This window comes from Pseudomonas sp. IPO3747 (assembly GCF_013385245.1).
Classification (GTDB): domain Bacteria; phylum Pseudomonadota; class Gammaproteobacteria; order Pseudomonadales; family Pseudomonadaceae; genus Aquipseudomonas; species Aquipseudomonas edaphica.
The window spans coordinates 1-57,671 of the sequence record NZ_JACAQL010000024.1; the positions used below are offsets into that span (position 1 = coordinate 1).

At 59.9% G+C, this 57,671-nt stretch carries 50 protein-coding genes and 1 pseudogene (1 of these 51 running past the window's edge); 26 read left to right on the forward strand and 25 right to left on the reverse strand.

The window, feature by feature from the left end:
• The first annotated feature begins 323 nt into the window (after positions 1–323).
• Entirely contained in the window at positions 324–2,216 is a 1,893-nt protein-coding gene (gene mrdA / locus HX790_RS24795) for a penicillin-binding protein 2 (RefSeq protein ID WP_099550099.1), read from the forward strand.
• On the opposite strand, the gene HX790_RS24800 is transcribed toward mrdA, so the two are convergent.
• The gene (locus HX790_RS24800; protein ID WP_017135350.1) at positions 2,217–2,618 is read right to left on the reverse strand and encodes a GFA family protein; all 402 of its coding nucleotides are present in this window, start codon (positions 2,616–2,618) and stop codon (positions 2,217–2,219) included.
• Positions 2,619–2,718: 100 nt separating this feature from the next.
• Between HX790_RS24800 and HX790_RS24805 the strand changes: the two genes are divergently transcribed.
• The gene (locus HX790_RS24805; RefSeq protein ID WP_017135349.1) at positions 2,719–3,186 is read left to right on the forward strand and encodes an SRPBCC family protein; all 468 of its coding nucleotides are present in this window, start codon (positions 2,719–2,721) and stop codon (positions 3,184–3,186) included.
• A 44-nt stretch (positions 3,187–3,230) separates the two neighbouring features.
• Here the strand turns inward: HX790_RS24805 and HX790_RS24810 are convergent, their stop codons facing one another.
• Positions 3,231–5,453, reverse strand: a complete 2,223-nt coding sequence (locus HX790_RS24810; RefSeq protein WP_017135348.1) for a TonB-dependent siderophore receptor — start codon at positions 5,451–5,453, stop codon at positions 3,231–3,233.
• Between the two features lie 324 nt (positions 5,454–5,777).
• Between HX790_RS24810 and HX790_RS24815 the strand changes: the two genes are divergently transcribed.
• The 4 genes from HX790_RS24815 to HX790_RS24830 all read left to right on the forward strand — a co-directional run bounded on the left by HX790_RS24815 (position 5,778) and on the right by HX790_RS24830 (position 10,172).
• A complete protein-coding gene (locus HX790_RS24815) occupies positions 5,778–8,135 on the forward strand; it encodes a DNA polymerase II (RefSeq protein WP_176992327.1) in 2,358 nt (785 codons plus the stop codon).
• Positions 8,136–8,207: 72 nt separating this feature from the next.
• Positions 8,208–8,786 (forward strand): GNAT family N-acetyltransferase, encoded by a 579-nt coding sequence (locus HX790_RS24820; protein WP_099550095.1) that lies wholly within the window; start codon positions 8,208–8,210, stop codon positions 8,784–8,786.
• A 13-nt stretch (positions 8,787–8,799) separates the two neighbouring features.
• Complete coding sequence (locus tag HX790_RS24825; RefSeq protein ID WP_017135344.1) at positions 8,800–9,420, forward strand: glutathione S-transferase family protein; 621 nt, start codon at positions 8,800–8,802, stop codon at positions 9,418–9,420.
• 176 nt (positions 9,421–9,596) lie between these two features.
• Positions 9,597–10,172, forward strand: coding sequence for a DUF4174 domain-containing protein (locus HX790_RS24830; protein WP_017135343.1), 576 nt, complete (start codon positions 9,597–9,599; stop codon positions 10,170–10,172).
• Positions 10,173–10,231: 59 nt separating this feature from the next.
• Here the strand turns inward: HX790_RS24830 and HX790_RS24835 are convergent, their stop codons facing one another.
• From HX790_RS24835 to HX790_RS24905, 15 genes are all read right to left on the reverse strand, one after another.
• Positions 10,232–11,638: a lipid II flippase MurJ gene (locus HX790_RS24835; RefSeq protein ID WP_017135342.1), complete on the reverse strand. Its 1,407-nt coding sequence runs from the start codon at positions 11,636–11,638 to the stop codon at positions 10,232–10,234.
• A complete protein-coding gene (locus tag HX790_RS24840; RefSeq protein ID WP_017135341.1) occupies positions 11,638–12,459 on the reverse strand; it encodes an acyltransferase in 822 nt (273 codons plus the stop codon). Before HX790_RS24840 ends, HX790_RS24835 begins: the two co-directional genes overlap by 1 nt.
• Positions 12,456–13,859, reverse strand: coding sequence for an O-antigen ligase (locus HX790_RS24845; protein ID WP_017135340.1), 1,404 nt, complete (start codon positions 13,857–13,859; stop codon positions 12,456–12,458). The genes HX790_RS24840 and HX790_RS24845 overlap by 4 nt, the downstream gene beginning before the upstream one ends.
• Entirely contained in the window at positions 13,859–14,962 is a 1,104-nt protein-coding gene (locus HX790_RS24850; protein WP_176992328.1) for a glycosyltransferase family 1 protein, read from the reverse strand. Before HX790_RS24850 ends, HX790_RS24845 begins: the two co-directional genes overlap by 1 nt.
• Complete coding sequence (locus tag HX790_RS24855) at positions 14,953–16,167, reverse strand: glycosyltransferase family 4 protein (RefSeq protein ID WP_017135338.1); 1,215 nt, start codon at positions 16,165–16,167, stop codon at positions 14,953–14,955. The genes HX790_RS24850 and HX790_RS24855 overlap by 10 nt, the downstream gene beginning before the upstream one ends.
• Before the next feature lie 22 nt (positions 16,168–16,189).
• Entirely contained in the window at positions 16,190–17,530 is a 1,341-nt protein-coding gene (locus HX790_RS24860; RefSeq protein WP_176992329.1) for a beta-xylosidase, read from the reverse strand.
• A complete protein-coding gene (locus HX790_RS24865) occupies positions 17,527–18,708 on the reverse strand; it encodes a glycosyltransferase (RefSeq protein ID WP_017135336.1) in 1,182 nt (393 codons plus the stop codon). Before HX790_RS24865 ends, HX790_RS24860 begins: the two co-directional genes overlap by 4 nt.
• Positions 18,708–20,687 carry an exopolysaccharide transport family protein gene (locus HX790_RS24870; protein WP_176992330.1) on the reverse strand — a complete coding sequence of 660 codons (1,980 nt, stop codon included), beginning with the start codon at positions 20,685–20,687 and terminating at the stop codon, positions 18,708–18,710. Before HX790_RS24870 ends, HX790_RS24865 begins: the two co-directional genes overlap by 1 nt.
• A gap of 70 nt (positions 20,688–20,757) precedes the next feature.
• Complete coding sequence (locus tag HX790_RS24875; RefSeq protein WP_017135334.1) at positions 20,758–21,585, reverse strand: polysaccharide biosynthesis/export family protein; 828 nt, start codon at positions 21,583–21,585, stop codon at positions 20,758–20,760.
• Between the two features lie 6 nt (positions 21,586–21,591).
• Entirely contained in the window at positions 21,592–22,503 is a 912-nt protein-coding gene (locus tag HX790_RS24880; protein WP_099550091.1) for a glycosyltransferase family 2 protein, read from the reverse strand.
• Positions 22,503–23,963: a mannose-1-phosphate guanylyltransferase/mannose-6-phosphate isomerase gene (locus HX790_RS24885; RefSeq protein ID WP_176992331.1), complete on the reverse strand. Its 1,461-nt coding sequence runs from the start codon at positions 23,961–23,963 to the stop codon at positions 22,503–22,505. The genes HX790_RS24880 and HX790_RS24885 overlap by 1 nt, the downstream gene beginning before the upstream one ends.
• The gene (locus HX790_RS24890; protein ID WP_017135331.1) at positions 23,963–25,402 is read right to left on the reverse strand and encodes an undecaprenyl-phosphate glucose phosphotransferase; all 1,440 of its coding nucleotides are present in this window, start codon (positions 25,400–25,402) and stop codon (positions 23,963–23,965) included. The genes HX790_RS24885 and HX790_RS24890 overlap by 1 nt, the downstream gene beginning before the upstream one ends.
• Before the next feature lie 431 nt (positions 25,403–25,833).
• Positions 25,834–28,320, reverse strand: a complete 2,487-nt coding sequence (locus HX790_RS24895) for a TonB-dependent receptor (protein ID WP_176992332.1) — start codon at positions 28,318–28,320, stop codon at positions 25,834–25,836.
• 106 nt (positions 28,321–28,426) lie between these two features.
• Entirely contained in the window at positions 28,427–29,377 is a 951-nt protein-coding gene (locus tag HX790_RS24900; RefSeq protein ID WP_176992333.1) for a FecR domain-containing protein, read from the reverse strand.
• Entirely contained in the window at positions 29,364–29,885 is a 522-nt protein-coding gene (locus tag HX790_RS24905) for a sigma-70 family RNA polymerase sigma factor (RefSeq protein ID WP_370589386.1), read from the reverse strand. Before HX790_RS24905 ends, HX790_RS24900 begins: the two co-directional genes overlap by 14 nt.
• A 165-nt stretch (positions 29,886–30,050) precedes the next feature.
• Between HX790_RS24905 and HX790_RS24910 the strand changes: the two genes are divergently transcribed.
• Positions 30,051–30,680 (forward strand): LysE family translocator, encoded by a 630-nt coding sequence (locus HX790_RS24910; RefSeq protein ID WP_017135327.1) that lies wholly within the window; start codon positions 30,051–30,053, stop codon positions 30,678–30,680.
• Positions 30,681–30,730: 50 nt separating this feature from the next.
• On the opposite strand, the gene inhA is transcribed toward HX790_RS24910, so the two are convergent.
• Positions 30,731–31,411, reverse strand: coding sequence for an isonitrile hydratase (gene inhA, locus HX790_RS24915; RefSeq protein WP_176992334.1), 681 nt, complete (start codon positions 31,409–31,411; stop codon positions 30,731–30,733).
• Positions 31,412–31,501: 90 nt separating this feature from the next.
• Between inhA and HX790_RS24920 the strand changes: the two genes are divergently transcribed.
• Positions 31,502–32,470 (forward strand): GlxA family transcriptional regulator, encoded by a 969-nt coding sequence (locus HX790_RS24920; protein WP_017135325.1) that lies wholly within the window; start codon positions 31,502–31,504, stop codon positions 32,468–32,470.
• On the opposite strand, the gene HX790_RS24925 is transcribed toward HX790_RS24920, so the two are convergent.
• The 6 genes and pseudogenes from HX790_RS24925 to HX790_RS24945 all read right to left on the reverse strand — a co-directional run bounded on the left by HX790_RS24925 (position 32,440) and on the right by HX790_RS24945 (position 37,806).
• Complete coding sequence (locus tag HX790_RS24925) at positions 32,440–33,366, reverse strand: alpha/beta fold hydrolase (RefSeq protein ID WP_176992335.1); 927 nt, start codon at positions 33,364–33,366, stop codon at positions 32,440–32,442. The two genes, HX790_RS24920 and HX790_RS24925, sit on opposite strands and share 31 nt — an antisense overlap.
• Positions 33,367–33,575: 209 nt before the next feature.
• On the reverse strand, positions 33,576–34,205 hold the full coding sequence (locus HX790_RS24930) for a BRCT domain-containing protein (RefSeq protein WP_169987014.1): 630 nt from the start codon (positions 34,203–34,205) through the stop codon (positions 33,576–33,578).
• A 12-nt stretch (positions 34,206–34,217) separates the two neighbouring features.
• Positions 34,218–34,458: pseudogene (locus tag HX790_RS29660) on the reverse strand (hypothetical protein).
• Positions 34,459–34,514: 56 nt separating this feature from the next.
• A complete protein-coding gene (locus HX790_RS24935) occupies positions 34,515–35,063 on the reverse strand; it encodes a GNAT family N-acetyltransferase (protein ID WP_176992336.1) in 549 nt (182 codons plus the stop codon).
• A gap of 123 nt (positions 35,064–35,186) precedes the next feature.
• Positions 35,187–37,013 (reverse strand): glycoside hydrolase family 15 protein, encoded by a 1,827-nt coding sequence (locus HX790_RS24940; protein WP_176992337.1) that lies wholly within the window; start codon positions 37,011–37,013, stop codon positions 35,187–35,189.
• Positions 37,006–37,806, reverse strand: a complete 801-nt coding sequence (locus HX790_RS24945; protein ID WP_017135320.1) for a glucose 1-dehydrogenase — start codon at positions 37,804–37,806, stop codon at positions 37,006–37,008. Before HX790_RS24945 ends, HX790_RS24940 begins: the two co-directional genes overlap by 8 nt.
• Positions 37,807–38,062: 256 nt before the next feature.
• Between HX790_RS24945 and HX790_RS24950 the strand changes: the two genes are divergently transcribed.
• From HX790_RS24950 to HX790_RS25015, 14 genes are all read left to right on the forward strand, one after another.
• A complete protein-coding gene (locus HX790_RS24950; RefSeq protein WP_176992338.1) occupies positions 38,063–38,779 on the forward strand; it encodes an HAD family phosphatase in 717 nt (238 codons plus the stop codon).
• 25 nt (positions 38,780–38,804) lie between these two features.
• Positions 38,805–40,028 (forward strand): transaldolase family protein, encoded by a 1,224-nt coding sequence (locus HX790_RS24955; protein ID WP_176992339.1) that lies wholly within the window; start codon positions 38,805–38,807, stop codon positions 40,026–40,028.
• A complete protein-coding gene (locus HX790_RS24960) occupies positions 40,025–40,753 on the forward strand; it encodes a sulfotransferase family protein (RefSeq protein ID WP_176992340.1) in 729 nt (242 codons plus the stop codon). Before HX790_RS24955 ends, HX790_RS24960 begins: the two co-directional genes overlap by 4 nt.
• Positions 40,754–40,763: 10 nt before the next feature.
• Positions 40,764–41,489, forward strand: coding sequence for an SDR family oxidoreductase (locus HX790_RS24965; RefSeq protein WP_017135316.1), 726 nt, complete (start codon positions 40,764–40,766; stop codon positions 41,487–41,489).
• Positions 41,486–42,622, forward strand: a complete 1,137-nt coding sequence (locus tag HX790_RS24970) for a hypothetical protein (protein ID WP_017135315.1) — start codon at positions 41,486–41,488, stop codon at positions 42,620–42,622. Before HX790_RS24965 ends, HX790_RS24970 begins: the two co-directional genes overlap by 4 nt.
• 12 nt (positions 42,623–42,634) lie before the next feature.
• Positions 42,635–43,405: a bifunctional 2-polyprenyl-6-hydroxyphenol methylase/3-demethylubiquinol 3-O-methyltransferase UbiG gene (locus HX790_RS24975; RefSeq protein WP_170040672.1), complete on the forward strand. Its 771-nt coding sequence runs from the start codon at positions 42,635–42,637 to the stop codon at positions 43,403–43,405.
• A 10-nt stretch (positions 43,406–43,415) separates the two neighbouring features.
• The gene (locus HX790_RS24980; RefSeq protein WP_032865436.1) at positions 43,416–44,645 is read left to right on the forward strand and encodes a nitrate/nitrite transporter; all 1,230 of its coding nucleotides are present in this window, start codon (positions 43,416–43,418) and stop codon (positions 44,643–44,645) included.
• Positions 44,642–45,256, forward strand: a complete 615-nt coding sequence (cysC, locus tag HX790_RS24985; protein WP_017135312.1) for an adenylyl-sulfate kinase — start codon at positions 44,642–44,644, stop codon at positions 45,254–45,256. The genes HX790_RS24980 and cysC overlap by 4 nt, the downstream gene beginning before the upstream one ends.
• 94 nt (positions 45,257–45,350) lie before the next feature.
• Positions 45,351–45,995, forward strand: a complete 645-nt coding sequence (locus tag HX790_RS24990) for an ABATE domain-containing protein (RefSeq protein WP_176992341.1) — start codon at positions 45,351–45,353, stop codon at positions 45,993–45,995.
• Positions 45,996–46,085: 90 nt separating this feature from the next.
• Positions 46,086–46,586 carry a sigma-70 family RNA polymerase sigma factor gene (locus HX790_RS24995; RefSeq protein WP_017135310.1) on the forward strand — a complete coding sequence of 167 codons (501 nt, stop codon included), beginning with the start codon at positions 46,086–46,088 and terminating at the stop codon, positions 46,584–46,586.
• 32 nt (positions 46,587–46,618) lie between these two features.
• Positions 46,619–47,569 (forward strand): FecR family protein, encoded by a 951-nt coding sequence (locus HX790_RS25000; RefSeq protein ID WP_176992342.1) that lies wholly within the window; start codon positions 46,619–46,621, stop codon positions 47,567–47,569.
• Positions 47,570–47,666: 97 nt separating this feature from the next.
• Positions 47,667–50,072, forward strand: coding sequence for a TonB-dependent receptor (locus HX790_RS25005; protein ID WP_099550077.1), 2,406 nt, complete (start codon positions 47,667–47,669; stop codon positions 50,070–50,072).
• Between the two features lie 814 nt (positions 50,073–50,886).
• A complete protein-coding gene (locus HX790_RS25010; protein WP_099550076.1) occupies positions 50,887–51,108 on the forward strand; it encodes a hypothetical protein in 222 nt (73 codons plus the stop codon).
• Between the two features lie 13 nt (positions 51,109–51,121).
• Positions 51,122–51,658 (forward strand): type III secretion effector protein, encoded by a 537-nt coding sequence (locus HX790_RS25015; RefSeq protein ID WP_178110951.1) that lies wholly within the window; start codon positions 51,122–51,124, stop codon positions 51,656–51,658.
• Between the two features lie 25 nt (positions 51,659–51,683).
• On the opposite strand, the gene HX790_RS25020 is transcribed toward HX790_RS25015, so the two are convergent.
• The gene (locus HX790_RS25020; protein ID WP_017135306.1) at positions 51,684–52,835 is read right to left on the reverse strand and encodes an MFS transporter; all 1,152 of its coding nucleotides are present in this window, start codon (positions 52,833–52,835) and stop codon (positions 51,684–51,686) included.
• 356 nt (positions 52,836–53,191) lie between these two features.
• Between HX790_RS25020 and HX790_RS25025 the strand changes: the two genes are divergently transcribed.
• The 4 genes from HX790_RS25025 to HX790_RS25040 form a co-directional block, all read left to right on the forward strand.
• Positions 53,192–54,178, forward strand: coding sequence for a diaminopimelate epimerase (locus tag HX790_RS25025; protein WP_176992426.1), 987 nt, complete (start codon positions 53,192–53,194; stop codon positions 54,176–54,178).
• A gap of 302 nt (positions 54,179–54,480) precedes the next feature.
• The gene (tssI, locus tag HX790_RS25030; protein WP_176992427.1) at positions 54,481–56,499 is read left to right on the forward strand and encodes a type VI secretion system tip protein TssI/VgrG; all 2,019 of its coding nucleotides are present in this window, start codon (positions 54,481–54,483) and stop codon (positions 56,497–56,499) included.
• A complete protein-coding gene (locus tag HX790_RS25035) occupies positions 56,499–57,323 on the forward strand; it encodes a DUF4123 domain-containing protein (protein WP_176992343.1) in 825 nt (274 codons plus the stop codon). Before tssI ends, HX790_RS25035 begins: the two co-directional genes overlap by 1 nt.
• A protein-coding gene (locus HX790_RS25040) for a hypothetical protein (protein WP_170040680.1) crosses the window boundary here: on the forward strand, positions 57,316–57,671 show its start. Its footprint extends 430 nt past the window's final position; the window shows 356 of its 786 coding nt (coding positions 1–356); the start codon lies at positions 57,316–57,318; the stop codon falls past the right edge of the window. Before HX790_RS25035 ends, HX790_RS25040 begins: the two co-directional genes overlap by 8 nt.

A 57,671-nucleotide genomic window follows, 5' to 3' on the forward strand; every position in this document is an offset into this window, starting at 1 on the left:
ACGCAATCAGGGGTTTTGTTTTGGGCGCTCGAAAAGCGCCAACTTCAAAACCTCTACGCCTTGATCAGCTCAATCGGCATCATCCCGATCGCCATTCTCACACGCGCCCTGCACAAAGCTGGAAGGTCATGTGATTGATCGCACTTGCGTGATTAAGGCCTTTTGCAGCCAAAATCGGTCCGTGTCTGACAAAACAGCATGCCGTTGGGGAAATCGATGCAAAGTGTTTCTGCATTTTTGGTATGGTGCAGCACATTTTCACAAGGATTGATCTTTCAACCGCAGGACGCGGCGTCGAACTTCTTCAACGAGATGCTGTAGAAATGCCTGAACCGATACCGATCAAGGATCACGAAAAAGAAAACCGCCTGGTCAACAAGCGCTTGCTCGCCTGCGCACTCTTGGTGATTGGTATTACCTGCGCCCTGGTCGGGCGCATGTATTTCCTGCAGGTGGTGCAGTACGACTATCACTCGACGATTTCCGAGAACAACCGGGTCCACGTACTGCCGATCACGCCGACGCGCGGGCTGATTTATGACCGCAACGGCGTGGTGCTGGCCGACAACCGTCCCAGCTACAACCTGACCATCACTCGCGAGCGCACCACCGACCTCAAGGGCGAGCTGGACGCTATCGTCAGCCTGTTGCACTTACCCGCGGAAGACCGAGCAGTATTCGACAAGGCATTGAAACAAGCCCGCCATCCTTTTGTGCCGGTAACGCTGTTCTACGAATTGACCGAAGAGCAGATTGCCTTGCTGGCCGTTAACGAGTTCCGCTTGCCGGGCGTCGATGTTGAACCTCAGTTCGTGCGGCATTACCCGTTGGGCGCGCATTTTGCCCACTCGATTGGCTACGTTGGCCGAATCAACGAGAAAGAATCCAAGGCCCTCGACTCGGTGGAATACCGCGGTACCCAGTCCATCGGCAAGACCGGTATCGAGCGTTTCTACGAGTCCGAGCTGCACGGCCATGTCGGCTATGAAGAGGTCGAGACCAATGCCCAGGGCCGCGTGTTGCGCGTGCTCAAGCATACCGACCCGATCCCCGGCAAAAACATCGTGCTGAGCCTCGACGTCAAGCTCCAGGAAGCCGCGGAAGAGGCCTTGGGCGATCGCCGTGGTTCGGTGGTGGCCCTCGACCCGCAGACCGGCGAAGTGCTGGCCATGGTGAGTAAGCCGAGCTTTGACCCGAATCTGTTCGTCACCGGCATCAGTTTCAAGGAATATGCCGCGCTGCACGACTCCATCGACCGACCGCTGTTTAACCGCGTGCTACGCGGGCTTTACGCGCCCGGCTCGACCATCAAGCCGGAAGTGGCCATCGCCGGTCTCGACAGTGGTGTGGTTACCGCGCAAACCCGAGTGTTCGACCCCGGTTATTACCAACTGCCCGATTTTGACCACAAATACCGCAACTGGAACCACAGCGGTGACGGCTGGGTGGACATGGATGCGGCGATCATGCGCTCCAACGACACCTACTTTTACGACTTGGCCCACAAGCTGGGTATTGATCGCCTGCACGACTACCTAGCCGAGTTCGGCCTCGGTCAGAAAGTCTCTCTCGACATGTTCGAAGAATCAGCTGGCCTGATGCCTTCCCAGGCCTGGAAGCGTGCAACCCGTCGCCAACCCTGGTTCCCGGGCGAAACCGTGATCCTCGGCATTGGCCAGGGCTATATGCAGGTCACGCCATTGCAGTTGGCCCAGGCCACCGCGTTGATCGCCAACAAAGGTGTGTGGAACCGTCCGCACTTGGCCAAGACCATCAATGGCGTGCCGCCGGTGGACGAGAACCCAATGCCTAACGTAGTGCTCAAGGATCCGCGTGATTGGGAGCAGGTCAACCACGGCATGCAGCTGGTGATGCATGACCCTCGCGGTATCGCCCGTGCAGCAGCGGCCGGTGCTCAGTACCGGATCGCCGGCAAGAGTGGTACTGCGCAGGTGGTGGCGATCAAGCAGGGTGAGCGCTATGACCGCAACAAGACGCTGGAACGGCATCGCGACAACGCCTTGTTCGTCGGTTTTGCGCCGGCCGAACATCCGAAAATCGTGATCTCGGTGATGATCGAAAACGGCGAGGCCGGTGGCCGCGTGGCGGGCCCAGTGGTGCGGCAGATCATGGACGCCTGGCTGCTTGACCAGGAAGGCCATCTCAAGCCGCAATATGCGACGCCGGCCAAGGCGCCCGGTGACCCGCACGTCTAGTCAAACCTTCCACTCATCCCAGTGCTCTACGCCTGCGTAAGCAAGCCAGGGCACATCATGGGCCGTCCAGATGTGCGAGGTGGGCCGCACGCCAGGGTCATCATCCAGCGTCGCCACCCGCACAATCACATGGGGCTGATGCCCACGCTCAGCCATCAGGTGTGACCCGCAGCGCGAACAGAAATGCCTGAGCTTGCCCGGTGAAGATTCAAACGACGACAGCAGCGCCTCACCCTGCATCCAGCGAAAGTGCTCGCGCATCACTCCGGCGGTGGCCACGAATGCGGCTGCGTGCACCTTGCGGCAACTGTCGCAATGGCAGTGGCTGATGGGCATGTCCAAGCTGTCGATTTGATAGCGCACAGCTTTGCAGAAGCAACTTCCATTCAGCGGGTCAGTCATACACGTATTGCCTGATTAAGGACGGGGACAATCATCATTGCTTACAACCTGAGGTTGCGCATTGTTTGTTGTCGCCTACTTTCAATGGAGGAGGTGACTTATGCACGTGTTAGATCGCATCGAACGAAAAGTCCTGCTCAACGTACCGCGCAAGCAGATCTGGGAAGCGCTCACCAATGCCGAGCAATTTGGCGAGTGGTTTGGCATCGCCCTCAAGGGTAAAACCTTTACCGCTGGAAAAACCATCGAGGCGCCGATCACCTACCCAGGCTACGAACATGTGGTGTGGAAGGCGGAAATCGTGCGTATCCTGCCCCAAACCCTGTTCTCATTCAGATGGCACCCTTACGCTGTCGAAAAGGGCGTCGACTACGACCACGAAACTCCGACCCTGGTAGAGTTCACCCTCGAAGACCGCGCGCCAGGCATCCTGCTGCGGGTGGTCGAATCCGGTTTTGACGCAGTGCCCGAACCCCGTCGCCAAAAAGCCTTCAGGATGAATTCCCGAGGCTGGGACGAGCAAATGGGCAACATCGAAAATTATCTGAACCAGGCCCACCGCGCCTGAGCCAGCGATGCGCAAATCCGCTGACTCATGTGGTTACAACGCGTTTAGAAATCCACCGTCGCCGAGAACTTGGCGACCCGCGGATCACCTTGGGTCAGATAACCGCCCAGCGCCGATTCCCAGTATTTAGTATTCGCCACGTTCTCCACCGTGGCACCCAGGCTCACATCACGCTGGGCCACCTTGAAGTTGTAGCGGGCGCCCACATCGAAGCGATTCCAGGCCGGCAGGCTGAGGTTGTTCGCCGCATCGGCGTACTGGCCGCCGGTACGCAGCATACGGCCGTTGACGCTCACGCCTTGCAGACCCGGCACATCCCAATCCACGCCGGCATTAAGTTGGAAGGACGGCACGCCAATGGCGCGGTTGCCGTCGTTGGCGCCGTTTGCCGTGCCGTTGACTTCGGTGTGGATGATGGTCGCGCCGCCCAGCAGGCGCAAGCCGCTGACGGGTTCGCCGAAGACGTTCAGCTCTACACCTTTGTTGACTTGCTCGCCTTCGAAGACAAAGGTCGCGGTGCCGTCCGCATTCAGTTGGGAAAAACCCTGGGTCGGCTGTTCGATTCGGTACACACCCAGCGTTGCGCCGTAGGTGCCCATGTCGAGCTTGACGCCAGCCTCGGTCTGTTTCGAACGCGCGGGTGCAAAGGTCTGGTTGGCGTTGGTTACGATGGCGCTGCTGAAGGTGGAGGGAGCCGTCGGCCCTGACGCCAGGCCTTCGATGTGGTTGGCGTAGAGAGACACATGCTCCCATGGCTTGAACACCAGGCCATACACCGGCGTGGTGATGCCCTTGGCGTAGTTGGCGGTGCGTGTGCCGGTGCCGTAGGCGTAGCCCTGAACCACCAGCTCCTGGCGGCGCAGGCCGGCGGTGAACAGCAAACGGTCATCCATAAAGCCGAAGGTGTCCGACACCGCCGCGCTGCGGGCGAAGGTCTTGGCGGTGATGCCGGGGTCGTTCAGGTCGCTGCCGGAGGTGAAGCCGCCTTTGGCTGGAGCGGTCACATCGGCCGGGCTGTAAATATTGGTCGGCTGGCTGCCGGAGGCAAAGTCAAAGGCGTTGCGGGTCTGGGTCCAGATGCCGGTCAAGCCGAGGTTCAATTTGTGGCTGACAGCACCGGTCTGGAACTTGCCGTTCAGGCCGGCCATCAGGCTGGTGTTGTCTTCCTGATGCGCAATGTTTGAGCCGCTGACTGTGGCATTGCCCAGTGTGTCCCTCAAGGTCACCGACGAATAGCGGCCCAGCTCGTTGGTGTGCTTGGCGCCCCCGGCGATGTAGGCGGTCCAGTTATCGTTGAGGTCATACTCGCCGCGCAACATGCCGAAGGTGTCTTCCAGGCTGGTGGTGCCCCAGTTCGGCGCGTAGTTGGTGTCGGCCGACGGCGCATTCGGGATATGGGTCAGCCCGCTGCCAAGCAACACCGTGTTGCGTCCGCCATTGACCTGCTGCTTCTGATAAACAAAGTCGCCTGACACCCGCAGGGCATCGCTGCGATAGTCCAGGCCGACCGAAAACAGCTTCGAACGCTGGCTTTCGTCGTCGATGGCGGTGTCGCCTTCGCGCTGGGAAATATTCACCCGCGCGCCAAAACGGTTGTCTTCGCCGAAGCGCTGGCCGATGTCCAGGTGTTCACCCACCCGGCCGTCACTGCTGATGTCGGTGCTCAAACGGCGCAAAGGCACATCATCAGCGCGCTTGGGTTGCAGGTTGACGCCGCCGCCGATGCCGGAGCCGCTGGGTGTGACGCCGTTGATAAAGGCGTTGGGGCCTTTGAACACTTCAACCCGTTCCAGGGCGTCGGTGGACATGATCTGGCGCGGCAGGATGCCGTACAAACCGTTGAACGAAATATCGTCGCCGTTGAGCGGCAGGCCACGAATCACAAAGGCTTGAGCCTGGTTCGCATAGCCCGATGCCTGGCGCACGGACGAGTCATTGAGCAACACATCGCCGACGGTTTGCGCATGCTGCTCGCGGATCAACTTCTCGGTGTAGGAGGACATGCTGAACGGCGCGTCCATGATGTCCTGGTTGCCCAGCACACCTAATTGGCCGCCGCGCGCGACCTGGCCACCAGCGTAAACCGGCGGCAATGCATTCGGTGCAGGTGCGTCGGCGCTGATGTTGGTTGCACCCAATTCCAGTGTGTTGCCGTCTGGACGGTTGTTAGTTTCTGGGGCTGCCGCGTGAGCGGCAAGGCTCAGTGAGCAGCAAAGGGCAAGCAGGGCAGGGCGAAACGGTACAGAAATTTGGTTGCAGGTGGGCATGGTCGATCCGGACGGCGAACCGTCAATGTGAGGAAAAGGGCAACAACGTTGCGCTTCCTCACTGCGCGGATACGACTCCGGCGCGAATGATAGTAATTGTCATTAATGTTTCGCAACCGGTTTGTGAAATCGTTGTCCGCGCAGGCGCGAGCTGCCGACCAGCGGCGGCAAAGGTGCGTGCGGCGCACGCTTCTTCGGGCGCCTGGGCAAGGGCGATGGACCAGGCGCTGAGTACAAACGCAAAGGTAAATGCCATCGCCCATCGCGTTTGCCCGGATGCCGAGTAGAATCACGCCCTGAAAGCGATTCCTGAGGTGCGGTACGGTGGATTTACAGCAGGGTTTTGTCCTGACCCGGCATTGGCGCGACACGGCCGCGGGCACGGAGGTCAGTTTCTGGCTGGCCACCGACCAAGGCCCACGGTGCGTGCGCCTACCCGTGCAAACCTCGGTGATGTTTATTCCGCAAGCCCATCGCAAGCCGCTCGACTGGTTGCTCAAGGGCGAGCGCGAGATTGAACTGCGCCCGTTGCAATTGTGCGACTTCCATCATCGCCCTGTCCTTGGTCTCTACACCCGCCAGCACCGCCAGTTGATGGACCTGGAAAAGCGCCTGCGCGCCGCCGGTGTCGACGTCTACGAAGCCGACGTGCGCCCGCCCGAGCGTTACATGATGGAACGCTTCATCACCGCGCCCGTGTGGTTTGGCGGCACACCGGATGCCAGCGGCACCTTGCTTGAGGCGCAGATGAAACCCGCGCCGGACTACCGCCCGCCGCTCAAACTGGTGTCCCTGGACATCGAGACCACCGCCCAAGGCGACCTGTATTCCATTGCCCTGGAAGGCTGCGGCGAGCGCCAGGTGTACATGCTCGGCCCGCCAAACAAAGCCGATGCGGTGGACTTCAAACTCGACTACTGCGATACCCGCGCCCAACTGCTCGAGTGCCTCAACCAATGGCTGGCTACCCACGACCCCGATGCCATCATCGGCTGGAACCTGGTGCAGTTCGACCTGCGCGTGCTCCACGAACATGCCCAGCGCCTCAACGTGCCGCTGTTGCTCGGGCGTGGCGGCGAGGCGATGGCCTGGCGTGAACATGGCAGCCGCAACCACTACTTCGCCGCTGCCGCCGGGCGGCTGATCATCGATGGCATCGAAGCCTTGCGTTCGGCCACCTGGAGTTTCGAATCCTTCAGCCTGGAAAACGTCGCGCAAACCCTGCTCGGCGAAGGCAAGGACATCTCCACGCCGTACCAGCGCATGGACGAAATCAACCGCATGTTCGCCGAGGACAAGCCCGCATTGGCGCGCTACAACCTCAAGGACTGCGAGCTGGTCACGCGGATTTTCGCCAAGACCGAACTGCTCAAGTTCCTGCTCGAACGCGCCAGCGTCACCGGGCTGCCGGCCGACCGTAACGGCGGCTCCGTGGCGGCGTTCACGCACCTGTATATGCCGCTGATGCACCGCCAGGGCTTCGTCGCGCCGAACCTGGGCGACAAACCGCCCCAGGCCAGCCCCGGGGGGTTCGTGATGGACTCGCGTCCGGGCCTCTACGAGTCGGTGCTGGTGCTCGATTACAAAAGCCTTTACCCGTCGATCATCCGCAGTTTTCTCATCGACCCGGTGGGCCTGATCGAAGGCCTCAAGCACCCGGACGACAGCGAATCGGTAGAGGGCTTTCGCGGTGCACGTTTTTCCCGCACCCGGCATTGCCTGCCCTCGATTGTCGCGCGGGTTTCCGAAGGCCGCGAAGTGGCCAAGCGTGAACACAACGCGCCGTTGTCCCAAGCCCTTAAAATCATCATGAACGCGTTTTACGGCGTGCTTGGCTCCAGCGGTTGCCGCTTCTTCGACACGCGGCTGGCGTCCTCGATCACGATGCGTGGGCACCAGATCATGCGCCAGACCCGCGAGCTGGTCGAAGCCAAGGGTTATGATGTGATCTACGGCGACACCGACTCCACCTTCGTCTGGCTCGGCAGCGCGCATGCTGCGGAGGACGCCAGCCGCATCGGTCGGGAACTGGTGCAGCACGTCAACGAGTGGTGGCGCGCGCATCTGCACAACGAATTCGGCCTGCAAAGCGCCCTGGAACTGCAATACGAAACCCACTTCAGCCGCTTCCTCATGCCGACCATCCGCGGCGCTGAGGAGGGCAGCAAAAAGCGCTACGCCGGCTTGGTTGTACGCGCCGACGGCAGCGAAGAAATGGTCTACAAAGGCCTGGAAACCGTGCGCAGCGACTGGTCGCCGCTGGCCCGGCAATTCCAGCAGGAACTCTATCAGCGCATCTTCCATCGCCAGCCGTATCAAGACTACGTTCGCGACTATGTGTGGCGTACCTTGAGCGGCGAACTCGACGACTTGCTGATCTACCGCAAACGCCTGCGCCGCCCACTCGACGATTACGAGCGTAACGTGCCGCCGCATGTGCGCGCCGCACGCCTGGCGGATGAATATAACGACCGTCTGGGGCGCCCGCGCCAGTATCAGCGCGGCGGCTGGATCAGCTATGTGATCACGGTCAACGGCCCGCAGCCGCTGGAAGTACGCCAGGCGCCGATCGACTACGACCACTACGTCACCCGGCAATTGCAGCCGGTGGCCGATGCGATCCTGCCGTTCGTAAATGATGATTTCGGCACGCTGGTCGGCGGGCAAATGGGCTTGTTTTAAAACGCTTGCCTGTACGTGGGGCGAGCCTGCACTCTTGGCCGCTGACGACCACTCTCAGACGGCGCAGCTTCCATGACTCAGATCACGTTGACCGGCAGCACGGTCGAACTCCAGCCCCTGCAACGCGAACACAAAACCGCCTTGCTTGAAGCGGCTGCCGACGGCCAATTGTGGAACCTCAAGGTCACCAACGTGCCAGGTCCGGACACCATCGACACCTACATCGACACGGCCTTGGCCGGCCGCGACGCGGGCAGCGTGATCCCCTTCACCCTGGTGCGCGCAGGCACTGGCCAGGTGGTGGGCAGCACGCGGTTCTGGAAGGTCGATCGGGCCAATCGCAAGCTGGAAATCGGTCACACCTGGCTGGCCGAGTCCACGCAAAAAACCGGCATCAACACCGAAGCCAAACTCTTACTGCTGACCTACGCTTTTGAAGTGCTCGACTGTGTGCGGGTGCAGTTCACTACCGATGAACTCAACGAAAAATCCCGTGCCGCGATCCTGCGCCTTGGCGCCGTGCAAGAGGGCATTGTGCGCCACGAGCGCATCATGCCCGATGGGCGCAAGCGCAATTCGGTGCGGTTCAGCATCATCGATTCTGAATGGCTGCAGGTGAAGGCCAGCTTGCAGGCCAAACTGCAGCGATAAGGAGACAACCCCCATGTACACGCTCTACGGCATCGACGAATCCGGCTCCTGCATGATCGAAATCGCCCTGCAGCGTTGCGCGGTGGCATGGCGGCGCATCGACGCCAGCTCCTGGGAAGACGGCGAAGGCAGCGACGCCCTGGCCCGCATCAACCCACTCAAACAAATCCCCACGTTGGTGACGCCCGAGGGCCAGGTGCTGACCGAAAGCGCCGCGATCCTGATCCACCTGGGCCTGGAGTTTCCCGCCTCCGAGCTGCTCGCCGGCAACCGTGCGCAGATCCTGCGCGGGCTGGTATACATCGCCGCCAATTGCTATTCGGCGGTCGGCATCATCGACTACCCGCAACGCTGGCTCGGTAATGTGGATGACGCCGCACAGGCGCAATTGATCAGCGGCACGCGCCGTTACCTGCACCAGGCCTGGGTGGTGTTTGCCGAGCAGTTTGCCGACCAGTTGTTCGCCCCCGGCAATGTGCCGAACGCGCTGGGCATTATGGCGGCCGCGGTGTCGCGTTGGGACGCGGCGCGGGAGGTGTTGAACAACCTCGCGCCAGGCTTTGCCCAGACGCTGGCGCGGGTGGATGCAGACCCGGTGGTGGCGCCGGTATTTGCGCGGCATTGGCCGCAATAGAACGCCTCGTAATGGTTCCGCAATCTGAAGAAACAATGACTGATAACCCCATTCGAGCCCTTGCGTGGCAGGCTTACTGACCTACGCTTCTTAACGAGGTGTAGGAATCATCCTTGAAATTGACTGTCGCAGACATGAAACTCAAGAACCCTGCATGGAATTCAAAGGAGGTGCGCATGCTCATCCGGTCGCTGACCCTGGCTACCTTGATGGCTTTTACGGGGCCGCTGTTGGCCGCTGATGATATCAACCCGCTCAAGCAAGACTTGGGCAAGGCTCGGCCGCTGGTGGTGGTGGAGCTCGATTCCGGCAACGACACTTTGGCGACCCTCAAGAAACAATTGGATGAGCCTGCTACCAAGCAGTCCTTTGAAGAGCGCAGCATGGTGTTCTACACCGTGAAGTTCGGCAGCATCGGTGCTGAAGGCGAAAAATTCGCCAAGGACCCCAAGGACAACAAGAAGCTCACGCCACCTGAAACCAACGCGCTGATCCGTGCCCTCAAGCTCGGCGCCGGCAGCGGTACAAAGGTGATCCTGATCGGCAAGGATGGCGAGAAGAAACTGGAGAAGACCGTACCGCCGGATCCCCTCGACCTGAAGGTGTTCTTCAGCACCATCGACCAGATGCCGATGGCCGAGAAAGAAGCAGCTGCTCCGGTTGTGCCAGAACCTGCGCCTGCGCCTGGCAAGAACGCTACCAAAGCGGGTAAGGCAGCCAAGCCGGCTGCGCCTCAACAGCTGGATGACTGAGTCCGTGCAGGAGCTGGCTTACCAGCTCCTGCGCAGGCCGTTGCGGTGGTGGTTCCAGTTCACTGTTTCCACGGCTTGAACCACCCAGCCAATCCTCCCAATACCAGGGCTGCCGTCACGGTACTCAAGCCCAGTTGCCAGCCATCGTTTTGCAGTGGATGCAAGATGACGGCTGCAAAACCCAGTAATACCGCACTCAGCCCCCATTGCAGCGGCCAGCCCAGTTGGCCAAGCAATTGCTGGCGTTGCATCAGCAGCAGGTTGGTGACGATAACCCCGCCCAATGCCGCCAAGGCGATACCCGGTAAACCCAGAAAGTACGGCAGCAGCACCAACAGCAAAGCGTTGACCCCGCTGCCCAGCAATTCGCAGCGCAAGGGCAGGCGCGTGTCGCCGCTGGCATAGGCATAGCGGGCGAGCATGGCGTTCCAGGCGCCGAACACCAGTGGCGTCGCGAACCAGGCCAGCAGCGCCGGCAGTGGGCCGTCGGCGCTTTGGGTGGGCATCAGCAGATGAATCAGCACCGGGCTGGCGCCGATCAGTCCGAGGGCGGCCGGCAGGCTGAGCAGGGTCGCAGCATCCAGGCCGCGACGCAGCAGGGCCAGGCGCTGTTGGCCTTGTTCGCCGCTCATCATGCCCAGCAGCACCTGGTTGAGGCTCATCAGGGCGATCAATGGCAGGTTGATCAACTTGCGGGCAAGGTTGACCCACGTGACGGCACCTTCTCCCAGGTAACTGGCGATCAAGCGTTCGAGCAGCGCCAGCCCCTGGCTGGCGACATTGCTGGCCAACAATGGCCCGATGCGCCCCAACAGTTCGCGGCCCGCCAGCTTGTCGCCAGTGACTTGCCACGGCCGCCAGCCGAAAGACCAGACCGGCGCCAGCAGCGGCAGGCACATCAACACACTGCCGGCAAAAAAGCTCATGGCCAGTTCGCCGCTGTCGCTTGCGCTGCCACGGATAAACAGGTACAGCACCGGTGGCAGATTGAACAGTAAAGAGCCCAGGCCCGGCAGCACAAAACGTTGGCGTGCCTGCAAGGGAATACTGAACAACCCATGCATCACCAGGCCCGGCGCACAGGCCGCCAGCCAACGCAAGTTAGCGGCGGCTTCGGCATGGGCCTCGGCGTCCAGGCCGGGGCCGATCAGGCGCACCCACAGCGGCGCGCCCAGCGCCAGTACGGCAAACAGGGCCAGGCCCACGCCCAGCAGGCGTGGGGAAAGACTGGCCAGCCAGGCTTGCTGGCGTTGTGGGTCGCGTTGTTGATAAAGGGGCAGGGCAGCCGCCGCAAGCAAGCCGGCGGCCAGGGTCATGCGCAACGCTTCGGGCAAAAACACCGCCACCAGAAACCCGTCGCTGCGACTGCCCGCGCCCCAGGCCGCCACCAGCAGCCATTCGCGGGCAAAACCGGCGACCAGCCCGGCGAGGGTCGCGACGGTCAGCCAGAGCGTGCTGCCGAACATCAGTGGAACAGGGTGAACAGGCCCTTGCCACCCACCTTATAGTTCAGATCATGGCAGCGTTCGCCCATGATTTTGGCCCCGGAACCGCCAATGATTTTGTAGGGGGCCACAGCCTTGGCCACCACGGTATTGGCGCTGATCACCGAGCCATGCCCCAGGTGCGTGCCGTAGCCGATCAACGCCCGGCTGCCGATCCACACATAGTCGTCGATGTAGATCGGCCCGGAAATCGACCAGAACTCCGGAGCCTGCAAGTCATGACTGCCGGCGATGATCAGCACGTGGGAGGCGATTGCCACGTGGTTGCCGATCACCAGCCCGGCGCGGGCGTCCACCTGGCAATGCCAGGCGATCACCGTATCGTCACCGACTCTCAAGTTGTGGATGCCCAACACTTCGGTGTTACGCCACAAGCTTGTGCCCTTGCCGATCTTCGCGCCGCCCAGGCGCAGCCAGGCAATGCGCACATGGTGGCTGGGGATCTTGTTGATCAAAATGTTGTAGGCCATGTCCCAGGCGTTGCGCCAGCGATCCTTGATAGTTGCCCAGTTTTTGCCATAGCGCGGAAGTAGCTTGCCCGGCAGGTCCTGTTTCATACGACGGAACAAAAGGCGGGCCACCGGGTGCTCAAGGGCGGGTTCCAGGTCGATGGAGTTTATCCAGAAGCGCTTGTTGTCGCCTTCGCCCTCTTCAAACACCACGTCGTTGGCCAGGCACCAGTCCAGCGCCTCTTCCAGGTCCGGCAGGCTCACGCCTATTTCAGCGGCCAGTGTGGGGAGGCGGTCGCGCAAATCGGTGGAGTGAATCATCCGGTGCTTCATGGTTGGTTATCCTTTGGCGCAATAGCAGCAACAGGGGCGGTAATGGAGGGGCGCAGACGCACCTGTTGCAGGCTCATGCCCATCAACAGCCAGAACAGCGCGATCAGTACAAAGGTGAAGCTGAAATAGTGGTCGAAAATCCCCGTCAACAGCGCTGCCATCACGCCGCAGATACACCCCAGCCATAGGGCGTTGTCGGCGGTGACCTTGCGCACCTGGCCCAGGGGCCGCACTTCCCGCCACCACAACACAGTGACGGTGATAAACAACAGCATCCCCGGAATGCCGACCTTGTAGATGAAGTTCAGCCACAGGTTAGAGATGCCCAGCAGGTTGGTGCCGGGTACGGGTGGGTCGATCTTGAAGCCGATCCCCAGGGGATATGTCGACATGGCCTCGGGGAATCTTGCGTACTCGTCGAAGCGGATTTCGGTACTGGCATTGGTGGACGAGAAGATGGTCAGCAAGCGCTCCTGCAACGGCGGATAGAACATCACCAGCGCAACCCCAAACGCCACGCCGATACCGATGATGCGCCCGCTGTTAGGCACGCGCTTATAGGTCAGCCAGATCAGCACCAGCGCCAGGGCCACGATGGCGCCACGGGAAATACTCAGCAGCAGGCCGGCGCAACCCAGCACCGCCACCGCCAGGCCCAGCGCCCGGCGCCAGCCGCTGCGGGTCCAGCCGTAGAACAGCGCCAGGGGGATAAACAGCACCAGCACGCCACCCGTCAGGTTCGGGTGCACCCAGGGCGAGGCCATGCGCGTGTAGTTGGCGGAAAAAATATCCTTCACCGCTTCCGGGTGGGCGTACTTGAGGTCGGTGAGCACCTCGATCATCGACATGGCGTTGCGCGTCTTCAGAAACATGAAAATCGACAGCAACAGCATCGCCAGGTTGCCCAGCAGCAGGGCGACCACCACCTTGTCGCGGTCGGCGTCGGTGCGCAGCAGCAACGGCACGATAAACAGCAACGACAGGTTCATCAGCCAGCGTACCCAGTTCACCGGCCCGTTGCCTTCGGCATGGATGATGACCATGCCCCAGATAAACGGAATAGTGCTGAACAGCATCAGCCACATCAGCGCGCGCTCGGTCGGACGCCACAGGATCAAGCCGCGGGTCTTGCCGATAAACGATTGCCAGAACACCCCGACCCAGGTCAGCCCCAACACCGCTTCGCTGATGGTGGTGCGGATCCCCAGTTCCAACGTGGTGTAGGGAATGCTGGTGGCCAACACAGCGAAAATCAGCAAGCCCCACAGGGGAAAGCGGATCAGGGTCAAGGCCACACCCGCGCCGGCCACGACCAGCAAGGTCTTGATCGGCGACAGGGCCAACAGCAAAATGCCGAAGACCAGGCCCAGGAGCAGGCTGATGAATTTTCCTGGCAGCATTAGCGGTCCAATTCCTTGAGCAAAGTATCCAGGCGCGAGCGATAGGCCGGTTCGGCAAATTGCCGGGCCCAGGCGCGCTGCGTTTCGGCGTCTGCCGTGTTGCCTGCGGTTGCCATTTGCTGCATGACGTTCTGCAATTGCCTGGCATCGTGTGGGTCGAAGCGCGGGGCGCCGGGCGGCGCGACTTCATCCAGGGCGGAACCGCGTGCCACCGCCACCGGCGTGCCCACACTCAAGGCTTCCACCACCGGCAGGCCAAAGCCCTCGGCATAAGACGGCTGCCATAGGCAGTCGGTATGACGGTAAAGGGCTTGCAGTTGGCCGTCGGATAAACCGCTGCACCAGTGCAGGCCCGGCAGTTCGCCAAGGGCGGACGGTACATCGCTGGCGTGGCCCACCAGTACCAGGTCCGGCACCTCAGGGTTCGCCGTACGGCAGGCCTGCCATTGGCGCAGGAAAAATGCCATGTTCTTGCGCGGCTCCCGTGTGCCCACCACCAACCAGTAACGCGCCGGCAGGTTGTCTGGCAGCGGTTCTGGCGCTGCATTCAATTCGGGCACCAGGTTGCTCAACACCCGGAACTTGGCCCGGGCCCAGGGGAATACGCGGGCGGCTTCGTTGCAGGAAAACTGCGAAGGGCACCACACCCGGTCAGCCTGCCACACCGACCAGGCAATCGAGGCACCGTCGATCAAGCGATAGGCCAGGGCCTTGAGCCTGGAGCGATGGAAGTTACGCTGAGTCAGCTGAAACAGGTCATGCAGCACCAGGACATAACGGGTGCCGGCGGGTTTGCGGCACAGCGGCAAGCCCATATTGGCCGTGGCGATGTGCAGGTCGATCTGTTGCTCATGCAAGGATCTGGGCAAAAATTTTCGCTCAAACCGCAAGCGTACCTGCGGCCGTTGCAGGCCATCCAGCGGGCTGGCCCACGGTGGGCATATGGCGGTCTGGCGTTGCGGGTGGTCCAGGGGCGCCTCAGTGAACAGCAGCACCTCAGTGTTGTCCCGCGCGCGAAGGGCATCTTCCAGCGCCAGGACCTGGCGGGCGATGCCCGACGAGGGCGCAACCGTGGCGGGGCGATAGTCCAGGGCTACGCGCATGGCTGAAATTCCTTAGAGTCGATCAAGGTGTTGTAGATGTGCTCCAGTTCGTCACCGGCCACCGCCCAGTCGTGGTACTGCCGCGCATACTCGCGTGCCGCATCGGCCAGTTGCCGGGCCAGCAGCGGCTGATCGAGCAGGCGCACGATGGCGTCGGCCAGAGCCTCGGCGCTTTCGCCCGCCAGGTAATGCGCCTGTGGTTGCACCGCCAACCCGGAAACACCCTGGGCCGTGCTGACCAGCGGCAAGCCGGCGGCCATTGCCTCCAACACCTTGAGCTTGGAGCCGCCGCCATGGCGCAACGCGGCGACAAAACCGGCGCAGCGCCGTTGCAGAGCGCACAGATCAGGAACAAACCCCAGCCACTCGACACGTTCATCCGGCCAACGGTCGCGCCAGTGTTCGGGCAAGCCGTAACCGGCCACCGCCAGGCGCGCGTTCGGACACTGCAGCCAGACCCGGGGGAATATCTCCTCAAGCAACCACTGCACAGCGTCCAGGTTCGGTGCGTATTCGTAATTGCCGACAAACAACAAACGCTGGCTCTGCGCATCGGCACTGACCTGGGCGAAGGCACGGCTGTCGACGCCATTGACCACCACGCTTACCGGCGTTGCAGTCAACGGCCGCATGGCCTGGGCGTCCGCCTCGGTCACCGCAATCACATGGGCGGCGGCATCGAAGGCCTTGCGCTCCCATTGCCGGCAGCGCCATTGGTCGTACTGCACGAACGGCGCGGCCCACTTGGGGAAACGGTCATAAGTGGCGCCGCCCAGGCTTGATTCCAGGTTGTGCTCGGTCAGCACAAACTCGCGCTTGCGCTGCTGCAAGGTGCGCAGAAACGGTTGCAGGCTGTAGCTGTGTTCCACTTGAATCACGTCCCAGCGCTCGTTCAACAGTTGCGCAAATTGGGCTTGCAACGGTGCCGACAGGCCATTGACCGTGGTCAGCAACGGCCACGGTGCGAATACGCCCGCGAGCAGGGTCATCGGGTGTTTCAGTGGCCGGCGCGGCACCACGATCAGGCGCTCGAGCAAGGGTTCAAGGGCTGCGTGCGCCGCGTCATCGGCCGGTGTCTTCGATTGCGCCAGCAGCGTGATGCGATGCCCGCGCTCACTCAAGGTGCGCAGCAAATGATACTGCCGGGTCTTGCCGCCGCTGGTGGTCGGCCACGGCAGGTAGGGCACAATCCATAGGATTCTCATGTACAGCTCTCCATGCCCGGGGCTACCACACCAGTATCTGCAAACTCGGCTTCACCACTGGGCGAATACCGTTGTCGTCGCTCAGGGTTTGCCGGGCTCCGGTCAGCGGGTCCAGCAGTTCTGCGCGTTTAATATCCGGCAGGCTGATGCTGCTGCCTTCGGCACTCCAGTACATCAACAGGTGTTTTCCGTCAGGCCGTGTCCAGGCCACGCTGTAGAAACTGTCCGGCACGTCCTTGAGTTGTGGCGTGGTGCCGGGTTTAAGAGAGGGACCGGTGATCTCAAGGAAGCGGGCGAGGGCGGTGTACACCGGCTTGGGTTCGCCGTCCAGGTTCAGCAGGCCGTAATGCTGGTCGCGTGGCGAGGCGCGTTGGTCGAGGTCGGACAGCGCGAACAGGAAAATCTTCTGATAGTCCTGGGACGCCATCAACGCCAGACGGCGCAAGGTGTAGTCGGCCTGCCCGTCGATACCGATCAGGTCCTGCATCTCTTTGGGGCCGGCATAGCTGGACCAGCCCCACTCGGTAGCCCATACGTTCTTGATCCCGGCGCCGTGCAGCATGGTATTGAGTTGATCACCGCGCAGCAGCACTTCGTTCTTGCCCGGTTCATCGGTTTCCGGGGTCATCGAATAAGGGTGATAGGCCGCGACCATGCCCAGGTTTTGCACGCCCAGCGCGCCGAGCGCTTCGAACATCAGGGTTTTGCCACGCGGCGGCATTTGGCTGTAGTACGCCATGCCGCCCATGACCTGCAGTTTGCCGGGCGCGGCAATATTCAACGCCTGGTGACTGGCCAATAACAATTGCCCGTACTCCTTGGCGTTGACTTCGGGGCGCCAGTTGTTCGGCAGGTTCTGCTCGTTCCATACCTGCCAGGCATCAATATTGGGGTAGCGCTTGGCCAGGAGTGCCAGGCGCAGCGCATAGATTTCGGGGTCCCGCGGGCGATACTGGTCCTGGAACTTCGCGCCCTTGGGGGCGGTGGTGATAAAGGGCGCCGAGCCCACCAGGTAAAACACCGAGCGGATTTTTTCAGCGCTCAGGGTGCGGTCCAGTTCATCGAAGGTGCTGAGTTGATAACCGTCTTCTGTGGGCTCCAGGCGATCCCAGTGCAGGTCGACCCGCACCCATTGCAATCCAAGTTTCTTGTATTGCGTGATCTGCTGGCGGTACTGCTCGGGCGTGAACCACAGAAAGTGCGCGTTCACGCCGAGGAAGTCCTTCCATACCACACTGCGCTCCGGGGTCAGGTTCACCGGCTGCGCATCGACTTTTTCACTCGACAGCAGGGCGCCACCCACGGCGATTGCCAGCACCAGCGGCAGATAGCGCCACATCGGGCGAACAGATGAAATATTCATCGCAACGGCTCCTCACAAGCATCCCGAAATAATTCGGCAAAACGTCGGGCCGTGGTGGCCCACTGGCGTTGGTGGCCGATTTCCGCTGCCCGGGTAGCCCATTGCCGGGCCTGCTGCGGGTCGAGGATCAAGCGGTTTAAGGCGTTGCTCAAGGAATCGATATCGCCCTGCTGATAGGTGATGCCATTGCCGCCGGCCACCTCTTCAGCAAAGGCACGCGCATTGGAGGTGATCACCCCGCGCCCGCAGGCATTGGCCCATGACAGCGCGCCACTGGTGCCACGCATCTGTCCCAGGAAACCGAGTTTTTTCGATTCGCGGTAGGGCAGCACCATCACATGGTGCGCCTGGATCGTAGCGGCGATCTGCGCTGATGGCAGGTCCAACTGCCAGTCCACCACATCCTCCAGGTGCAGCGCGATGATCTGTTGGCGCAGGCCGTCGAGGTAGTTGCCGGCCGGGTCGAAGGTCATTTCCGGGGCGGTGCCGCCGGCCAGGGTCAGGCGCACCTGGCCTCGGCATTGCGGGTGGGTGGCCAGTGACTGGGCCAGGGCCTGGAGCAGGTCCTCAATGCCCTTGCCGCGATAGATAAAGCCGAAATACAACAGACGCAACGGCGCAAGTGGCGGCAAGTCCTGGGCCGCGATGGGTAGGTTGCCGTGAGCAATCACCGCCACTTGCTGCGGACGCAGGCCCATGCGTTGGCGCAGGCAGTCGCCTCCCAGGTGGGTGAGGGTGATCAGCCGGCGCATCCCTTTGGCCAGGCGTCGTTCTTCGTGCAAGGTCAGCGGGTCGGCCAGCAGTGCCGCCGCCTGGGGCAACGGGTGGGGCAGGCGTTCAAGCAGGGTCAAGGGGAAAAACAGCTTGGCCCGGCGCCAGATCAAGCGCTCCGGGTCATGCACCGTAGCGGTCAACGGCAGTTGTGGTTGTGCCCGACGCAGGTAGTCAAGCGCCTGGAACTCACCGAAGCGCCCACCTCCCAGTTCGGCATGGACCAGATCCACACCGTGCCAGTCAAAGGCTTGCAAGCGCCGCAACTGTTCAGCCAGGTCCTGGCAACCCGCGAGGGGGGTCACCACTTCAAGGCCCAGTTCGATCAACGCGTTGCGCAAATGCGCGGCGTAATCGGCGATCCCGGTCTGCTCCGGCGGCAGAGGTGCCAGCAATGCAATACGCATCAGGCCGCACCGCGCCAGCTGTTGATCCGCGCCAGGACCTTGGCCGGTACCTCGAAGCGGCGGCGGTTGAGGATCATGCCGTCGACTTTGCCGAACGCGGTGGTCAGCAGCGACACCGCGTTTTCGATGGTCGGTACGGTACTGGTGCGGGCTTCGATCACCAGCACGATCTGGTCGGCACGGCGCAGCGTCAGGAAGGCCTGCGGGTTGGATGACAAGGCCGAGGCATCCAGCAACAGCACTTCACCCGCCGTGGGCGCGTTCGCCCCGTCGACCGAGACGCGATGGCCACGTTCTTCCAGCAGGCGCTTGAGCTGCTCGATGATAAACGTCACACCCTCGCCATGCCGCGCCGAGGTCAGGCCCAGGGCAAAGCCTTCACTGGCGATGCGCTCCAGGGGCAGCAGGCTGTACAAGCGATAGAGGCTGGCGGTGACGGCGGCCGGCGTGGCGTCTTGCACGTCGGGGATGCTGCTCCACAACGGCACCTGGAACATCTCCTGCAAGCGTGTGCCATCGTGGATGCGTTGGTCCAGCAGGTACAGCACATAAATGGTCAAGAAGCCCACGGCCACGCCGGCGGGAATGGCGAACAACAGAATCAGCAGGCTTTTGGGAAACACACGTGACGGGTTCAGGGTGGCGTGTTCGATCAGGGCGATGTTGCTGATCTGGCTGTTGTCCAGTTCATGATCGATTCGCGCCTGTTCAAGGTTGTCCGAGTACAACGCGTAGCTTTTTTCGGCGGCGCGCAGTTGTTGGCTCAGCTTGTTGAGTTCCGGCTCATCGGTCATCGCCTTGTCACGCTGGTCGCGCAGCTCGGCAAGGGTTTTGTCGTAGTTCTCGATTTCGCCGGCCAGTTTGCGCTCTTGTAATTGGGCGTCGATCACTTGCTGCTTGATGTTGATCACCAGGCTGTTGGGCGCGGTGTTTTGCGAGCGTTCCAGGCGCGAGGCTTCCTGAGCGCTGAGGGCTTCGATGTCGCGGATATTCTGCTCGATCTGATTGACCTGCGGCGTGCCCGGCAGGTAGGTGCGCAACAGGCGTGCGCGTTCCACTTGCAGCGCATTGAGCTGACGCTTGAGGTCCAGTTGGGTGGGGTTGAGGCTGGTTTCGCGCATCGTCACCACGTCTGCCGGCTGGCTCTTGATCTGCTGGCTGGCGTTGGCCAGGAGGCTGCGAATGCCCGAGATCTGGTTTTGTGCGCTGACCTTGGCGTCGGTGACACGGTCGATCTGGCTGGTGAGGTTCTTCAGGCGCGCATCGACACTGATCGAATCGATCTGCTTCAAACGGACTTGCAGTTGGTCCTTCAGGCTCTGGATATTTTCCGCCACCTTGGCGCGTTCGGTTTCATAGAAGGTATGCAGGCTCTTGCGCCCGAGAATCCGCGCACGTTCCTCAAGGTAGGCGTTGACCCATTCTTCGACGACTTTTTGCGCCACCGCCGGGTCGTCCCAGGTAAAGGAAATCTCGATCACCGAAGAGCCTGGCTCGTGAGCGGCTTTGAAGTTCTTCTCCAGCGAGGTCGCCAGGCGCTCCAGCGGGCTTTGTTTCTCGGCAAGGCCTACGAACTGCAGCACGCTGCGCACGCCGTTGACGACTTCGCCAACGCCCTTCTTGACGTAGAACTTGGTGACCTTCCAGAAGCCCTGCGGCGGCTCGGAGGTCATCGCCATATAGCGCTCGGCAACGATATGCACGATGGGCCGGCCCGTGAGCATTTTTTCTTCGTCGACAATCGGGTCGTGCTGGGTGCTCGGGGCAATCAGCGTCTGGCGGTTGGCGGCTTCGATCGGCAAGGTGGTGTTGTCCCGCCCCGGCTTGACCAGCAAGCGCGCGTCGGACTCGTAGCGAGCCGGCAACAGGAAGGCACCCAGCACCGCGACGACGATCGTGGTGATCACTGCCAGTTTGAATTCGCGGCGGTAGATGAAAAACAGCCGCAGCAGGTCGCGAAGAGAGCGGATTTCGATCACAGGATCACTCCATTGCATATGGGGTTTACGAAAAACGGGAACGCTTGGTTCGAGTGATACGACGCCCGCTTCATAATCCTTGGCCTGTGTTGATGGTTGGGTTGTTGTAGATGGTGTTGCCGCTGTTTTTCACGTCGCTCTTGTTCAGGTCGTAATTCAAGCCAATGCCAATCCCCTTGTTGATCGGAAACAGCTTGGTGAAGTACATATCCACGGCCTCCACCGTCGCGCCGATGCCCGACTGCGGCACGAAGATCAAATCGCCGCGCTGCAACGCCACCCGCGGGTGATTGGGGTTGGTCAACATGCTTTCCAGGCTGATGAAGTACGTCCTGTACTTGCCATCTGGCCCGGTGCGCAGCAAGGCCACGTTGGAGGCATCCGCCGAGGGCAATACACCACCGGAACTGAGCAGCGCCTGCTCGACGCTGACGTTGCCGGCCAAGTCGAAAAACGCCGGGTTGGACACCGCACCGCCGATAAACACCTTGTTGCTCGGCGCGCTGGCGATGTTCACCGTCACCGCCGGTTCGCGGTAGATGCGCTTGTACTTCTCGGTGATTTCCTTGCCCAGGTCTTCGGGCGTGCGCAAGGCGGCCTTGACCCGGCCAATATTGGGCACCGAGATCACGCCGTCGGGGCGCACGACGAATACGGTCATGTCATCGGCCGCCGCCGGCTCCTGGGCATCGCGCACGATCCGCAGCGAGTCGCCGGTCTGGATCAGCACCTGCGGCGGTGGCAGGTCGGCCAGGGTCAGCGCCGCTTGATGGCCGGCCTTGAGCGTATTGTTGTCAGGAAGCGGCACCCGCGCGGGGGTCGAACAGCCCGCCAGCCAGATTGAGGCACTCAAGAGGCTGAGCAGGGTAAGACGGGAACGTCGGTTGGTAGTCTTCATGACGGCTCAAGTCCAGTAGGTGGAAAACATGCCCAGGCGCCGTTTAAGCGCGTTGGGCAAGTGGCGTTCAAGGTGGCCGAGGCGATAACCCAGCAATTTAAAGGCGCTGCGCACCACCACTTCCGGCGCGCGGTGCAGCGCGTTGGCCTCGCGCAATGCGCGCAGTTCGGCCAGCACATAACGTTTACCTTCGCCGCCGGCGTCGCCGAACGCCTGGCGAATCCACGCCTCGCGGCCGTAGAACACACCGATATCGAAGTAGCGCTTGAACTCGTCCAGCAAGCGGTAATCATGGGAGTGATACACCTGCGCGCTGGCGGCGTAGCGCACCTGGTAGCCGGCCAGCAACATGCGTGCGGCGACGTAGGCGTCTTCGCTGCCAATCACATCCTGGGGAAAACCACCCACCGCCTGCAGGGCGCTGCGCCGGTACACCGAAAACGAGTCGGAGCTGAAGCAGGTCTTGATCCCTAGCTGCGGTGCATCGGCCAGGCTTTTGCTGCGGCTGGCCGCCGGGTAATTGAAGTGCCGCGACTGTGCCCCCAGCACCCCTGCACCGGGGTGCGGCAGTTGCCGGCCGTAGGCCACGCCATTGAGCGGCTCCCGTTGCAATTCGGCGATCAGGTTGGCGAAGGTCTCGGCCGTGGCGGGGATCGCGTCCTGGGTCATGACGATCAAAGCGTCGCCGCCCACCTGTTCACTGGCCCAGCGCCGTGTGCCGCCGTGGTTGAAGTCACGGGCATCAATCACCTCCACACGCGCGCCAAACTCGCGAAAGCGCGCCACGGTGTCATCGCTCGATGCGCTGTCGACCACCAGCATCTCGTCCGGTTGCAAGGTCTGCATGCGCAGCGCTGGCAGCAGGCGGTCCAGATGGCTGGCCGCGTTGCGGGTGGGGATGATCAGGGACGTGCGCATCAGGGTTTCACTTCCACCGGAGCGCGGCCGTAGATGTCGTCATAACGCACGATGTCGTCTTCGCCCAGGTACTCACCGCTCTGTACCTCGATCATCACCAGGTCGATGATGCCGGGGTTGGTCAGGCGGTGTTTGTGGCCGGCGGGAATGTAGGTGGACTCGTTCATGTTGAGCAGGATCTCGCGCTCGCCATTGGTGATCATCGCTGCGCCGCTGACCACTACCCAATGCTCGCTGCGGTGATGGTGCATTTGCAGGGACAGCGAGCCTTTGGGCTTGACCACAATGCGCTTGATTTTGAAGCGCGTGCTTTCTTCCAGCACCGTGTAGGTGCCCCACGGGCGGGTGACCGTGCGATGCAGGCTGAACGCCGGGTGATTCTGGCGCTTGAGTTCGGCGACGATATAGCGCACGTCCTGGCTGCGGTGGGCGTCGGCGATCAACAGTGCGTCCGGGGTGTCGACGATGATCAGGTCGCGCACGCCCACTGCACCGAGTACCCGCTTGGGCGAGTCGATGTAGCAGTTATGCACGTCGTGCAGGATCGCCTCGCCATTGATCTGGTTGCCATTGTCATCACTGGGGGTGAGTTGGCGCAGCGCTTCCCAGGAGCCGATATCGCTCCAGCCAATGTTGCAGGGCACGACCGCGACCTTTGCGGATTTTTCCATCAGGGCCACGTCGATGGAGATGTCCGGCGCGGTACTGAAACCTTCCGGGCTCAGTTCACGCTGGCGGCTGCTGCTGTTCTGCAGGCTCTGGCTGTGCTCGAGTGCGGCCTTGGCAGCCTCCAGGACTGCCGGGGCGTGGCTGGCCAATTCTTCCAACAGGCTGGCAGCCTTGAAGCAGAACATGCCGGCATTCCACAGGTGCTTGCCGCCGTCCAAATAGCCTTGGGCGGTGGCCAGGTCGGGCTTCTCGACAAAGCGCCGGACCTGAAACCCGGCCCCTAACGCTGCGCCTTGTTCGATATAGCCAAAGCCGGTTTCGGCACGGTCAGGCTGAATGCCGAAGGTCACCAGGTAACCGGCCTCGGCCAGTGCGCGGGCTTTTTCTACCGCTTGGGCGAAGGACGCTTCATCAAGGATCAGGTGGTCGGCGGGCATCACCAGTAACTGCGCTTCAGCGCTGAAATGCTCCTGCACATGCAAGGCGGCCACGGCGATGGCGGCGGCGGTGTTACGTCCAAACGGCTCCAGCAGCAGCTCGAGGGCCAATCGCTGGGTGTTCACCGCGCGGTAGTCGTCGAGGGTGCGAAACAGCAGGTCGCGGTTGGTCACCGTCAGGATGCTCTCCACCCCTGGCAAGTGGCTGGCGCGCAGGAAGGTCTTTTGCAGCAGGCTCTGGTCGTCGCGCATGCGCATGAAGGGTTTGGGCATGTTCTGCCGCGAAACCGGCCACAGCCGCGTGCCCGAACCACCGGAGATGATGCACGGGATCAATCCGTTAAGAGGGTTCATCAATAGACTTCCTTGGTGGAAAGGACGGCCGGAACCGTCATGAAAACGATGTACAGATCCAGCCACACCGACCATTTGGCGATGTATTCCAGGTCGTATTCGACTCGCTTCTGGATTTTGAACAGGGTGTCGGTCTCGCCACGGTAGCCATTGATCTGTGCCCAGCCGGTGATGCCTGGCTTGACCCGGTGGCGTGAGCTGTATTCGCTGACCGCTTGCTCGAACGGAACCCCGGCGGCCTTGGTGGCCGTGGCGTGAGGGCGCGGGCCGACCATCGACATATTGCCCAGCAGCACGTTGAACAGTTGTGGCAGCTCATCGATGCTGGTCTTGCGAATGATCCTGCCTACCCGGGTGATGCGCGGGTCCTGGCGTGTGGTCTGGTTCTCGGCGTTCAGGTCGGTCTGTTCGACGTACATCGAGCGGAACTTGAACACCCGGATCAGGTTGTCGTTGTAGCCAAAGCGCTTCTGGCGAAACAGCACCGGGCCCTTGGAATCGAGCTTGATCGCGATGGCCGTCGCCAGCATCACCGGTGACAGCAACAACAGGCCGATGCTGGCCAGCAGCAGGTCTTCGCAACGCTTGATAAAGGGCGACCAGCCGCGCAGCGGCAACTGTGAGGTATTGAACATCAGGATGCCGCCCACATCGGTGATGCGGTTATGCCCATAACGCAAGGCAGCCATGTCGGGCACCAGCATGACGTTCACCGACATCTGCCGCAGGCGCTTGACCAGCCCGTTGATACGCTGCTCGGCGGCCCAGGGCAGGGTGATCATGACCTGGCTGACCTGTTCGGAGCGGATCAGCTTTTCCAGGTCGCGGGTATTGCCCAGCAAGGGCAGGCGGCTCAATTCCTTGGGAATGCGCTCGGTACGGTCGTCGATAAAGCCGATCAGGCCGGAACGGATATCGCTGTTGCGCGACAGGTGTTCAGCCACATGCACCGCCGTCTCGGTAAAGCCCAGGATCACCGTACGTTGCAAGAACTTGCCGTTCTTCATCAAATGGCGATACAGGCGCAGCATCAATATCCGCTCCACGCCAAACAGCACCAGGCTCATGGAGAACCAGGCCGTCAGGTTGCGTGGGCTCAACTGTGGGAACAGCAGCAGGATCTGGTACATGAACAGCAAGATGCAAAACGCCGAGACCCAGGCCACCAGCATCACGCGAAAACGCAGGCGATTGCTGAACAGATCCTCGGAGTACACCCCCAGGGCCTGGAACAGAATGATGGTCAAGAGCGCAAAGAATACCAGCAGGCCCAGGTAGTGGTTGCGCATGTGCTCGGCGACAGGTTCCGGGTAGAACAACAGGATAATTGCCGGCACCACAGCAGTGAGGCCGTGGATCAGTTTGACGAAGACGACAAAAAACTCAACGAAACCGGGACGAGTCAAAAACAGGCTATCGACCGACGATTTACCGCGCATAGATCAGATCCTCAATACACCACCAGAACGTTCCTGTTCGTTTTGCTCATCCATAAGGCAGGTTTGCTTTACAAGTGGTGCAAATCGAACAACTGCAGTTGCTGGGTAATACGTAATGCCTGTTCAGACGCAGGAATTTACGGAATGATGGCTAAATAGTGGCTTCCTTGAGGTTCCGTGTCAATGTTTTGGCTTTTTTTCGCCGTCGCCCTCAATGGCTCTCATGAGACCCATGGTATGACGATTTATTGACATTAGAGGCCGTGTTTTCAGAAAAATCGAGAATCGATGATGGCTTTTTGGAGTGTAGGAACAAACGTGGGGATTTGCCTGCCAGCGAAAAAAGCTTTTTTTGACAGAAGCAGGGCGGGGGAAGGGGGGTTGTCGAACCAGAGCCGGCTTGCCAGCTCTGGTGCAAGGACTGGTGATGTTTAGAAGTTACCTTTGAGGCTCAGCGTGAGGTTGCGCGGCTCTCCATAAAGATTACCCCAGCCTGAGGTACCCACGGTCTGGTAGTAGTTTTTATCGAACAGGTTGTTGCCGTTGAGCGCCACAGTCCAGGTGTCGTCCACCTGATACGCAATGCGCGCATTCCACAACGCATACCCGGCCTGCTCCAGTTTGATGGTTTGCAGGCGGTAGTTACTGCTCTGGGCGTTGACCCCTGCGCCAACTGTCCATTTTGACAGTGCACCGTCCAACTGGTAGTCGCCCCATAAACGCAGCATATGCCGGGGTACGTAGGTGTTGGACACCGCGCCTTCGGCTGCGCTGTCGATGTTCTTCAGGTTTTTGGTTTGCGTGTAGGTGTAGCCGCCAAACACTTGCAGACGTTCAAGCAATTCGCCGCTCAGCTCGGCCTCGACCCCTTGGGCGCGAACTTTGCCAGTGTCGGTGTAGCAGTAGCCGTCGGAGGAACTGCCGCAGCGGGTGATGAAATCGGTTTGGGCGGCGTTTTTTTCGATGGCGCGAAACAGCGCCAGGGAACTGTTAAGGCGCCCGTCAAACCATTCGCCCTTGATACCCAGCTCATAATTCTCACCCATTTTCGGCTTGAGGGCCGAACCGCTGACCGTGGCGTAGGAGCTTTGTGGCTGGAAGATATCGGCGTAGCTGGCGTACACCGAAAGGTTGTCATTGAGGTCGTAGATCAGCGCGGCAAACGGCGTGACCACCCCGGTTTCCTTGGTCCGCGCATCCTGGTCGGCCCACTCGCCCCAGGCCAGGTTCAAGGACTCACGGCGGTTTTCATACCAACTGACGCGACTGCCGAGAACCAGCATCAACGGTTCGGCCAGGCGCAGGCGCAAGGTGGCGTAGGCGCCGTATTGGGTGGCGGTTTCCTTGACCGTACCGCCCCGGTACATATTCGGCCAGAAGGTGTCGTTGGCCGGCTCCGGGAAGTGGTGGTCGGGTTGATAGATGCTCTGGCGAGTCGGCAGATTCCGGATCGCGTAGACGTCGTCCTGAGTGCCACGGCTGCCGTTGGCGCCGATGATCAGTTCATGCGCCAGGCCGAAGGCTTCGAACTTGCCGTCCAGGTAGGCGTCGAGGCCGAAGTCCTTGTGATCGTAGTCCATCAGCGCGGCGTAGGAATTGGCCGTGGGCGCGGGATCACCATAGGCGATAGTGCCTTCGCTGGCGGCGTACTTGGTGTCTTGCAGGTTGCGGCTATGCACGGCGGCGACCTTGAGTTGCCAGTCGTCGTTGAAGTGGTGGGTGAGGTCGGCGAAGAAGGTGGCGCGCTGGCTTTGCCAGTCGTTCCAGGATTGGCCAAGGCAGGTGGAGCGGCTCAATTTGGCGCTCTTGCCATCCTTGTAACGCGGTAGACCGCCCCAGCACGGGCTGGCGTCGATGTCTTCGTAGCTGGCGCCCAGCCCCAGGGTGGTGTCGAGGTTGAGGTCGACATCCAGCGCGGCGTAGAAGGCCTGGTCCTTGCGTTTGGAAATATCCATGTAGGAACCGCGATCCTGCTGGCTGAATGCCGCGCGGCCGCGCACGGTGCCGTTGTCATTCAAGGGGCCGCCGGTGTCGACGTCGGCCCGGTAGTTGTCCCAGGTGCCAGCGGCCAGCGACAGGCTGGAGGTCGGCTTGGCCTGGGGGCGTTTACGCACAAAATTGACGGCACCACTGGCGGTACCGGCACCCTTGAGCATGCCGGCTGCGCCCTTGAGCACTTCCACGCGGTCGTAGATCGCCATGTTGGCGCTGAAACTGTCGGCCTGTACGTAGTCTTTGCCCATGTCCAGCGGTACGCCGTCGTACTGGTATTGGCCGAGCATCTTGAAGCCACGGGAATAGAAATATTTACCGCCCATGGGGGATGCGTAGGCGGTGATTCCCGGGGTGTGTTCCATCACGTCTTCGATGGTGGTGAGGTTCTGGTCGTCCATCAATTGGCGGGTCATCACACTGACCGATTGCGGGGTTTCCCGCAGGCTGTGTTGACCTTTACCGATGGTGACCGCGCCCGTGGTGTAGGAACCGCTGCCATCGGTGGTGGCACCCAGACGCTCGCCGGTGACGGTGGTGGCGCCCAGGTTCAGCGCGCCGGTCTCGGCGATGTGTGGCAATAGCAGCCAAGTGCTTGCGCCTTGACGTTGTGCCTGCAAGCCGTGGCCACGCAAGAGTTCGCCCAAGGCTTGCTCGCGCTCATAGCGCCCGTTCAAGCCTGGGCTCGACTTGTTGGCGACGCTGGTAGCGTCGTAGGACAGGCTGATGCCGGCCTGGCGGGCGAACTGGTCCAGCACGTTGGCCAGCGCACCTGGGGCAATCTGCCAATCGCGTGCCTGGGTGTCGTTGGCGAGTGTTTCGGCCATCACGGCCAGCGGCAGGGCGCCGCCGCTCAGGCAGGCGCCCAGCAGGGCGGCCTGCACCGCGCGCTTGAGGGGGGAACGTTGGGAAGGGAACGCTTGCATGACCGCGGGATGCTCCTTTAAGGAAGTGAACAGAACCGGCCTGTTGATCGGCCTTTCCTTACAGGTCGAGCGGCAATGAGAAATAACCTCATTTATTTTTTATGCACTAAGCGCGGGACGTAACCGTCACCCAATAACGGCTGCGATAGGTGACGTTGACCGCCAGCGACTGAGCCACCAGGTTGAGCACCTGGTCGGTGTCATCCAACTGGTAAGTGCCCGATACGCGCAACCCGGCCACGGCCTCGCTGCAGCGCACCAAACCGTTGCGGTAGCGGCTCAGCTCGGCGAGGAAATCATCCAGGCGCATGTTGTGGGCGCTGATCACGCCGTCGCTCCAAGCCCAGGGATCCAGGCCGTTGGCGATCGGTGGGCGCAGGTGGGTGCGGTCGAACAGCACCTGTTCGCCGGGGTTGATCAGTTGGCGCGCGCTGCTGTCGTGCAGGTCGGCATACACCGCCACGCTGCCTTGTTGCACGGCGAGCAACGTGCCTTGGCCTTCTTCGCGCACCAGAAAGCGCGTGCCGAGGGCACGCAGGTAGCCGTCACGGGTTTGCACCCAGAACGGTCGACTGTCGGCGCCGGTGTTGATCAGCATTTCACCCTGGCGCAGGTGGACCCGGCGCCGTTCGGTACTGAGCGCAACGTCGATCGCACTGGCGCTGTTGAGCTGGATATGGCTGCCATCGTTGAGCGTCACCCAGCGTCGCTCGCCAGTGGCGGTGCGGTAGTCGGCCATCAGCACGGGCAGGGGTGTGTAGTCGCGCCCGAGCCAGGCGAGGCCGGCGGCGCCGGCAAACAGGCCCAGCACCTTCAAGGTGTCACGGCGGCTGATGCGTTGGCGTGCGCCGTTGAGGGCATGGCGCCCGGCACCGGCGGGCACGTGGCTGAACTCATCGCTCATGGTGGCCACCCGTTGCCACACCCGTTGGTGCTCGGGGCTGCTCTGCAGCCACTGTTCGAACGCAGCAGTGCTGACGTCATCGGCGACGTTGAAACGCAGCCGGATCATCCACTGGATGGCCTGGTCGACCAGGCGCGGGTCAAAGTTCGGCATAACGTAACCGGTAGCAGGCATGCAGGGCTTTGGCCAGGTCGCGCTCAACCGTGGCCTTGGACACGCCCAAACGCAGGGCAATTTGTGCGCAGGTCAGGCCGTCCAGTTGCGCCAGCAAAAACGCTTCGCGCACCCGTGGCTTGAGCTGGTCGAGCAAGCGGTCGATGCGCTCCAGGCTGTCAAGGATCAACAGGCGGGTTTCTTCCGACGGCACATCCACTTGCGGGAAGTGCGCCAGGCTTTCAAGGTAGGCGCGCTCCAGCTCGCGGCGCCGGTACTGGTCGATCATCAGGCTGCGCGCAATGCTGCTCAGGTAGGCGCGCGGTTGTTGCAAGGTCTGTTGTTTGCGCGCGTTGAGCAGCCGCACAAAGGTTTCCTGCGCCAGGTCAGCGGCATGTTCACGACAGCCCGTACGCCGGCTCAACCAGCCGCGCAACCAGGAAGAATGGGCATGGTAGAGCTGGCCGATAGCGGCAGAGTCCAGAGGATGGTCGCTCAACAGGGTCATCCTGACGCAGGGTATTATTGATAATGTTTCGCATTCTAATCGTTGGTTGTGGCAATGAGCAATCACCCGACATGACCGTTGGCGAAGAATGTATCCAGCACAATTTTTTGTTGCCGCACGGCGCGCCGTTTAATCTGCAGGCTTTCTCTGGTGGAGGGCTTGAGCATGATCGACCTTGCAACCCTTGCGGTGTTTTCCGGCGCTGTTTTGCTGTTGCTGCTGTCGCCGGGGCCGAACATGGCGTTTGTGATCAGCCATGGCGTGAGTTATGGCTGGCGCGGTGGCGTGGCTTCAAGCCTGGGAATCTGCGTGGCGGATTTGCTGCTGACCGCCTTGACGGCGAGCGGGGTCACCGCCTTGGTCGCCAGTTGGCCGCCGGCGTTTGATTTGATTCGTTACGCCGGGGTGATCTACCTGCTGTGGCTGGTGTTCAAGACCTTGCAAAAAAACACCGGCCTGGACATGAGCCAGGTCCGGCGCGTGCGTTTACGGCATGTGTTTGTGCAGGCCATGCTCAACAGTCTGCTCAACCCTAAGGCGTTGCTGTTTTTCATGGTGTTTCTGCCCCAATTCGTCAGGCCCGAGGCCGGCTCCATTGCGGTGCAGCTGTGGGTGCTGGGCGGCGTTCTGACCCTGATCGCCGGGGTTTTCCACGCCTTGCTGGGCATTTTTGGCGGGGCGATCAGCCGAGTGTTTGCGGGCAGCAGCCACAGCGCCAGGCTGCAGAAATGGGGCCTGGCGACCGTGCTGACGCTATTGGCGGCGCGGTTGGCGTTTATGTCCCGGCCTGCCTGACCCACCGCCATTACAGCACTACCGCCACAGAATTTGCTGCGCAGGTGCCATCAGCCCAGCCGCGCCGCCGCCCGCGCCACAATTTCACCGCGCACCCGACGCGATTCCGCCGTGCGCTTGTGGGCTTCTTCCAGCACATGTTCAGGCGCGGTGCTCGGGCTGCCCGCGTCAAACGGCGGTGCCGGCGCGTATTCGATCTGCAGTTGCACAAGCTCTGCGGCGGCTTCGCTGTACAGCTCGGCGGCCAGGGTCAACGCAAAATCGATCCCCGCAGTAATCCCGCCACCGCTGAACAGGTTGCCGTCACGCACCACGCGCGCTTGCACCGGGATGGCGCCCAGCGGGGCGAGCAGGTCGTGGTAAGCCCAATGGGTGGTGGCTTTACGGCCGCGCAGCAAACCGGCCGCGCCGAGCACCAGTGAGCCGGTGCATACCGAGGTCACGTAGCGGGCGGTCTGCGCCTGGGCTTTGAGGAAGTCGAGTGTTTGCGGGTCTTCCATCAAGGCACCGACGCCGGAGCCGCCGGGCACGCACAGCACATCCAGGCGCGGGCAGTCGGCATACGTCATGGTCGGAGTGAACACCAGTCCGGTGCTGGAGGTGATCGGTGCCAGGTCTTTCCACACCAGATGCAGCTTCACATCCGGCAGCGACCCCAGCACGTCATAGGGGCCGGTAAGGTCAAGCTGCTGGATACCGGGGAACAACAGAAAACCGATCTGCAAGGTCATGAATCAAGCTCCGATAAAGGGGTGGACGGCTTCACTGTAGAGGCCTAGGCTTTGGCGAATACGCCATTGAGCCCACAAATCACGCCAATCATGACCCGGATCATCCACGTTCTCGCTTTTGAAAATGCCCAAGTGCTCGACGTGACCGGGCCGTTGCAGGTGTTCGCCTCAACCAATGACCTGGCGCGCCAGCGCGGCCTGCCGTTGCCTTACGCGGTTTCGGTGGTCGCCGCGCAGGATGCGCCGGTGATGACCTCCGCCGGCCTGGCGTTGGTGGCCGAGCCGCTGCCCGCGCTGGATACACCCTGCGACACATTGGTGATCGCAGGCGGCTGGGGCGTGTATGGCGCTGCCGAAGACCCCGCGTTGGTGCAGTGGGTGCGCGAAAAGGCCAGGCACACACGGCGCATGACGTCGGTGTGCACCGGGGCTTTTTTGCTCGCCGCCAGCGGCTTGCTCGACGGCTGCCGCGTGGCCACCCACTGGACGCGCTGTGAAGAGCTGGCGCGCAAGTTTCCCGCGCTGACGGTGGAGTCCAACCCGATCTTTATCCAGCAAGGTGCGGTGTGGACCTCCGCCGGTGTCACCGCCGGCATCGACCTGTGCCTGGCCCTGGTGGAAGAAGACCTGGGCCGCGCCGTCGCCCTTGAAGTGGCGCGGCATTTGGTGGTGTTCCTCAAGCGTCCGGGCGGGCAATCGCAATTCAGCGCGACGTTATCGCTGCAAAAGGGCGACAGCCGTTTTGCCGACTTGCACGCCTGGATGGCCGAAAACCTTACCCTGGATTTGAACATCGCCACGTTGGCCGCTCAGGCTGGCATGAGCGAGCGCAGTTTTGTGCGCCACTACCGCACCGAAACCGGCCAAACCCCGGCACGTGCTGTCGAACTGATCCGCGTGGAAACGGCGCGGCGGCAGTTGGCCGACAGCACGGCGTCAATCAAACGCATTGCCGTGCAGTGCGGGTTCGGCTGCGAAGAAACCTTGCGCCGCAGCTTTCTGCGCGCGTTATCGGTGACGCCCCAGGCTTACCGCGAACGCTTTTCGCCGGTGTCGTGAGCGAGCAGTTCAAACAGCGCCTCAAGGGTCACCTGCGGCGCTTCCTGGAACACATTGTGGCCAACGCCCGGCAACACCTGGCGCCGATACTCGCCGCTGAAGCACGCCACATCGTCGTCCTCGACCGGGGCCGGGCCGACGCCATCATCGGCACCGCACAGCGAAATGCTCGGCACCGAGATCGGCGGTTGCAGCGCCAGTGCCTGTTCGATGGCTTCCAACGCCGGGTCGCCGGGGGCGTACATGAAGCGATGGCGATAGGAGTGAATGACCACCTCGATAAAATCCGGGTTATCAAATGACGGCGCGGTCTTGGCGTAGAGGCTCGGCCCTTCGGCCCAGGTCGGCGACCACAGCTTCCACAGCAGCTCGCACAGCTCGCGGCGATTGGCAGTCAAACCGTCCACACCGCGCTGGGTGTGAAAGTAAAACTGATACCACAAGCGATGCTCTGTCTCGGGCGCACCCGGCTTGAGTGAGTTGGCGATGTCCTGAATGTTATAGCCATCTCCCGTCACCAACCCACGTACGCGCTCGGGCCACAGCGCGGCGACGATACACGCGGCGCGGCCACCCCAGTCATATCCCGCCAAAGTGGCTTGCGGGATGTGAAGGGCATCCATGAAGTCCAGCAAATCCTTGGCCAACGCCGCCTGTTGGCCGGAGCGCATGACCTGCTCATTGATAAACCGCGTCGGGCCATAGCCGCGCAGGTAAGGCACCAGCACGCGGTAGCCACGCTCGGCCAGCACCGGCGCGATGTCATCGTAGCCACGCGGGTCGTAGGGGAAACCGTGCAGCAGGATAATCGGCGCGCCGTCTTCAGGGCCGTGGGCTTCATAGGCCACGTCGAGCATGGAGGTGCGCACGTAGAGCAGCTGGGCGAGTGGGTTCATGGTGTAAATACCAAATGATTGATCGAACGATAGATACCTGTAGCGAGCGAGCTTGCTCGCCACAGGTCAGGGTCAGGCCAACGTTGCTGGAACTCTAGCTCAAGCCGATGACGGTGCATTGCACGCTTGAAGTCAGTTGCCTGACTTGTCTAGCCCGTCGGTTGCGGTGCGCCAGTCTGGGACGTGAATGAGGATGGAAATGATGGGATTCAACCGAACACCACCTGTTGCCAGTGGGTTTCGCTGATGATTGCGATGGGAACGCCGCTGTTTCGCAACGCCACTGCTTTCTTGATTTTCGTACCGTAGGAACTGTGGAGCCACTGCTCATTGCCAATGCTGCCCACCACCAGGAAATGGACTTTTTTACTAACAGAGTTTCCGATCACGCCTCCTCGTTCGAGTACGAGCGACTCGCAGTCTTTGCGAGGGCCGTATGCCATGACTCCTGTAAACAGGAAAACCCTGCCCTGCCAATCGAGCTCAGGAACCGGGTCGTTCAACGGCAGGCTGCTAACGCCTGTCGTGCGCTGAGGTGCCCCAATTGGAAGGCCCGAGAATTGATGCAGCATTTCCAATAGCTCGTTCGACTCATCTTCATCCAGCACACCGTCGCTCAGCATATTGGCGAGACGTTGATAAAGAATGTTAACGACCGGATCTTCAAGTTGTATCAGATGGGTCTCTATCCAGGTTTTGAGAAACTCGGCTTCCCTTTGGTTGATTTTGCCATCAGCCGTCAAGCCGGCGGTAATCCCGACCAATGCATCGGCAGAGCGTCGGTCAATACGTGCCTGGTGAAAGAAAATGCTTCGCTCGAATTCCTTATGAAGATCCATGCGTCCTGCTCCTTAACCTTCAGATTCCGTGGTCTGATTGATGTACTTCGCTTTGTCGGGCGTGAACGTAACCATTATGTGAGTACGCGAGCACGTTTTAGGGACCTCCTGCTCAGGATCAATATCCAGTTGCCAGTGCCCGACCAACCTCCCAACATTTGATCAAGCCTTTATCGTAGCTTTCCCACGTTTCGCTGCAGCTCAATATAGGTCGGATCGGTGTGCTTACATCTCTTTCTAGGCACAGGATCATATTCATTCCTTGAATATCAGGGCGCGTTAAGTGGCATCGGTATCGTTATAGGCCTCTCAGTGGTCGTCTATACACTCTTGCGCCAATAACCCCAGCACCCTCAGGTCATGCCGCTGGCCATTCCAGAACCCTGCGTCTCGTAATGTGCCTTCGGTTTTAAAACCCAGGCGTTTCAATAGCGCTACAGAAGCAGTGTTCTGCGGGTGCACCAAGGCTTCGACGCGATGCAACTGCATATGCTCAAAGCCCCAATCGAGCATGGCCTGCAAGGCTTCGTTCATCAAGCCCTGCCCACGAGCAGCAGGTGCCAGCTCGCAGGACAACGCGCAACTGTTCCAGACGCGGTTCCACTTGAACAGGCCGCAGCTGCCGATCAATTTGCCTTGGTGTTCAAGGCCCCAACGTGTGCCTGGGTTTGGGTGGGTGCGCCACTGGGCGAACGTTTCGATCAGGGCTTCGGCCTGGGGGAGGTCAGTCATCGGGTCGACGCCGAACCAGCGCATGCTCGCGGCATCCGCGTGGATGGCGAACAGCGCGGGGGCGTCGCTCACTTGCAGTTCTCGCAGGTGCAGGCGCGGGGTAGCGAGGGCAGGAAATCCGCTCATGGCGCTAGTGTCGCGAAAACCGGCTCGCGATCAATGATTTTGGCAAAAGCATGCCACCCCACATCTACCTCCAAGTTTTCCGAGCAGTCTAACGACGGGACTGCCCATTGTGCACAGCCCACCTCAGGGTTGCCACACGGTCTTTTCCCCACTGAGCTTACGGTCCAAAAACGTCGCCGCGCTGATCAATGCCAAGTGGCTCAGCGCCTGGGGCGTATTGCCCAGGTGACGGGCCTGGCTGTCGAACTCTTCGGCGTACAGGCCCAGCGGGTTGGCGTAGCGCAGCAGTTGTTCGAATTCCAGGTGGGCTTTCTCCACTTGGCCGGCGCGGGCCAGGCATTCGACGTACCAGAACGAGCACGCAGTAAAGGCGCCTTCGGTGCCTTGCAGGCCGTCGATCTGGCTGTCGTCGTTGCGGTAGCGATAGACCATGCCGTCACGCACCAGGCTTTTCTGGATTGCTTGGAGGGTCGACAGCCAGCGCGGGTCGGTGGCCGCGACGAAGCGCACCAGCGGCATCAGCAGCATCGAGCCATCCAGTGCGGTGCTGCCGATATGTTGCACAAAGTGCCCGCGCTCTTCGTTCCAGAAATTGCTCCAGATATCGGCGTAGATGGCCTGACGGGTCTGGTCCCAGCGTGCGAATGGGGCCGGCAGCGAGCGTTTGGAGGCCAGGCGGATTGCGCGGTCCAGCGCCACCCAGCACATCAGCCGCGAATGCAGGAAGTGATGCTGCTCGCCGCGCATCTCCCAAATCCCGACATCTTTCTGGTTCCAGATTTCGCAGACCTGGTCGGCCACTTCCACCGTGTGTTTCCAGCCTTCGTGGGAAATCGCCTCGCCATATTTGTTAACCAGGTACACCGCGTCCATCAGCTCGCCGTAGATATCCAACTGGATCTGGTCGAACGCCTCATTGCCGACGCGCACCGGCTTGGCGCCGCCGTGCCCGGTCAAGTGATCGAGTGTGGTTTCCGGCAGCTCCTGGCGCCCATCAATGCCGTAGAGGATATTGATTTTGGTCGGCTTGCCGCAGCAATCGCTGACTCGGCCTTTGAGCCAGCGCATGTAGCTGTTGGCTTCCTCGACAAAGCCCAGGCGCATAAACGCGTAAACGGTGAACGAGGCGTCGCGGATCCAGGTGTAGCGGTAATCCCAGTTGCGTTCGCCGCCGGGTGATTCCGGCAGGCCGAAGGTGGCGGCAGCGATGATTGCGCCGTGTTTGCGTGAGGTCAAAAGCTTCAAGGCCAATGCCGAGCGGTTGACCATTTCACGCCAGCGCCCACGGTAATTTGATTGCGCGATCCAGCCGCGCCAGAACTTCAGAGTGCGTTCCAGGTACAGGTCGGTGCAGTCATTGGTGACGCGTGGGTCGTCGGCGCCACCGAGGACAAATTCGGCGCCTTCCTCCTGGCTCAGGCTAAAGCTTGCGACTGCCGCGTGGTCTTCGAGGTTCAGCGGATGGCTACCGACCAGGCGCAGGGCGGGCTGGCCGTCAGCCGTAAACAGCACGCCATCGTTGTCGGTCGTCGCCTGGGTTTGTGCGCGGGAATAGTCATGGCGCACGGCGCAGCGCAGGTGAAGGGTGGCTTTGCCGCTGACCACACGCACGCGGCGAATCAACAGCGGCAGGTCGTCGACGTCTTCGCCAACGGTCAGCAGGTCAGTGATTTCCACCACGGCTTCATCGCTCAGCCAGCGGGTTTGCAGCACGTTGGTGTCGGGCAGGTAGATTTGCTCGCGGCGTGCGTTGGGCAGGTCGGGGGTGAGTTGGAAAACACCGGCTTCGGGCGTGTCCAGCAGTGAGCAGAAGATTGATGGACTGTCGAATTCCGGCCAGCAGAAAAAATCGATGCTGCCTGTGTCGTTCACCAGTGCCGCGCTGCGCATATCGCCGATGATGCCATGGGCATCGATGGCGCTTTGGGGTTCGTTCTTGAAATCAACCATTGCCACGAAACTCCGGATAAAGGCTCATGCCGCCATCAATAAACAAGGTGCTGCCCACCACGTAGTCGGAGGCATCACTGGCCAGCCAGACCACCGCATTGGCCACGTCTTCCACGTCGCCTACGCGGCCGTAGGGAATCAACTTGAGCAATTCTTTTTCAGCCGCGCCTTCGGTGGCCGCACGGTTGATTGCCGTGCGAATCGCCCCTGGCGCGATGCCATTGATGCGGATGCGCTGTTCACTGACTTCCTGGGCGAGGGTGCGCATCAGCATCTCCACACCGCCCTTGGAGGCTGCGTAATTCACATGCCCGGCCCACGGGATGACCTGGTGCACCGAACTCATATGGATGATTTTGCCGGCCGCCCGCGAGACGCCGTCGCGAATGCCTTGGCGATTGAAGATCCGCACGGCGGCGCGGGCGCACAGGAACTGGCCGGTGAGGTTGACGCCGATCACGGTGTTCCAATCGTCGAGGGTCATGTCGACCAGATTGGCGTCTTTTTGCAGGCCCGAGTTGGCCACCAGAATGTCCAGGTGACCGAAGGCCTCAAGGGTCTGGGCGAACAGGCGCTCCACGTCGGCTTCTTTGGACACGTCACCGCCGATGGCAATTGCCCGCCCGCCGCCTGCGTTGATCTGCGCAGCGAGGGCTTCGGCTGGCGCCGCCTGGGAGTTGTAGTTGAGCACCACGGCCGCGCCGGCTTCGGCCAACGCCTTGGCTGCGCCTGCGCCGATGCCGGAACTGGCGCCGGTGACCAGGGCCACTTGTTGCTGCAAGGAGATCTGCATTGCCCACCCACCGTTCTATGAGAGTCCTTTGTGCTGACTGACACGTGTCGGTAGAAGTTCAGCAGTCGCAAATGGGTTTTTCGATTGAAGTGCTTAGGTTTTGGGAATAAAAAACACAATATAAATAATTAAAAGTAATTAATAAACCGCTAAAAATCGTTTGACAGGATTTTTCTCTAGGCGTCTTATAAGCACACCTAAATGTGCTCCGCTGGTAGTTCAGAAGTCATCGCGGATATACCTATAAGAGATGCCCATGTACCCATTGGCCTTTATAGGGGAACTACCAGTTCAGGAGGCTGCGCCTGTCCGCGTGGGCGTGCCTAAGTTAGTGATCTTCGACTGCGACGGTGTACTTGTACACAGCGAAGAAATCACCCTGTCTGTATTGATCTCCCTGCTGAATGAACAAGCACGTCGTGACGCACCAGAGGCTACGGGCCTTGACTTAGTAGAATTTATTGAGCGCTTTCGTGGGCGCAAGATTGCCGACTGCTTACGTGAAGCTGAACGGGTATTGAGTATTTGCCTGGACAGTCAGTTTGAAGAAGCTTTCCGTCAGCGTGCACGAATCGATTTGACGGCGCAGTTAAAACCTACCGATGGAATAAGAGAAGTACTGGAGGGCCTGACGCTACCTTTTTGCGTAGCCTCCAGTGCACCCCGTAATAAAATAGAACACTGTTTACGTCTCACGGGACTGTTGTCTTATTTCGACGGGCACATATTCAGTTGTTATGAGTTAGGGCGTTGGAAACCAGACCCTTTAGTATTTTTAACGGCGTGCGCTGCTTATAACGTCGACCCCCGTGATGCATTGGTTATTGAAGACAGTGTTGCCGGCATTCGCGCGGCGGTTGCGGCGAATATAAGCGTGTTGGGTTTTGGGCCCGTGGGCCGACATTTAATTTTGGCTGATGCCGGGGCGTTGCCTTTTTCCAATATGCGTGAATTACGCACGGCGCTAGCGTGATATGACTACTCAGGGAGGAGGCGTTGTGAAGACTTCAGGTTATACAGAGCGGCTAAAGGGTAATGATCAACGTTCGGAGGTCTGGTGGGATTCGTCGCCTGCCGTCTATGTGCCTTATAAGAAACACTTGCTTGAAAAATACCCGGCAGCGTCTGGCTGCATAGAGCAGTTAATGCCAGACACATTTTCGCAACCCGGTGGGTTCAGCAATGTGACGACAAACCCTCGACTGGTCACTGCGGTGATTCTTGAAAAACGCGAGTATTGGTTGTCGCGGTTTAATCTTGCCAAACTGGCGCCCCAAGAGTTGCGCAGGAAACTGTACGACGAAGTGATCGTGCAGGGGGCTGCGGACCTGAAGCAACGCTGGGTTCAATCCGGGCAGTGTGAAGGCTGGATTAGCGCTCAAGTTGATCCGGTCGATGTGCGCTGCGCTGAACGCATGACTGCCAGGGGAGTGGCGCTGCGTCAGTTGTCTGCGAATGTGATGGTGAAGGTCCCCGCAAGCCAGGAAGGCCTTACGACTGTCGAGCACTTAGTGGCGCAAGGAAGTTCTCTCAACATCACGTTCTGCTTCACTGTTTCGCAATTCAAGGCAGGCATCCAGGCAATAGAGCGTGGAAGGGTGACTGCACGCAGCAAGGGTGTTGACACAAGCCATTGCAAGTACGTGATCACGTTCATGATCGGCCGCTTCGGCTGTCAACCCGAGCTTGCGTTACAAGCGGCGGAGCGTGGCCTGACGCTGAGTCCAGAGGATCTGCGCTGGGCCGAGTTGCTGGTTTATGAGCAGATACAGGCGCTGGTCTCGGCGTCTTCCGTTCCTGTCAAAACCCTGCTTTCCAGTATAAAAGTCGATGTCGACGAGCGTGGAAACAAGCATTGCTGGCACTTGGAGAAGACCGGCTTGTCGGCGACGTGCTACACACTGACGCCGGAGGTGGTTGAGTTTTTGATTGAGCGCGAAAGTCGCGGTAAACCTGTATTTCCTGCAGGGGAACCCTTGAAGCCCCCGGCTTCGACGCTCGCGAAGTTGTTTCGTATTCCGTATTTCTGCGAAGCCTACTGCCTGGATGGCATTGAGCCTTATGACTTTTGCAATCATGAGGCTTTTATCAACACGTGCAATGAGGCCAACAGTGCGCACCGACGCTTGGCCGATTTTTGCACTCGACTCTGCCCCCCTGTGCACGCTTTCAGTCGCTCGCTCAGTGCGATCATGGCGGCCGAATATGGGGTGCTCGTATGAACAAGATGGTCGGGTTATGGGCGCACCCCCGTTCTCGTTCAACGGTGTTGGAGCGCGTGTTTATCGAGCGCAAAGACTTTGAAGTCTTCCACGAGCCGTTTGCTCATATGGCATTTTCTGCAGACTCTGCCATTCCTTCGGATGAATGGGATCATAGTTTTCCAACCACGTATCAGGGCATAAAAGAACGACTGGTCAAGGCCAGGGAGACGGCCAGCGTATTTCACAAAGACATGTGTTATCACTGCCTCGATGACTTAAAAGTAGACGTGGACTTTCTGGCGCAACAAGACAATATCTTTCTTATTCGGGAGCCCGCCAGCAGCATTCTTTCGCATTATCGAATACACCCCAACATGCCGTTGCAAGCCATCGGGCATAAAGCCTTGTATGAGATCTTTTGTGTGGTCACCAAACTCACCGGCAAAGTGCCCTATGTGATTAATGCTGATGACCTGGCGGCAGCGCCGGAGCGCGTGATTGGCAAACTGTGTGACTATTTGGATATTGAATTTCTGCCGCAAGCCATGGTGTGGAAACGCGAGTGCCCTCCGCAATGGAAAACCTGGCGAAGTTGGCACGTCGCCGCAGAAAACAGTGAGTGCATTATTTCGTCGAGTAAGACTCAGCCCGATAAAGAGGTTCTCGATAATACGCCAGCGTTAAAAGCGATGTATGACTATCACCGGATTTTTTACGCGCGCATGAACGAATTCTGTCAATAGGAAACAGGGCATGAAAAAATTGATTATTACCGGTGCCGCTAATGGAATTGGTAGGGCGACACTGGAGCAGGCGATTGTTGATGGTTACTTTGTGATTGCCGTCGATAAGGACGTGGATGCGCTCAACACCTTGCAACAGACTTACAGTGCGAGTGTATTAGAGACACAGGTTGCCGATCTTTCCAGTGACGCTGTGATCAAGGGCTTTATTCCAAGCCTGTATGAGCGTCATGCCACTATCTATGGGTTAATTAATAATGCAGGGCTGTATCACGGCAAAAGCATTTATGCCTATTCCGATAACGAAGTGGATGAAATGCTTAACGTTAACCTTAAAGCCTTGGTTTACCTTTCCAAAGATTTCGCCGAACGCGAAATGAAGCACGAAGCACCGCGCAGCATCGTCAATATCACCTCAGTGGCAGGGGAAGTGGGCAGTTGTGATGCCCTGTACGGCGCCACGAAGGCTGCAGTGATCGGTTTGACCAAGGCCAATGCCTGGAACTTCGCCCCTTTTGTGCGGGTAAACGCGGTGTCTCCGGCACTGATTCACGACACGGCCATCTACGACACTATTCCTGAATATCGGCGGGCTGAATACGCGCGCCAGGAAATTCTTAAAGACCCCATCCTGCCCAGTGGTGTTGCTGAGGTCATTTTGCTGTTGGTCGGTGAAGGTTTTCGTCATATGACCGGCAAGGTTATCCCGGTTGATAACGGAGCCTACCCACGGTGAGCCAGCCCATACCGAAGAAAAAGTTGCTGTTGGTGGGCGCAGGTAATTTGTGCCTGCACATTCTCAAGATTCTGGCGCCCAGGAACAGGTTCGAGTTTGTCGTGCTGGGGCGCAACGAAGAAATGACCATCCGGATGTGTAACCTGGTGACGCTGTCGTGCGCACAACTGGAGCAGTATGTTGCTATCTCGCCAGTGATCGCGGACTTGACGGATATCGGCAGCGTTACCCAAGTGCTTCGGGAACATGCGCCGGACATCATCGTGAACTGCGCCTCGTTGCAGTCATGGAGAGTGATCACCGGGTTGCCCAAACACTCGTTCGAACAACTTGACCAGGCACAGTTCGGTCCCTGGTTACCCATGCACCTGACACTGATGCATGACTTGATGCAGGCAGTGAAGGCTTCCGGTATCACGACCCTGACCGTCAATGCGGCCTTTCCTGACGCCGTCAATCCGATTCTGGCCAGGGTCGGTCTGGCCCCTGACATCGGGGTGGGTAATGTCGCCAACCTGATTCCGGCCGTGCGTTTCTCCATCGCGCGGTTGCTGAAGTGTTCTCCCGCTGACGTGGAGGTGATGCTGTATGCCCAGCATTATTTCAGCCACTACGTGCCACGGGGCGGACGGCCCCCGCGTGCCAGCTATCGCTTGTTGTATGAGGTTCGCGGCCGGCGCGAAGTCGCTCGTCTGTCCGATGAGGTGATTTTTTCTACGGTGAAATCCGAGTTTCGTCGCTTGGGCGGGGTTGATGGGCAGTTTCTAACCGCGTGTTCTGCGGTCACCGTGATCGAAGGGCTGTTCTCACCGACGCCGGTACTGGTGCACGCGCCCGGTCCGTTGGGGCTTCCGGGCGGCTATCCGGTCTGGCTTCAGGACGGACGCATCAATGTGCAGTTCTCCGACAAATGCCCCTACGACGACGCGGTGCGCCTTAACAGCATTTGCCAAAGCCACGACGGTATCGACGAAATCCATTGTGACGGCTCGGTCACCTTCAACCCCAGGTGCATGGCAATCATGCAGACGATGCTGGGGTACTCCAAGGACATCATGTCGGTTCGGCAGTCCGCGGACTGTGCTCGGGAGTTGGCGGGAAAGTACCTGTCTTTCAAGAATTCAATCGGCTAGGAGCGGTGTGCCATGAGTCAAATTCTGGGGTATGAACACGAGGAAGTAGCCAATTACTCAACTCAATATTCGTCGGACTTTGTCGAGCGCTGGGACGCGTTGATTGATTGGGAAAAAAGAAAGGCCGGCGAGAAGGGGTTCTTTGAGCAGTTGCTGAAAAGTCACGGTGTGAGATCGGTGCTGGATGTATCCACGGGCAGTGGTTTTCATGCCGTGCAACTCAAACAGGCAGGTTTCAAGGTGGTCGCTACGGACGGTAGCGGCACGATGTTGAAAAAAGCCCGGCAGAACTTCCTTGAACGTGAATTGGCTATTGAATCCCACCATATGGAGTGGCTTGACCTCGACCCGGACGTGCTGGGCACGTTCGATGCCGTAGTGTGCCTGGGCAGTTCACTGTGCCATGTGTTTGAGGCGCACGACCGCATGAGCGTGCTGCGCAAGTTCAGGGCATTGCTCAAGCCAGGCGGTGTGTTGATTGTTGATCAGCGTAATTTTTTTGCTATCCGCGCGGGCAACTTCAAATCCAGCGGCAATTATTATTACTGCGGGGCCAGTGCGTCGGTCAGCCTGGGAAGGGTCGATGCACAGGTGTGCGAGTTCATTTACGACTTTGAAGATAAACAACGCTACAGCCTGAAAGTGTATCCGTTATTACCCAAGGAACTGGCCGACGAGATTCAGGCTAGCGGCTTCTCTGCCCATGAAGATTACGGTGATTTTCAGCGTGACTTCGACAGGATGAATTGTGATTTTGTCATCCACACCGCCCGCGCCGTGTGAGGGCGTCATGATGAGCACACTCGTACAGAATAATTCTCGCGCGCTGGACAGCGTGGTGCTGGCAGTCGTACTGACAGGGTTTGTGGCCAGTACCTATGGGTTCGGCGTTTACTTGTTCGCCAACCTGGTCGTTGATATGCGCCGAGATATCGGCTTTGACTACACCACTGTGGGCTTGATCACCGGCGGCGCACAGATCGGCTTTCTGCTGTTTTCTTCGGTCACCAGTTACATCAGCCGTTTTTTCGAAGGTTGGAAAATCAGCCTGGTATCCACCGTAGTGACGTCTCTGGCCCTGCTGGGCTTGAGCGTCAGCGACAGCATTTGGTTGTCGGGTGGGTTGTTGATTTTGCTGGGAGGGTGCTCCGCTTCGGTTTACATCCCGCTGGCAGAAATCGTCACCAAGGGTTTCAGTCCAGGTAATCGCTCCCGGGTCATGGGGCTGATCTCCAGTGGCACCAGCTATGGCGTGTTCATCAACGGGTTACTGGTGTCGTTTCTCACCTTGCAGGGTGGATGGCGCTCGATCTGGTTGACCGCCGGCCTTGTGTCATTGGGCCTCTGTTTCGTGGCCTGGTTTCTGTTGCGTAACATGGGGGCGGAGCAGGCGGCTGGTTTTTCAGGTGAGCGCTCGCGGTCGCTCGATGGCCACACGTCATGGCTGAGCCGTTCGCTGTACCTGATCTGGGGCATCGCCTTTCTCAATGGGATGGCACTGCTGCCGTTTCAGACTTATCTGGCACCTTACCTTCGCGATGAATTAGGCGTTTCGGTACAGGACGCAGGGTTTATCTGGACGACGATCGGCGCTGTGGGGATGGCGTCGGGCTTTTTGGTGGGGTGGGTTGCGGACAAAGTGGGTGCCAGGGCGGCCTTGGCCATGTGCTTTCTGAGTGCGGGTCTGGCAGCCATGCTGGTGTTCAGTTTTAACGCTATCGCGTTGTTCTATTTGGCGGCTTTTTTGTTTGCGCTGGCGTTCTACCCTATCTTCGGGCTGGTCCCCAGCTATATCGGACAAATCGTTCCGGTCAACCGGCTGACGCAGGCATTTGGCATTGCCAATGTGCTGATTGGCCTGGGTGGCGTGTGCGGTAACTTTCTGGGCGGACTGTCCAAAGACCTGACAGGCTCGTTCGCGACAGTCTATTGGGTGGTTTCGCTGCTTCTGTTATTGCAATGCGTGATGGTGTTCATGTTGGGCAAACAGCCTGTTTCGCTGACGGAGGGAGAACGGTCATGAGCTATTTTGCACAGGGCCCACAACAGAATTTGCATGAGTTTGCGTTCAGCCACGCGCGTGCCGAACAGTCACTTATGAAGCAAATACCTAGGGTCATTTGGATGACTGGCCTTTCTGCCTCCGGGAAATCGACCATTGCCGATGCGCTGGATATTGCCTTAAGGGCCCAAGGCCGGTTTACCTGCATCATTGACGGCGATTCGGTACGCAGTGGGCTTTGTCGTGACTTGGGGTTTACCGACAGTGATCGGGATGAAAACATTCGGCGGGTCGCTGAGGTGGCGGGTTTGATGGTGGAGGCGGGACTTATCGTCATTGTCGCGCTGATCTCGCCGTCATCGGCCAGTCGGCATTACGCGCGCTCGATTATTGGCAACGACCATTTTGTAGAAGTCCACGTGGATGCCCCACTGGCAACTGTCGAACAGCGGGACCCTAAAGGTTTGTATAAAAAGGCGCGATCCGGGCTGCTCAAGAACTTTACGGGTATTGATTCGAACTACGACACTCCGCTGTTTCCTGAAGTGCATCTGCAGACCCACGTGTTTTCGGTTGAACAATCGGTCGGGATCATTCTTGATTGGATGGCGCGTGCGCAGGCCCCTGCTTAGCCATTGGTCTTCCAGCTACGGGGTGACGACTTCGACTCCAAGAAACGAGGTATTCTCTGCCAAGGCAGAGCGTGCAGGTTTTTCGGGAGTTGGAATGACACATTTCACGGGCACTGCAAAATCAATCCGGCTGATCGGCGGCGCCCGGGTATTGGATTTTATCAATACCACTAATGGGCGCAGGCCGTATTCCACACTTAAGGTGACGGAAGAGCGGCTCACCAGTTTTAAGTTCTTCATTGAGTGGGCATTACACGCCTCTTTGCTCTCTGAGCAAGAGTACGATACATACTCGCCTATGGTGTTTGACTCGCCTATATCCTTCCAGCCAGACCTGGACGCTGTTATTGCATTCAGAGAGCGTCTGTACGGCGTCTTCCACAACCTGTCATTACGCCAGAACGTCACCGATGAGGCATTACAGCAGATCAATCTGCACTACCAACAAGGCGCGGTGTGGCGAGTATTGCGCTCCATTGACGGGATGCCCGCATGGGGTTGGCGCACCTGCGCATCTGCGCAGGAGTTGACGTCGATGCTGATCGCACGCCTGGCAACAGACGCGACGCAACTGCTGGTATCGAGTGAACTTCACGCGTTGAGGTGCTGCAGTTGCGCGGATTGCGATTGGATATTTCTCGATCTCTCCAAAAGTAAACAACGTAAGTGGTGCCAGATGAGTGTGTGTGGCAGCCGAGAGAAACTGAGCCGACTCAAACAGGCGGCCAGTCATCTTTAGTTGCAACGCAGTAAGGCGAGCGATGGGAAGCAATTGCTCCGCTTAATAGGAAGCATTACTATTCACGCCCCGTCTTCCAGTGCTCACGCGATGATTCCTCAGCCGCCCCGCAGAACAGGCTTTTTCGAGCATTACGAAGAGTTGATCGGAACCTGGACACGCCGCCTGAGAAACCGTCAGCAGGCTGAAGACCTGGCTCACGACACCTTCGTGCGCGTGCTTGAGTCGCGTTCGAGCGACGTTGAGCAACCGCGCGCCTATCTGCATCAAACGGCGCGCAACATTGCGGTGGACGCTTACCGTCGCGAAGACCGGCGTGAGGCGCTGGCATTGGACGCCTTTGATCAGCGTTCGCCCCACAACGGTGACCCGGAGCATGTCATGCACGCGATCCAATTGGCGGACTCCATCGAGCGGGCCTTGGCCGAGTTGCCGCTTAACTGTCGCAAGATATTTATCTGGCAGAAAATCGAGGGCCTCACCCAGCAAGAAATCGCCGTACGCCTGGGCCTGTCTAAAAACATGGTGGAAAAGTATATGATCCGCACCTTGCGGCATCTGCGCGACCGCCTGGACGCGATGGCCCCATGAACTCTGCCCGTTTTGAAACAGGATCTTCCACGATGGATAGCCGTGCTCGCGACGAAGCCGCGCAATGGTTTGTACGCCTGCAAAACGCCGAGTTGAACCCCGAAGAACAACAGAGTTTTGATGCGTGGTGTGCCGAGCAGCCTGAGCATCAATACGAATTTGAAGTGCTGCAAGGCCTGTGGAACGCCGCCGACCTTGTGCCCACGGCGCGTTTGCAAGCGCTGTGCGAGGCCCCGGTCGAACGCCCCAAACGTCGCGCTATTGTGCGTTACGCCGTGGCTGCCAGTGTGGTGGCCATCGCCTTGGGGCTTGGCCTGTTCAGCGGGCTTGATCATCCCAAACCCTACAGTGCCGAGTTCAGCACGCGCTTGGGCGAGCATCGCCAAGTGGCATTGCCCGACGGTTCGGTGATGGACCTGAATAGCCGCAGCGTGGTGGCGGTGCACTATGAAAAGGGGCGGCGCGGCGTAGAAATCAAACAGGGCGAAGCCATGTTCAGCGTCGAGCACGACACCCGCCGCCCATTTGTGGTGGCCGCCGGGGCAGGGCAGGTCACGGTCACCGGCACGCGTTTTGATGTTCGCCGTGATGACGACCAGACCCGCGTGGTGGTCGAGGCCGGCACGGTCAAGGTGCAGGGGCGTGCGTCGGATCAGATCGTGATGCTCACGGCAGGGCTGGGCACGCATGTCGATTCTACCGGGCAAGTCGTTACGGCGTATGCCGTGAATGCTGATGAGCTGACAGCCTGGCGCACGGGCAAGTTGGTGTTCAACAACGCCACCCTCGGCGAAGTCGCGCGGGAAGTATCGCGCTATCGCGAGCAGCCGTTGCGGGTCAACACGGCGGCGGTGAGCAACCTGCGGCTGACCAGCGTGTTCAAATCCAGCGACACCGACGCCTTGCTCAAAGCGCTGCCACATATCCTGCCAGTGGCGGTACGAGCCTTGCCGGACGGCAGTCAGGAAATTATTTCACGCTGATATTCAGGTTTTTTTCGAGTTCTTCGTCTTCTTCTGCAACTGCAACTGGTTTGCATTAACAGCCGCACACTCTTGCGATCACAGGACTAGGTTCGACGTGAAAAAACTTGTCGTGAACAACAATAAAGTCTCCCGTTGGGCGCCCCTGGCGCTGGCGCTTGCGGTCAGTTCCGCCCTGCCTGCGGCCTCTGCGGCCGACGGCATCCATATTCGCTCGCAGCCGCTGGGCGCTGCTCTGAGTCAACTGGGCCAGCAGACTTCCCTGCAAGTGTTCTTCAGCCCTGACATGGTCGCGGGCAAGCATGCGCCTGCAGTGGACGGCAACCTGTCTCCCGAGCAGGCTCTGCGCCAATTGCTCCAGGGCAGCGGCCTGGATTACCAGATCGATGCCGGTTCCGTGACCCTTCGTCCACTGCGCAGCGGCACGGGGGAAGCCGGCTCGCCGGTGGAGTTGGGCGTCACTGACATCAAAGTGGTCGGCGACTGGCTGGGCGATGCCAATGCCGAAGTGGTGCAGAACCATCCGGGCGCACGTACTGTGATCCGCCGTGAAGCCATGGTGGAGCAGGGGGCGATGAATGTCAGTGACGTGCTGCGCCGCGTCCCTGGCGTGCAGGTGCAAGAGGCTAACGGCACGGGTGGCAGCGATATTTCCCTCAACGTCGGCGTGCGTGGCCTGACCTCGCGCCTGTCGCCGCGCTCCACCGTATTGATCGACGGTGTGCCGGCGGCGTTCGCTCCGTATGGTCAGCCGCAACTGTCGATGGCGCCGATTTCTGCCGGTAACCTGGACAGTATCGACGTGGTGCGCGGCGCAGGTTCTGTCCGTTATGGGCCGCAGAACGTCGGCGGCGTGATCAACTTCGTGACCCGCGCGATTCCTGAGCAAGCCTCGGGCGAAGTCGGCACCACCCTGGAAACCTCTGCCCACGGCGGCTGGAAACACGTCGACAATGCTTTTGTCGGCGGTACTGCCGATAACGGCATGGGCGTGGCGTTGCTGTATACCGGGGTAAATGGCAACGGCTACCGCAACAGCAACAACTCCAACGACATCGACGACGTGATCCTCAAGACCCACTGGGCGCCGACCGATCAAGACGATTTCTCGCTGAACCTTCACTATTACAATGCCAACGCCGATATGCCCGGCGGCCTGACCCAGAAGCAATTTGACGCCAACCCGTATCAGTCGATGCGCGATTGGGACAATTTCAGCGGCCGTCGCAAGGATGTGTCCTTCAAGTACCTCCGCCAGATCGACGACCGTACCCAGGCCGAAGTGCTGACCTATTACATCGACAGCTTCCGTGGCAGCAACATTGCCAACCGCGACCTCAAGACCATCAGTTCCTACCCGCGCAGCTACTACACCTTCGGCATCGAGCCGCGGATCTCCCATGTGTTCGACGTGGGCCCGAGCACCCAGGAAGTCAGCGTTGGTTATCGCTACCTCAAAGAAGGCATGCATGAACAGGCCAGCAGCCTCAATCTGGTCAACAACGTCCCGACGCCGGGCGGGCAAAATGACGGGCATGTTTACCAGGATCGCACTGGCGGCACCGTCGCCAATGCGTTCTACATCGACAACAAAATCGATATCGGCAAGTGGACCGTCACGCCGGGCATCCGCTTTGAACACATTGAAACCAACTGGCATGACCGCCCGGTGGTTGCCTTGAACGGTGTGCGCACCGTGGAAAAGAATCGCAAAATCAATAGTAACGAGCCGTTGCCGGCGTTGAGCGTGATGTACCACATTTCCGATGCCTGGAAAGTCTTCGCCAACTACGAAACCTCATTCGGCAGCCTGCAGTACGCGCAGATCGGGCAGGGCGGTCGCGTCAACCAGGCGGCCGACGGCCTGAACCCGGAAAAAGCCAAGACCTACGAGATCGGCACACGCTACAACGACAGTGTCTGGGGCGGCGAAGTGACGCTGTTCTACATCGACTTCTCGGATGAGCTGCAATATGTGAGCAACGACGTGGGTTGGACCAACCTCGGCGCCACCAGGCACCAGGGTATCGAAACCTCGGCCCACTACGACCTGTCGAACCTGGACCCACGCCTCGATGGCCTGACTGCCAACGCGGGCTTCACCTACACCAAGGCGACTGCCGAGGGTGATGTGCCGTTCAAGGGCCGCGACCTGCCGCTCTACTCCCGTGAAGTGCTGACGGCGGGCCTGCGCTACGACATCAATCACTGGACCCATAACCTGGACGTCTATGCCCAATCCGGTCAGCGTGCGCCGGGTACTGGCACCACCTACATCACCCAGGGCACCGCCGATGGGCAGTACGGCGATATCCCCGGTTATGTCTCGGTCAACGTGCGCAGCGGGTATGACTTCGGCGCGCAACTGTCGAACCTGAAACTGGGTGTGGGCGTGAAGAACGTCTTTGACCAACAGCACTACACTCGATCCAGTGACAACAACGCCGGGTTGTACCTCGGTCAGCCGCGTACGTTCTTCGTGCAGGCGAGCGTCGGCTTCTGACCGACCGTTTGTAAGAAAAATCGCAGCTCAAGGGCTGCGATTTTTTTTGACTTGTTTTTCAAGGTGCTCACCAAGCTGCCCGGGCCCGGGCAGGAACTGTTTCCGCGCGTTTGCCACACAGGTTGTAACCAGCGACGTTGATCGTACTGGTCGTTTTCAGACGCTGAACCAGGGGCCAGACATGACTTCACCTTCGTTTCAATCCGGCCAGACCGATGGCCGGTGCACCTTTGATGGCTGGCATGAAGTTGCTTGCTCGACATCGTCAAGTAAGGAAGACACCTGCGCAGCCTTGTCGACGGTATACGCCACCGAAACGCTGCGAATGAAAGCATTTGTGGGTCAAAAAAAATTCCAGGCGCCCGTCGCAGATGATTTTGCCCGCGGGCTGCATGCGTCAGGGCCTGCCGACAACGCTAGCGCTCACTGCTTGAGGCGCCCCATTTTTCGCTGGGCTGCGCTGATCAATGGCCTCTGCTCCCGGTTGCGTGGGCAAACACCTGGGTGATCCAGTGTTACATGCTGTTATTGGGATGCTCCTGCCGGCCGGAACTATCGCGTGGCGCTAACCACATATCGGTTGCTTGCTGCCCAGAGGGCGAATCGATGATTCGGGCCACTCTGGTACTGACTTTCAGGCAAGCATGGATCTGCAAAAGGCGAGAGATGAAGCATGAAGATTGAGGGTGCAATACTGCGCGCGCAGCCAATCGGCCTGGGCGGGCCAGAGGTAGGTCGGGTTTCATCGTCCCGCGTTTTTCATTCGCCCGGCGATGAGTCATTCGCAACGCGGGAGTTGCCGTCGCAGCGACCCATGTTGTGGCGTGGAGGCTTGTCTTCGCTGCGCCAGCAGGCGCTGCAAAATGCACCCACGGCTCGCGCCAACACCACACCGCCAGGTCCGAGTTCCACTGATAGCCAATTGGCGGGCGAGCTGGAAAAACACTTTGGCGAGCTGCACGGTTTTTTAAAAGAAGGCCGCTTGACGCAGGCGTCGTTGCGCCAGATCGCAGCTCAAACCTTGAGTGGAGAGTAAGGTGCGCGACCGTATGATCCTGCTGGTCAGGGAAATTCTCAACCGCCCGCTGCTGAACGACGCGATCATCGACGGCGCGGGATACATCACCCGCGACAGCCTGAGCGCAGCCGCTGCAGCGTTGCTGGGTAACAGCTCCCCTGGCGCCTTCAGCCAGGACCCTTTTCATGATCAGGGCAACGCCGAGGTCGTAATGGCTTTGCAAGGCTATTTCAAACAGTTGCGGGACATACCCAAAGACCGCACGGTATTTTTTGAAGCGCTTGAATACGTGGAAATAACCCAGCTCAAAATCGTGATGAGTGATCCTGACGACCTCGATTCGCAGGGCCGGCCCCTGTTGGAACCCGCTACTGGGCTACCGAGGAAAAAGTACAGTGAACACTGCGTCTACACCGCCAAAAATATCATTGAGCGCCCAGGCCTGCTGCGTTCGCTGGAGCGTGCCAACAACATGCGTTTGCTGGGGCGTCCCAGGCATGAGGGTTGGCTTTGTAACAAAAGCCTGGAACGCTGGCTGGAACAATACGAAGCGCACAAAGCCAGATAGCCCATGGCCTTGTGCGGTGAGCTTGTTACACCTTGAGAATTTTACCGCTGATGGCCACCCCGGCCAGCAGCAGCGCAATCAGCACAAAGGCCGTGCTCAGGCTACTGCCGTGGGCGATAAACCCGATAACTGCAGGCCCGGCGAGAATACCGGCATACCCCAGCGTGGTGATGGCCGGCACGGCGATATGTTCCGGCATGACCGTTTGTTTACCGACGGCGGTGTACAGCACCGGTACGATATTCGAGCAGCCGGCGCCCACCAAGGCATACCCCAACAGCGCCGTTTCCCAGGCCGGCAATAATGTCGCGAGCAACATGCCGGCAGTCGCCAGCGCGCCGCCAATGACGATCACGCGGGTGGCGCCCAGGCGGCGGACAATCGAATCACCGGTCAGGCGCCCTGCGGTCATGGTCAAGGCAAACGCCGCGTACCCCAAGCCTGCGTAAGCTTCATCCAGACCGCGTTCTGCATTGAGAAACACCGCGCTCCAATCCAGCACGGCGCCTTCGGCCAGGAACACGATGAAACACAGGCAGCCGATAAACAACACCACACCGTGCGGCACGGCAAACGCCGGGCCTGAGCTTTCGCTGCCGTAGGGCAGTAGATGAGGCCCGGCCTTGAACAATGCAAGCGCCATGATGACGATCACCACCAGGGTCGCCTGCAACGGCGACAAGCCCAGCCCCAGCAGCCCGGCAACCCCTGCTGCGCCGACGATGCCGCCAAGGCTGAACAACCCGTGGAAGCCCGACATCATGGTTTTGCCGCTGGCACGCTCAACGATGACCGCCTGCAGGTTGACCGTCGAATCCACAGTGCCCAGGCCCCCACCGAACAGGAACAGCCCGGCGATCAGCAAGGGGATTGAACTGACCGTGGCGAGCATCGGCAGTGCCAGGCAGATCATGATTGTGCCGGCGGTCAGCACCCGGCGGCAGCCGAAGCGTGAAGCCAGGGCGCCAGCCATCGGCATGGCGATGATCGATCCGACGCCCAGGCACAACAGCAACAGGCCCAGCGTGCCTTCATTGAGGTTTGCCCGTGCCTTGGCGTAGGGCACCAGCGGCGCCCAGGCCGCGATACCGAAGCCGGCGATGAAAAAGGCAATGCGCGTCGACATTTGTTCCAGCCGTCCGGGAACCACGGGCGCTGGGGTGGGGATGGCAGTCATGAAAAATCCTTGGTTTTGCGTTCAACGAACGATGTCCGGCGCGACATCCTTGCACATCAGGCCCTGTCGAGCGAGCCGGGTTCCCTTGAAGAGAGGGGCTGACACGCAGGTGCAGGTTTATTGTTACAGCAGCGGAACGTCATGGACGGTGGCGACCACACAGAGGCTATCGGATTGTTGGGCGGTGGTCTGGAAGGTGCGTAATCTGCGTGAAAACGGATGAACCCCAGGTTTTTGCGTTGGATTACCACCTTCCAGTCCACTTCCCACTGCGCCGGTTTTCTGTAATACGCTGCTACCAAGTGTGTAGGCAATCGGAGAAATTTTCCGGTGAATTTTCTTGGGAAGGTGTCTCGATGACTCTGTTCTATGACGCGCGGGGCAATATTTACGGTGTGGCCAGCCCCGACTACCTACGCAGCAGGGGCATTGCCGTGCCTGAATGTGCCGACCGCGCTGCCAGCACTCGAAAAGAGTGGGCAGCATTGGCTATCGCCTCGGAGTGTGAATGGGGCACGTTACCGCGTGCGGCCACTCCCAAGACACACCGCTGCGATGGTTTGCTGGTCGGGCCGTTCCAGTCTGCGCCGCCGTTTGACGTGTTGATCGTCAATACTGATGGCACGCTCGCCGAACGCAGTGGTAACGGGTTGACGATTTTTTCCCAGGCGCTGACGGATCAAGGTTTGATGACGCAAGGGTGTGAGTTGCAGGTGCATCACGACAAGCAGGATTCAGTCTCTGTGCTGGTGACCTATTCACAACCGGCGATCTTTGAACAGGTTGCAGGCTTCTGGCTGGCCTTGGGCCGGCCGAGTTTCGGGCCAGCAGCGGTGGCCGCTACCGGTACTGGCGCAGCAACATTGGGGCAATGTGAATTCAGCCATGTGGCTGCACTGGCGGCGATTGACCCGCAATGGGCCGTCAGCCAGTTCGTCCGTGTGGGCAATCCTCATTGTGTGACGCTCGTCGAGCACGCACAGGCCTTGCCGGACAATCAGTCGATGCAACAGCCCGCACTGTTTGAGTCGTTACGGGCCATTGCCTTTGCACCGCCAGGTGGGCGCGGCCAACCTTGTTTGGCGGGGATCAATCTGCAATGGGCCGCACATGCTTCGGGCAATCGGGTCATCACGCGGGTATTTGAGCGAGGAGAAGGACCCACCGCGTCCTCGGGTACCAGCGCGAGCGCAGTTGCCTGCGCGGCATGGCGCGCGGGTTGGGTTGACGCCGGCGAGGTGGCTGTGGTCATGCCAGGTGGCACAGTGCCGGTGCGTTTACAGTGCCAGGCCGAAACGCTGCTGAGCGTCAGTCTGTTCGGGACTGCATGCGTGCAAGCCTGAAGGCGCAGAAGTGGCTGATATCTTGAATGCGTGTCAGCCGTTTCTTTATCGGTTAGTTGTGTGGTTAAAGTTGGCGTAAGAAGTTTCTTGTTGTTGAATGCTACTAAATTCTGCGAATTTATTATTTTGTAAAAGACACGTCCTACCACGTTGTGCGAAACGTCTTTTTTATTTTTAAAGGGTCAAATTCCGCCTGAAATCGCTAAGATTTATTGGGTTCAGGCGCTTTTTCCCGGCAGTTCAATCAATGCCCGATGGGGGGAGGCCTTTCAGTCAAATAATTGATGATGGGTAACTTAGGGATGGTTGAAACATCTGCCGCGCCACGTTTCAAGTTGATACTTCCAGAAATAAACAATGACTTCCAGGTGCTCGCTTTCAAAGGCCGAGAAGGCCTTGATCAGCCTTACTTCATTACCGTGCACTTAGTCAGCGAAAACCCCTCTCTGGATCTGGAGGCGCTGCTTCACCAGCCGGCTTATCTGGACTTTGGCGAATCCGGTGCGGGGCTGCATGGGCGCATCTACGCTATCGGCCGTGAGGGGCCCGGCGTTCGGCTCACTCGCTATCGTCTCACCCTGGCACCACGCCTGGCGTGTCTTGCCCATCGACACAACCAGCGGATCTTCCAGGAACGCAGTGTGCCGCAGATTATTGCGGCGGTCCTTGAGCACCACGGCATTCTGGCGGACGCCTATGCCTTCGAACTGGGCCCTGTGGCCTACCCATCCCGTCCGTTCTGCGTTCAGTACGCGGAAACCGACCTGCACTTTATCCAGCGGTTGTGCGAGGAGGAGGGTATTCACTACCACTTTCGCCATGGCCCGAATAATCACGTGCTGGTGTTCGGTGATGACCAGACGGTGTTTCGGCGTCTGGCTGCACAGCGATTTTGCGCGACGCACGAGCTGGCAGCCAAAACGAGAGCTATCCGGCAGTTCGACGTGCGCCTGGAGACCCGTACCCAGCTGACGGTGCGCCGTGATCATGACTTCGAGCATCCGTCGCTGCGCCTGGAAGACAAGGCCGGGCCTGCATTGACGCAGCGCCTTGAGGATTACCATTACCCTGGTGGTTTCAGCGACCATGCGCGAGGTCGGCAATTGGCGCAAAGGGGCTTGGAGCGGCATCTGCGTGACCGCCATCGTGCCGTGGGCAAAAGTGATCAACCGGCGCTGGGCAGCGGCCATTTTCTTGAGCTGTGTGACCACCCGGATCCCACCTGCAACGATTTGTGGTTGCTCACGTCGGTGCATCACGAAGGCTATCAACCGCAGGTGCTGGAGGAAGCAGCACCCGTGGCGGGCACATTCCACGGCTACCGAAACCGGTTTACCGCAACACCCTGGCGCGCCGTGCATCGGCCCCCCATCAGACACCCGAAACCTACCCTCCACGGCAGCCAAACCGCCATCGTGACGGGGCCAGCAGACGAGGAGGTGCACTGCGACGCCTACGGTCGAGTAAAGGTACGTTTTCATTGGGACCGCCTGGATCCCACCGATGACAAAAGCAGTTGTTGGGTACGGGTAGCATCCGGTTGGGCGGGCGATGGCTTCGGCGCCATGCTGATTCCGCGGGTGGGCATGGAGGTGCTGTTGACCTTTCTGGAAGGCGACCCGGACCAGCCGTTGATCAACGGCTGCCTGCCCAATGCGCTGCACAGGCCGGCTTACCCTTTGCCGCAACACAAGACACGCAGCGTGTTGCGCAGCCGCAGTGTTCCGGGGGGCACGGGGGCCAACGAACTGCACCTTGAGGATCGCCACGGCGAGGAACTCATCTTCCTGCGCGCCCAACGGGACCTGGAACAGCAGGTCGGCCATGACAGTCGTCTTGAGGTGGCGGGAGAGCGGCGTGAAATCATCCGCGGGTTAAGCACGGTTCATTTGGAAAGTGGCGAGCAGCGACACATCACCGGAGACCGCACTGCCATGCTTGGCACGAACGATCGGCTGGATGTGCAGGGAGACAGCCAGACGCATATCGGTCAGTCCATGGTTATCCAGGCCGGGCAGCAGATCGTCCTCAAGGCCGGCGCCAGCCTGATCATCGATGCGGGCGCACAATTGAGCCTCAAGGCTGGAGGCGAGCACCTGATTATCCAGGCGGGCGGCATTTTCAGCAGCCGGCCTGTCACCGTTGGCGGCTTGCCGCCCCTCACTCGGTCCGCGAACCCATTATCGGCCATGGATGCGCCGAACCTCTCGACGGCCCAAGGCACCCTTCTGGACGAGGCCCGGCAGTTGGGCGCGGACTTCTGCCCGGTGTGCGAGGCGTGTCGTGAAGGCCAGTGCACACTCATGCGGAGGGCTGCCTGATGCCAAGTGAGCCAGGCCAGTGGATGGCCGAACAGCATCAGGCGGGGCGCCGACTGTGCTTGATCCTTGATGGTCACCACGGCGCACGTCAACAGCTGTTGGCGGTGCGTAACCTGTCGCAGTATTGCAGCCTGTACGCTGAGACCGCCTTGGTCGAGTTGGCAGCGGCAGGCCCGTTGATTCTGTTGGTGGAGCAGGCGGACGAGCCTGCGCTGGTTGATCTGCTGCAACACCCCGAGACGAACTGGGGCTGGCTGGGCAGCCTGCCCGGTGATGATCTGGCTGGCGTGGTTCGGCATTGGCGCGAACGTCTGCTGGTAGGGCGCCAGGGAAGCCAGGCCGTGTATCGCTTTCACGATAACCGTACCTTGGCACGTGCTTTGACCCATTTACAGGGCGAGCACTGGCCAGTGTTTCTCGGCCCACTGATGAGTGTGTGCTATTGGCACCAAGGCTGTTGGTGTCGGGGTGAAAACCCAATGCCCGGGGAGTATCCCGTGCCTGTGGCTGTGCCCTGGCTGAACACGCCCAACCCTCAGGCCGAAGTGATTCTGCACGCCAATATCCTGCGTTATCTGCTGACTGAACACAGCGAAAAACTCGCCGGCTTGGTCGAGTTTCAGAACCCCAGAATCTGGCTGGCGCAGGTTCTGGAGCAGGCCCGTGCCTGGCAATGGCGAGGCCCCCAGCAGCTCGAGTTTCTGGTGGTGCGTCGGTTGGAGGAGGCGACGCAAGGCAGCACGATTCGGTGGCAGCCGATAGAGGGCGAGGCGCCGTCGGAACATTTTGAGCGGGTGTTACGGGAGTGGCAAAAGCATGAATAGTTGGACGCGCAGCGTTTTGATAACGCTCGGTGCTGGATGGCTCTCGGGTTGTGCGCTGGCACCGCCGGCTAAGCGTTTTACCCTGGAGGTGGATTTACCCGCACAGTTTCGATTCATCGGTGCCGCTAACTACCGTCCCGCCAGATATGAACTCTGCACCTTGCCGCAGCGTCGAGGCAAAAGGCCTGAACGCAAGATCTTTATTGCCGATTACAAACCCGTGGCCGAACGAGTGAGCTATGAGTTCCCGCTGACTGAAACCATTGAGGGGTGCCCTACGGTGTTGCGTAGCGTGGAGTTCACTCTTTATGCGAAGTGGGGTGAACTCGACACTGATGTCGGTGGCAG

What these genes read in the sequence shown, in the direction of transcription:
- mrdA (WP_099550099.1), top strand. Translation starts at nt 324, where the DNA reads ATGCCTGAACCGATACCGATCAAGGATCACGAAAAAGAAAACCGCCTG.
- HX790_RS24800 (WP_017135350.1), bottom strand. Translation starts at nt 2,618, where the DNA reads ATGACTGACCCGCTGAATGGAAGTTGCTTCTGCAAAGCTGTGCGCTAT.
- HX790_RS24805 (WP_017135349.1), top strand. Translation starts at nt 2,719, where the DNA reads ATGCACGTGTTAGATCGCATCGAACGAAAAGTCCTGCTCAACGTACCG.
- HX790_RS24810 (WP_017135348.1), bottom strand. Translation starts at nt 5,453, where the DNA reads ATGCCCACCTGCAACCAAATTTCTGTACCGTTTCGCCCTGCCCTGCTT.
- HX790_RS24820 (WP_099550095.1), top strand. Translation starts at nt 8,208, where the DNA reads ATGACTCAGATCACGTTGACCGGCAGCACGGTCGAACTCCAGCCCCTG.
- HX790_RS24825 (WP_017135344.1), top strand. Translation starts at nt 8,800, where the DNA reads ATGTACACGCTCTACGGCATCGACGAATCCGGCTCCTGCATGATCGAA.
- HX790_RS24830 (WP_017135343.1), top strand. Translation starts at nt 9,597, where the DNA reads ATGCTCATCCGGTCGCTGACCCTGGCTACCTTGATGGCTTTTACGGGG.
- HX790_RS24835 (WP_017135342.1), bottom strand. Translation starts at nt 11,638, where the DNA reads ATGTTCGGCAGCACGCTCTGGCTGACCGTCGCGACCCTCGCCGGGCTG.
- HX790_RS24840 (WP_017135341.1), bottom strand. Translation starts at nt 12,459, where the DNA reads ATGAAGCACCGGATGATTCACTCCACCGATTTGCGCGACCGCCTCCCC.
- HX790_RS24845 (WP_017135340.1), bottom strand. Translation starts at nt 13,859, where the DNA reads ATGCTGCCAGGAAAATTCATCAGCCTGCTCCTGGGCCTGGTCTTCGGC.
- HX790_RS24850 (WP_176992328.1), bottom strand. Translation starts at nt 14,962, where the DNA reads ATGCGCGTAGCCCTGGACTATCGCCCCGCCACGGTTGCGCCCTCGTCG.
- HX790_RS24855 (WP_017135338.1), bottom strand. Translation starts at nt 16,167, where the DNA reads ATGAGAATCCTATGGATTGTGCCCTACCTGCCGTGGCCGACCACCAGC.
- HX790_RS24860 (WP_176992329.1), bottom strand. Translation starts at nt 17,530, where the DNA reads ATGAATATTTCATCTGTTCGCCCGATGTGGCGCTATCTGCCGCTGGTG.
- HX790_RS24865 (WP_017135336.1), bottom strand. Translation starts at nt 18,708, where the DNA reads ATGCGTATTGCATTGCTGGCACCTCTGCCGCCGGAGCAGACCGGGATC.
- HX790_RS24875 (WP_017135334.1), bottom strand. Translation starts at nt 21,585, where the DNA reads ATGAAGACTACCAACCGACGTTCCCGTCTTACCCTGCTCAGCCTCTTG.
- HX790_RS24880 (WP_099550091.1), bottom strand. Translation starts at nt 22,503, where the DNA reads ATGCGCACGTCCCTGATCATCCCCACCCGCAACGCGGCCAGCCATCTG.
- HX790_RS24885 (WP_176992331.1), bottom strand. Translation starts at nt 23,963, where the DNA reads ATGAACCCTCTTAACGGATTGATCCCGTGCATCATCTCCGGTGGTTCG.
- HX790_RS24890 (WP_017135331.1), bottom strand. Translation starts at nt 25,402, where the DNA reads ATGCGCGGTAAATCGTCGGTCGATAGCCTGTTTTTGACTCGTCCCGGT.
- HX790_RS24895 (WP_176992332.1), bottom strand. Translation starts at nt 28,320, where the DNA reads ATGCAAGCGTTCCCTTCCCAACGTTCCCCCCTCAAGCGCGCGGTGCAG.
- HX790_RS24900 (WP_176992333.1), bottom strand. Translation starts at nt 29,377, where the DNA reads ATGCCGAACTTTGACCCGCGCCTGGTCGACCAGGCCATCCAGTGGATG.
- HX790_RS24905 (WP_370589386.1), bottom strand. Translation starts at nt 29,885, where the DNA reads ATGACCCTGTTGAGCGACCATCCTCTGGACTCTGCCGCTATCGGCCAG.
- HX790_RS24910 (WP_017135327.1), top strand. Translation starts at nt 30,051, where the DNA reads ATGATCGACCTTGCAACCCTTGCGGTGTTTTCCGGCGCTGTTTTGCTG.
- inhA (WP_176992334.1), bottom strand. Translation starts at nt 31,411, where the DNA reads ATGACCTTGCAGATCGGTTTTCTGTTGTTCCCCGGTATCCAGCAGCTT.
- HX790_RS24920 (WP_017135325.1), top strand. Translation starts at nt 31,502, where the DNA reads ATGACCCGGATCATCCACGTTCTCGCTTTTGAAAATGCCCAAGTGCTC.
- HX790_RS24925 (WP_176992335.1), bottom strand. Translation starts at nt 33,366, where the DNA reads ATGAACCCACTCGCCCAGCTGCTCTACGTGCGCACCTCCATGCTCGAC.
- HX790_RS24930 (WP_169987014.1), bottom strand. Translation starts at nt 34,205, where the DNA reads ATGGATCTTCATAAGGAATTCGAGCGAAGCATTTTCTTTCACCAGGCA.
- HX790_RS24935 (WP_176992336.1), bottom strand. Translation starts at nt 35,063, where the DNA reads ATGAGCGGATTTCCTGCCCTCGCTACCCCGCGCCTGCACCTGCGAGAA.
- HX790_RS24940 (WP_176992337.1), bottom strand. Translation starts at nt 37,013, where the DNA reads ATGGTTGATTTCAAGAACGAACCCCAAAGCGCCATCGATGCCCATGGC.
- HX790_RS24945 (WP_017135320.1), bottom strand. Translation starts at nt 37,806, where the DNA reads ATGCAGATCTCCTTGCAGCAACAAGTGGCCCTGGTCACCGGCGCCAGT.
- HX790_RS24950 (WP_176992338.1), top strand. Translation starts at nt 38,063, where the DNA reads ATGTACCCATTGGCCTTTATAGGGGAACTACCAGTTCAGGAGGCTGCG.
- HX790_RS24960 (WP_176992340.1), top strand. Translation starts at nt 40,025, where the DNA reads ATGAACAAGATGGTCGGGTTATGGGCGCACCCCCGTTCTCGTTCAACG.
- HX790_RS24965 (WP_017135316.1), top strand. Translation starts at nt 40,764, where the DNA reads ATGAAAAAATTGATTATTACCGGTGCCGCTAATGGAATTGGTAGGGCG.
- HX790_RS24975 (WP_170040672.1), top strand. Translation starts at nt 42,635, where the DNA reads ATGAGTCAAATTCTGGGGTATGAACACGAGGAAGTAGCCAATTACTCA.
- HX790_RS24980 (WP_032865436.1), top strand. Translation starts at nt 43,416, where the DNA reads ATGAGCACACTCGTACAGAATAATTCTCGCGCGCTGGACAGCGTGGTG.
- cysC (WP_017135312.1), top strand. Translation starts at nt 44,642, where the DNA reads ATGAGCTATTTTGCACAGGGCCCACAACAGAATTTGCATGAGTTTGCG.
- HX790_RS24990 (WP_176992341.1), top strand. Translation starts at nt 45,351, where the DNA reads ATGACACATTTCACGGGCACTGCAAAATCAATCCGGCTGATCGGCGGC.
- HX790_RS24995 (WP_017135310.1), top strand. Translation starts at nt 46,086, where the DNA reads ATGATTCCTCAGCCGCCCCGCAGAACAGGCTTTTTCGAGCATTACGAA.
- HX790_RS25000 (WP_176992342.1), top strand. Translation starts at nt 46,619, where the DNA reads ATGGATAGCCGTGCTCGCGACGAAGCCGCGCAATGGTTTGTACGCCTG.
- HX790_RS25010 (WP_099550076.1), top strand. Translation starts at nt 50,887, where the DNA reads ATGTTGTGGCGTGGAGGCTTGTCTTCGCTGCGCCAGCAGGCGCTGCAA.
- HX790_RS25015 (WP_178110951.1), top strand. Translation starts at nt 51,122, where the DNA reads ATGATCCTGCTGGTCAGGGAAATTCTCAACCGCCCGCTGCTGAACGAC.
- HX790_RS25020 (WP_017135306.1), bottom strand. Translation starts at nt 52,835, where the DNA reads ATGACTGCCATCCCCACCCCAGCGCCCGTGGTTCCCGGACGGCTGGAA.
- HX790_RS25025 (WP_176992426.1), top strand. Translation starts at nt 53,192, where the DNA reads ATGACTCTGTTCTATGACGCGCGGGGCAATATTTACGGTGTGGCCAGC.
- tssI (WP_176992427.1), top strand. Translation starts at nt 54,481, where the DNA reads ATGGTTGAAACATCTGCCGCGCCACGTTTCAAGTTGATACTTCCAGAA.
- HX790_RS25035 (WP_176992343.1), top strand. Translation starts at nt 56,499, where the DNA reads ATGCCAAGTGAGCCAGGCCAGTGGATGGCCGAACAGCATCAGGCGGGG.